General features: G+C 72.5%; 56 protein-coding genes and 1 pseudogene (2 of these 57 cut by a window edge). 26 read left to right on the top strand and 31 right to left on the bottom strand.

The features are described 5' to 3' along the window. A protein-coding gene (locus C6376_RS25410) for a VOC family protein (RefSeq protein ID WP_107445560.1) crosses the window boundary here: on the bottom strand, nt 1-54 show its beginning. It extends 339 nt beyond the left edge of the window; 54 of the gene's 393 nt are visible here — the first part of the coding sequence; the start codon lies at nt 52-54; the stop codon falls past the left edge of the window. A 166-nt stretch (nt 55-220) separates the two neighbouring features. On the opposite strand from C6376_RS25410, the gene C6376_RS25405 reads away from it, so the two are divergent. Together C6376_RS25405 and C6376_RS25400 are read left to right on the top strand one after the other, a co-directional pair. Then, a complete protein-coding gene (locus tag C6376_RS25405; protein WP_107445559.1) occupies nt 221-583 on the top strand; it encodes a DUF1304 domain-containing protein in 363 nt (120 codons plus the stop codon). Further along, nucleotides 580-1,143 (top strand): TetR/AcrR family transcriptional regulator, encoded by a 564-nt coding sequence (locus C6376_RS25400; protein WP_107445558.1) that lies wholly within the window; start codon nt 580-582, stop codon nt 1,141-1,143. The genes C6376_RS25405 and C6376_RS25400 overlap by 4 nt, the downstream gene beginning before the upstream one ends. Before the next feature lie 48 nt (nt 1,144-1,191). Here the strand turns inward: C6376_RS25400 and C6376_RS25395 are convergent. The 3 genes and pseudogenes from C6376_RS25395 to C6376_RS25385 all read right to left on the bottom strand — a co-directional run. After that, nucleotides 1,192-1,399 (bottom strand): annotated as a pseudogene (locus C6376_RS25395) (helix-turn-helix domain-containing protein); the annotation flags it as partial. A gap of 58 nt (nt 1,400-1,457) precedes the next feature. Next, nucleotides 1,458-2,564: an NAD(P)-dependent alcohol dehydrogenase gene (locus tag C6376_RS25390; RefSeq protein WP_107445557.1), complete on the bottom strand. Its 1,107-nt coding sequence runs from the start codon at nt 2,562-2,564 to the stop codon at nt 1,458-1,460. Between the two features lie 30 nt (nt 2,565-2,594). Then, nucleotides 2,595-4,049 carry an aldehyde dehydrogenase gene (locus C6376_RS25385; protein ID WP_107445556.1) on the bottom strand — a complete coding sequence of 485 codons (1,455 nt, stop codon included), beginning with the start codon at nt 4,047-4,049 and terminating at the stop codon, nt 2,595-2,597. 176 nt (nt 4,050-4,225) lie between these two features. Here C6376_RS25385 and C6376_RS25380 point away from each other — a divergent pair, with 176 nt between their 5' ends. Beyond that, nucleotides 4,226-4,618, top strand: a complete 393-nt coding sequence (locus tag C6376_RS25380; RefSeq protein WP_173985912.1) for a MarR family winged helix-turn-helix transcriptional regulator — start codon at nt 4,226-4,228, stop codon at nt 4,616-4,618. A gap of 226 nt (nt 4,619-4,844) precedes the next feature. After that, complete coding sequence (locus C6376_RS25375; protein ID WP_254076038.1) at nt 4,845-5,225, top strand: anti-sigma factor antagonist; 381 nt, start codon at nt 4,845-4,847, stop codon at nt 5,223-5,225. On the opposite strand, the gene C6376_RS25370 is transcribed toward C6376_RS25375, so the two are convergent. After that, the gene (locus tag C6376_RS25370; protein WP_107449169.1) at nt 5,220-6,227 is read right to left on the bottom strand and encodes a ribose-phosphate pyrophosphokinase; all 1,008 of its coding nucleotides are present in this window, start codon (nt 6,225-6,227) and stop codon (nt 5,220-5,222) included. The genes C6376_RS25375 and C6376_RS25370 overlap by 6 nt on opposite strands. A gap of 542 nt (nt 6,228-6,769) precedes the next feature. Between C6376_RS25370 and C6376_RS25360 the strand changes: the two genes are divergently transcribed. After that, nucleotides 6,770-7,468 (top strand): DUF4230 domain-containing protein, encoded by a 699-nt coding sequence (locus C6376_RS25360; RefSeq protein ID WP_107445552.1) that lies wholly within the window; start codon nt 6,770-6,772, stop codon nt 7,466-7,468. A gap of 115 nt (nt 7,469-7,583) precedes the next feature. Beyond that, nucleotides 7,584-8,210: a VanZ family protein gene (locus C6376_RS25355; protein ID WP_254076037.1), complete on the top strand. Its 627-nt coding sequence runs from the start codon at nt 7,584-7,586 to the stop codon at nt 8,208-8,210. A gap of 31 nt (nt 8,211-8,241) precedes the next feature. On the opposite strand, the gene C6376_RS25350 is transcribed toward C6376_RS25355, so the two are convergent. Beyond that, on the bottom strand, nt 8,242-8,478 hold the full coding sequence (locus tag C6376_RS25350; RefSeq protein WP_107445551.1) for a hypothetical protein: 237 nt from the start codon (nt 8,476-8,478) through the stop codon (nt 8,242-8,244). Between the two features lie 129 nt (nt 8,479-8,607). Between C6376_RS25350 and C6376_RS25345 the strand changes: the two genes are divergently transcribed. Then, nucleotides 8,608-9,648 carry a PHP domain-containing protein gene (locus tag C6376_RS25345; RefSeq protein WP_107445550.1) on the top strand — a complete coding sequence of 347 codons (1,041 nt, stop codon included), beginning with the start codon at nt 8,608-8,610 and terminating at the stop codon, nt 9,646-9,648. Nucleotides 9,649-9,687: 39 nt separating this feature from the next. Continuing rightward, complete coding sequence (locus C6376_RS25340; protein ID WP_107445549.1) at nt 9,688-10,356, top strand: HAD family hydrolase; 669 nt, start codon at nt 9,688-9,690, stop codon at nt 10,354-10,356. A gap of 315 nt (nt 10,357-10,671) precedes the next feature. On the opposite strand, the gene C6376_RS25335 is transcribed toward C6376_RS25340, so the two are convergent. Together C6376_RS25335 and C6376_RS25330 are read right to left on the bottom strand one after the other, a co-directional pair. After that, entirely contained in the window at nt 10,672-10,929 is a 258-nt protein-coding gene (locus C6376_RS25335) for a hypothetical protein (protein ID WP_107445548.1), read from the bottom strand. A 145-nt stretch (nt 10,930-11,074) separates the two neighbouring features. Then, entirely contained in the window at nt 11,075-12,385 is a 1,311-nt protein-coding gene (locus C6376_RS25330; RefSeq protein ID WP_107445547.1) for an ROK family transcriptional regulator, read from the bottom strand. A 494-nt stretch (nt 12,386-12,879) separates the two neighbouring features. Here C6376_RS25330 and C6376_RS25325 point away from each other — a divergent pair, with 494 nt between their 5' ends. Continuing rightward, nucleotides 12,880-13,479, top strand: a complete 600-nt coding sequence (locus C6376_RS25325) for an HD domain-containing protein (RefSeq protein ID WP_107445546.1) — start codon at nt 12,880-12,882, stop codon at nt 13,477-13,479. A gap of 120 nt (nt 13,480-13,599) precedes the next feature. Here C6376_RS25325 and C6376_RS25320 read toward each other — a convergent pair whose 3' ends face one another. Continuing rightward, the gene (locus C6376_RS25320) at nt 13,600-14,202 is read right to left on the bottom strand and encodes a TIGR03086 family metal-binding protein (protein WP_107445545.1); all 603 of its coding nucleotides are present in this window, start codon (nt 14,200-14,202) and stop codon (nt 13,600-13,602) included. A 214-nt stretch (nt 14,203-14,416) separates the two neighbouring features. Between C6376_RS25320 and C6376_RS25315 the strand changes: the two genes are divergently transcribed. From C6376_RS25315 to C6376_RS25305, 3 genes are all read left to right on the top strand, one after another. Further along, nucleotides 14,417-15,670, top strand: a complete 1,254-nt coding sequence (locus C6376_RS25315) for an aromatic acid exporter family protein (protein WP_107445544.1) — start codon at nt 14,417-14,419, stop codon at nt 15,668-15,670. A gap of 28 nt (nt 15,671-15,698) precedes the next feature. Beyond that, nucleotides 15,699-16,742, top strand: a complete 1,044-nt coding sequence (locus C6376_RS25310; RefSeq protein ID WP_107445543.1) for a hypothetical protein — start codon at nt 15,699-15,701, stop codon at nt 16,740-16,742. Nucleotides 16,743-16,852: 110 nt separating this feature from the next. Next, nucleotides 16,853-18,139 (top strand): lactonase family protein, encoded by a 1,287-nt coding sequence (locus C6376_RS25305; RefSeq protein WP_107445542.1) that lies wholly within the window; start codon nt 16,853-16,855, stop codon nt 18,137-18,139. Here C6376_RS25305 and C6376_RS25300 read toward each other — a convergent pair. Together C6376_RS25300 and C6376_RS25295 are read right to left on the bottom strand one after the other, a co-directional pair. Beyond that, complete coding sequence (locus tag C6376_RS25300; RefSeq protein ID WP_107445541.1) at nt 18,107-18,835, bottom strand: DUF2470 domain-containing protein; 729 nt, start codon at nt 18,833-18,835, stop codon at nt 18,107-18,109. The two genes, C6376_RS25305 and C6376_RS25300, sit on opposite strands and share 33 nt — an antisense overlap. Before the next feature lie 94 nt (nt 18,836-18,929). Continuing rightward, nucleotides 18,930-19,544, bottom strand: coding sequence for a TetR/AcrR family transcriptional regulator (locus tag C6376_RS25295; RefSeq protein ID WP_107445540.1), 615 nt, complete (start codon nt 19,542-19,544; stop codon nt 18,930-18,932). Nucleotides 19,545-19,651: 107 nt separating this feature from the next. Here C6376_RS25295 and C6376_RS25290 point away from each other — a divergent pair, with 107 nt between their 5' ends. Continuing rightward, entirely contained in the window at nt 19,652-21,289 is a 1,638-nt protein-coding gene (locus C6376_RS25290; RefSeq protein ID WP_107445539.1) for a cytochrome P450, read from the top strand. On the opposite strand, the gene C6376_RS25285 is transcribed toward C6376_RS25290, so the two are convergent. The 10 genes from C6376_RS25285 to C6376_RS25240 all read right to left on the bottom strand — a co-directional run bounded on the left by C6376_RS25285 (nt 21,251) and on the right by C6376_RS25240 (nt 32,233). Continuing rightward, complete coding sequence (locus C6376_RS25285; protein ID WP_107445538.1) at nt 21,251-22,081, bottom strand: pentapeptide repeat-containing protein; 831 nt, start codon at nt 22,079-22,081, stop codon at nt 21,251-21,253. The genes C6376_RS25290 and C6376_RS25285 overlap by 39 nt on opposite strands. Before the next feature lie 184 nt (nt 22,082-22,265). Beyond that, nucleotides 22,266-23,009, bottom strand: a complete 744-nt coding sequence (locus C6376_RS25280; protein WP_107445537.1) for a PIG-L deacetylase family protein — start codon at nt 23,007-23,009, stop codon at nt 22,266-22,268. A gap of 28 nt (nt 23,010-23,037) precedes the next feature. Further along, nucleotides 23,038-24,339, bottom strand: a complete 1,302-nt coding sequence (locus C6376_RS25275; RefSeq protein WP_107445536.1) for an alpha/beta fold hydrolase — start codon at nt 24,337-24,339, stop codon at nt 23,038-23,040. A gap of 235 nt (nt 24,340-24,574) precedes the next feature. After that, nucleotides 24,575-25,606 (bottom strand): LacI family DNA-binding transcriptional regulator, encoded by a 1,032-nt coding sequence (locus tag C6376_RS25270; protein ID WP_107445535.1) that lies wholly within the window; start codon nt 25,604-25,606, stop codon nt 24,575-24,577. A 91-nt stretch (nt 25,607-25,697) separates the two neighbouring features. Then, nucleotides 25,698-27,122 carry a BNR repeat-containing protein gene (locus C6376_RS25265; RefSeq protein ID WP_107445534.1) on the bottom strand — a complete coding sequence of 475 codons (1,425 nt, stop codon included), beginning with the start codon at nt 27,120-27,122 and terminating at the stop codon, nt 25,698-25,700. A gap of 81 nt (nt 27,123-27,203) precedes the next feature. Then, the gene (locus C6376_RS25260; RefSeq protein WP_107445533.1) at nt 27,204-27,524 is read right to left on the bottom strand and encodes an L-rhamnose mutarotase; all 321 of its coding nucleotides are present in this window, start codon (nt 27,522-27,524) and stop codon (nt 27,204-27,206) included. Between the two features lie 17 nt (nt 27,525-27,541). Continuing rightward, a complete protein-coding gene (rhaS, locus tag C6376_RS25255) occupies nt 27,542-28,627 on the bottom strand; it encodes a rhamnose ABC transporter substrate-binding protein (protein ID WP_107445532.1) in 1,086 nt (361 codons plus the stop codon). 39 nt (nt 28,628-28,666) lie between these two features. Continuing rightward, the gene (locus C6376_RS25250) at nt 28,667-29,659 is read right to left on the bottom strand and encodes an ABC transporter permease (RefSeq protein ID WP_107445531.1); all 993 of its coding nucleotides are present in this window, start codon (nt 29,657-29,659) and stop codon (nt 28,667-28,669) included. Then, nucleotides 29,652-30,719 (bottom strand): ABC transporter permease, encoded by a 1,068-nt coding sequence (locus tag C6376_RS25245; RefSeq protein ID WP_107445530.1) that lies wholly within the window; start codon nt 30,717-30,719, stop codon nt 29,652-29,654. The genes C6376_RS25250 and C6376_RS25245 overlap by 8 nt, the downstream gene beginning before the upstream one ends. Next, the gene (locus tag C6376_RS25240) at nt 30,716-32,233 is read right to left on the bottom strand and encodes a sugar ABC transporter ATP-binding protein (RefSeq protein ID WP_107445529.1); all 1,518 of its coding nucleotides are present in this window, start codon (nt 32,231-32,233) and stop codon (nt 30,716-30,718) included. The genes C6376_RS25245 and C6376_RS25240 overlap by 4 nt, the downstream gene beginning before the upstream one ends. 274 nt (nt 32,234-32,507) lie before the next feature. Here C6376_RS25240 and rhaI point away from each other — a divergent pair, with 274 nt between their 5' ends. The 6 genes from rhaI to C6376_RS25210 all read left to right on the top strand — a co-directional run bounded on the left by rhaI (nt 32,508) and on the right by C6376_RS25210 (nt 40,299). Beyond that, nucleotides 32,508-33,668 carry an L-rhamnose isomerase gene (gene rhaI, locus C6376_RS25235; RefSeq protein WP_107445528.1) on the top strand — a complete coding sequence of 387 codons (1,161 nt, stop codon included), beginning with the start codon at nt 32,508-32,510 and terminating at the stop codon, nt 33,666-33,668. A 137-nt stretch (nt 33,669-33,805) separates the two neighbouring features. Next, nucleotides 33,806-35,845, top strand: coding sequence for a bifunctional aldolase/short-chain dehydrogenase (locus tag C6376_RS25230; RefSeq protein WP_107445527.1), 2,040 nt, complete (start codon nt 33,806-33,808; stop codon nt 35,843-35,845). Nucleotides 35,846-35,898: 53 nt separating this feature from the next. Then, on the top strand, nt 35,899-37,287 hold the full coding sequence (locus tag C6376_RS25225) for a rhamnulokinase family protein (protein WP_173985911.1): 1,389 nt from the start codon (nt 35,899-35,901) through the stop codon (nt 37,285-37,287). Between the two features lie 74 nt (nt 37,288-37,361). After that, on the top strand, nt 37,362-38,117 hold the full coding sequence (locus tag C6376_RS25220) for a (Fe-S)-binding protein (RefSeq protein ID WP_107445526.1): 756 nt from the start codon (nt 37,362-37,364) through the stop codon (nt 38,115-38,117). Continuing rightward, on the top strand, nt 38,114-39,601 hold the full coding sequence (locus tag C6376_RS25215; protein WP_107445525.1) for a LutB/LldF family L-lactate oxidation iron-sulfur protein: 1,488 nt from the start codon (nt 38,114-38,116) through the stop codon (nt 39,599-39,601). Before C6376_RS25220 ends, C6376_RS25215 begins: the two co-directional genes overlap by 4 nt. After that, entirely contained in the window at nt 39,598-40,299 is a 702-nt protein-coding gene (locus C6376_RS25210) for a lactate utilization protein C (protein WP_107445524.1), read from the top strand. The genes C6376_RS25215 and C6376_RS25210 overlap by 4 nt, the downstream gene beginning before the upstream one ends. A 33-nt stretch (nt 40,300-40,332) precedes the next feature. Here C6376_RS25210 and C6376_RS25205 read toward each other — a convergent pair whose 3' ends face one another. After that, nucleotides 40,333-41,886, bottom strand: a complete 1,554-nt coding sequence (locus C6376_RS25205; protein WP_107445523.1) for an FAD-dependent oxidoreductase — start codon at nt 41,884-41,886, stop codon at nt 40,333-40,335. 109 nt (nt 41,887-41,995) lie between these two features. Further along, entirely contained in the window at nt 41,996-42,574 is a 579-nt protein-coding gene (locus C6376_RS25200) for a hypothetical protein (RefSeq protein ID WP_107445522.1), read from the bottom strand. 210 nt (nt 42,575-42,784) lie between these two features. Here C6376_RS25200 and C6376_RS25195 point away from each other — a divergent pair, with 210 nt between their 5' ends. Together C6376_RS25195 and C6376_RS25190 are read left to right on the top strand one after the other, a co-directional pair. Then, complete coding sequence (locus C6376_RS25195; protein WP_107445521.1) at nt 42,785-43,642, top strand: MoxR family ATPase; 858 nt, start codon at nt 42,785-42,787, stop codon at nt 43,640-43,642. After that, a complete protein-coding gene (locus tag C6376_RS25190; RefSeq protein ID WP_107445520.1) occupies nt 43,639-44,991 on the top strand; it encodes a VWA domain-containing protein in 1,353 nt (450 codons plus the stop codon). The genes C6376_RS25195 and C6376_RS25190 overlap by 4 nt, the downstream gene beginning before the upstream one ends. A 36-nt stretch (nt 44,992-45,027) precedes the next feature. Here C6376_RS25190 and C6376_RS25185 read toward each other — a convergent pair whose 3' ends face one another. The 3 genes from C6376_RS25185 to C6376_RS25175 form a co-directional block, all read right to left on the bottom strand. After that, a complete protein-coding gene (locus C6376_RS25185; RefSeq protein WP_107445519.1) occupies nt 45,028-45,393 on the bottom strand; it encodes a cupin domain-containing protein in 366 nt (121 codons plus the stop codon). A gap of 140 nt (nt 45,394-45,533) precedes the next feature. After that, on the bottom strand, nt 45,534-46,517 hold the full coding sequence (locus tag C6376_RS25180; RefSeq protein WP_107445518.1) for a threo-3-hydroxy-L-aspartate ammonia-lyase: 984 nt from the start codon (nt 46,515-46,517) through the stop codon (nt 45,534-45,536). After that, nucleotides 46,514-47,245 (bottom strand): transcriptional regulator, encoded by a 732-nt coding sequence (locus C6376_RS25175; protein ID WP_107445517.1) that lies wholly within the window; start codon nt 47,243-47,245, stop codon nt 46,514-46,516. The genes C6376_RS25180 and C6376_RS25175 overlap by 4 nt, the downstream gene beginning before the upstream one ends. A 184-nt stretch (nt 47,246-47,429) precedes the next feature. On the opposite strand from C6376_RS25175, the gene C6376_RS25170 reads away from it, so the two are divergent. Continuing rightward, complete coding sequence (locus C6376_RS25170) at nt 47,430-48,248, top strand: SAM-dependent methyltransferase (protein ID WP_107445516.1); 819 nt, start codon at nt 47,430-47,432, stop codon at nt 48,246-48,248. Nucleotides 48,249-48,289: 41 nt separating this feature from the next. Here C6376_RS25170 and C6376_RS25165 read toward each other — a convergent pair whose 3' ends face one another. Together C6376_RS25165 and C6376_RS25160 are read right to left on the bottom strand one after the other, a co-directional pair. Next, entirely contained in the window at nt 48,290-49,204 is a 915-nt protein-coding gene (locus C6376_RS25165) for a helix-turn-helix transcriptional regulator (RefSeq protein ID WP_107445515.1), read from the bottom strand. A gap of 206 nt (nt 49,205-49,410) precedes the next feature. Beyond that, nucleotides 49,411-49,641 carry a DUF397 domain-containing protein gene (locus C6376_RS25160; RefSeq protein WP_107445514.1) on the bottom strand — a complete coding sequence of 77 codons (231 nt, stop codon included), beginning with the start codon at nt 49,639-49,641 and terminating at the stop codon, nt 49,411-49,413. Between the two features lie 129 nt (nt 49,642-49,770). Between C6376_RS25160 and C6376_RS25155 the strand changes: the two genes are divergently transcribed. From C6376_RS25155 to C6376_RS25145, 3 genes are all read left to right on the top strand, one after another. Next, nucleotides 49,771-50,232 carry an ATP-binding protein gene (locus tag C6376_RS25155; protein WP_107445513.1) on the top strand — a complete coding sequence of 154 codons (462 nt, stop codon included), beginning with the start codon at nt 49,771-49,773 and terminating at the stop codon, nt 50,230-50,232. 29 nt (nt 50,233-50,261) lie between these two features. After that, nucleotides 50,262-50,756 (top strand): hypothetical protein, encoded by a 495-nt coding sequence (locus C6376_RS25150; protein ID WP_254076036.1) that lies wholly within the window; start codon nt 50,262-50,264, stop codon nt 50,754-50,756. A gap of 85 nt (nt 50,757-50,841) precedes the next feature. Next, entirely contained in the window at nt 50,842-51,807 is a 966-nt protein-coding gene (locus C6376_RS25145) for a pirin family protein (RefSeq protein ID WP_107445511.1), read from the top strand. Between the two features lie 123 nt (nt 51,808-51,930). Here the strand turns inward: C6376_RS25145 and C6376_RS25140 are convergent, their stop codons facing one another. The 3 genes from C6376_RS25140 to C6376_RS25130 form a co-directional block, all read right to left on the bottom strand. Continuing rightward, nucleotides 51,931-52,149, bottom strand: a complete 219-nt coding sequence (locus tag C6376_RS25140) for a hypothetical protein (protein WP_107445510.1) — start codon at nt 52,147-52,149, stop codon at nt 51,931-51,933. Between the two features lie 123 nt (nt 52,150-52,272). Beyond that, nucleotides 52,273-53,439, bottom strand: coding sequence for an acyl-CoA dehydrogenase family protein (locus C6376_RS25135; protein WP_107445509.1), 1,167 nt, complete (start codon nt 53,437-53,439; stop codon nt 52,273-52,275). 39 nt (nt 53,440-53,478) lie between these two features. Beyond that, a complete protein-coding gene (locus C6376_RS25130) occupies nt 53,479-54,678 on the bottom strand; it encodes a CaiB/BaiF CoA-transferase family protein (protein WP_107445508.1) in 1,200 nt (399 codons plus the stop codon). A gap of 174 nt (nt 54,679-54,852) precedes the next feature. On the opposite strand from C6376_RS25130, the gene C6376_RS25125 reads away from it, so the two are divergent. Next, on the top strand, nt 54,853-55,220 hold the 5' end (the start) of the coding sequence (locus C6376_RS25125; protein ID WP_107445507.1) for a LysR family transcriptional regulator. It continues 580 nt past the right edge of the window; the window shows 368 of its 948 coding nt (coding positions 1-368); the start codon lies at nt 54,853-54,855; its stop codon lies off the right edge, out of view.

The raw sequence follows: 55,220 nt of genomic DNA, 5'->3' as shown, positions 1-55,220 counted from the left end.
TTTCTCGGGCTCGGCACAGTCGAGCACCACGACGCCCGCTTTCACCAGTGCCATGTCGTCGTCTCCTCCACGAGATCCGGGCCGGAGCGGAGCGCCCCGCCTCCGAACCCTGCGGATACCCCCGTTTCGACCGCCCACCGGAGCCGGGCGACCACCCCTGGACTTCTTGGACAGCTGTCCCGCTATAGTGGACACCTGTCCAAGAAGTGAGGGAGAGACCATGGAAATCCTGGCGAGCGTTCTGGTCGCGCTGGTGGCCGCGCTGCATCTCTACATCCTGGTGATGGAGATGTTCCTGTGGCAGAAGAAGCCCGGGCTGTCGTTCCACGGCTTCGATCCGGAGATGGCGAAGAAGACCGCCGCGATGGCCGCCAACCAGGGGCTCTACAACGGTTTCCTCGCGGCGGGCCTGGTGTGGGGGCTGATCGCCGCCGACCCCACCGGCTTCCGCGCCCAGGTGTTCTTCCTGTCCTGCGTGATCGTCGCGGGCGTGTACGGCGCGCTCACCGCGAACCGCCGGATCCTGTTCGCGCAGGCCCTGCCCGGCGCCCTCGCCCTGGTCGCCGTCCTCGTCGCACAGTGACCCGCAGGGACCCCGAGGACCCGCGGGCGGCCCGCACCCGCGCGCGGCTGCGCTCGGCTCTCCTCGAGGAGTGCGCCGAGCGGCCGCTGGAGGAGGTGGGCGTGGCCGCTCTGGTGCGGCGGGCGGGCGTGGGCCGGGCCACTTTCTATGTGCACTATCCCGACCTGGAGGCCCTCGCCGTCGACGCCTGCGCCGACGTGGTGCGGGAGGCCGTGGAGGCGTTGCACGCCTGGCGGGGCCGCCCCGACCCGGTGCAGGCCCCGGCCGCGCTTGCGGAGTTCTTCGCGTCGCTGAGCCCGCACAACGCGCTCTACCGCACGCTGCTGGCGCCGGGCGGCGGCGGGCCGCTCGGCCGGGTGCTCCACCGCGACCTGCGCGCCTACAGCCTGCGGGAGCGCCGGCGGGCGGGCGCGGCGGACGCGCCCCTGGTCGCCTCGGCCGTCGCCGCGACGTTCGCCGGCGTCCTGGCGGACTGGCTGCACGGCGACCTGGACGGCTCGCCCGCCGAGATCGCCGACCAGGTGTGGCAGTTGCTGGTCGCACTGCACGCCAGCCGCTGAGCGGCCCCGGTCACGCGCCTCCCGCCGAGCGGCGAGCGGCGAGCGGCGGGACGCCGCCCGGAACGTCCTGCGGTAGACGTGCGGGGAGGACCCCGACGGCCGCGTGCAGATACCGACGCGGCGAGGCGCCCGCGGCGAAGCCGACGCGGCCGGCGATCCGGCCCACCGAGAGGTCGACGCCCTCCAGCAGGTGCCGGGCGTGCGCGACGCGCCGCCGGATCAGCCGGCGGCCGGGACCGAGTCCCGTCTCGTCGTGCAAGCACGGCCCCCTGCGGGAACTCGGCGCCGACGGGACGATCGACGACCGGGAGACGTCAGAACGTCAGGACCGGCTTGATGGTCTTGCCCGAGGTCATGTCCTGGACCGCCCGGTCGATGTCCGTGAACGCGTAGGTGCCGATCAGACGGTCCAGCGGCAGCCGCCCCGCCTTGACCAGCTCGACCAGGGCGGGGATGAAGCTCTGGGTCTCGCTGTCGCCGAGGGTGAGGCCCACGACCCGCTTACCGCCGAGCAACCCGTTCACGTCCAGGGCGACTTCGCTGCCGAAGGGCGGTGCACCGACCACCACCAGGGTGCCGCGGGCTGCGAGCGCGTCGACGCCCTGGCGCAACACGGCCGTGCTGCCCGTGGTCTCCACGATGCCGTCCGCGCCCTGCCCGCCGGTGATCTCCGCGAGGGCGTCACCGAGGGCGTGCCGGCCGGCGTCGACGGTGTGCGTGGCACCCAACTCCTCTGCCAGTGCGAGGCGTTCGGCGACCCGGTCAACGGCCACGATCGTGGTGGCCGGGGTGAGGGCGGCCGCCATGACCGCCGACAGTCCGACGGCTCCGGCCCCGAGGACGACGACGGTGCTGCCCGTCGTGGGCCGGAGCACGTGCCACACCGCGCCCACGCCCGTCTGCACGCCGCAGCCCAGAGGGGCGATCGACGCCAGCGGCACGTCGGGGTCGACCTTGACGAGGCTGCGCTCGTCGACCAGGGCCCGGTCGGCGAACGAGGACTGGCCGAAGAAGTGGCCGCCGAGCGGCTCACCGTCCCGGCTGAGCGTGCTGGTGCCGTCCGCGCGGCGGCCACCGAGAAGGTTCAGCGGCAGCCACGAGGCACAGTAGGCGGGGTGTCCGCCGTGGCAGTTGCGGCAGTCCCCGCAGGAGGTGAAGGACAGCACCACGTGGTCGCCGGGGGCCACTCCCGTGACGGCCGCGCCGACCGCCTCGACGACCCCCGCGCCCTCGTGGCCGAGGACCCCGGGCAGCGGGAAGGGCAGTCCGCCGCTCGCCACGCCGAGGTCGGTGTGGCACAGCCCCGCCGCCACCAGCCGGACGACCGCCTCGTGCGGCGCGGGGTCGTCGAGGACGACCTCGGAGAGGGTGAAGGGGGCTCCGGCGGACTCGACGACGGCGGCGCGTGTGGTGATGGTCATGGGTACGACTCCCTTGCTTTCGCGGCACGTTCAGTCGAGCGAGACGACGACGGACTTGACCTTGGTGTACGACTGGAGCGCCTCGGGGCCGTACTCGCGGCCGAAACCCGAGTCCTTGACGCCGCCGAAGGGGACGGCCGGGTCGAGCATCGCCCAGTCGTTGACCCAGACGATGCCGGCCTGGAGGCGGTCGGCGACGCGGTGGGCGCGGGCCAGATTGCCGGTCTGGACTCCCGAAGCCAGGCCGTACGGGGTGGAGTTGGCGAGCGCGACGGCCTCGTCCTCGTCGTCGAAGGGCTGGACGGTGAGGACCGGGCCGAAGATCTCCTCCTGCACGACGCGGGAGTCGTTGGCGAGGTCGGCGATGACGGTGGGCCGGTAGTAGTAGCCGCCGTCGAGGTCGAGGCGTTCACCGCCGCAGACGATGCGGGCGCCCTCCTTGCGGGCGAGGTCGACGTACTCCTCGACCTTGCGCAGGTGCTTCTCCCCCGCCATCGGACCGACGACGGTCTCCGGCCGCCGGGGGTCGCCGACGGGCACGCCCGGCACGGCCTCGGCGAGGATGTTCAGCATCGTGCTGTAGACCGGACGGGCCACCAGCAGCCGCGGGCCGCCCATGCAGAACTGGCCGGTGTTGAACACGAAGCCCTTGATGACGGCCCCGACGGCCTTCTCCAGGTCGGCGTCCTCGAAGACGAGGTGCGCGGCATTGCCGCCGAGTTCCATGGTCACCGGCTTGAGGTTCTCGCCGGCGATGCTCGCGGCGTGCCGGCCGACGGCGGTGGAGCCGGTGAAGGCGATCTTGTCGACGCCGGGGTGGCGCAGCAGTGCCTCGCCGGCCACCGGGCCGCTGCCGGTGACGACGTTGACGACGCCGTCGGGCACGCCCGCCCGCTGGAACAGGTCCGCCATGTACAGGGCGCTGAGCGGGGTCTCGTCGGCGGGCTTGTGGACGACCGTGTTTCCGGCGGCGAGGGCGGGGGCGATCTTCGAACCGGCCAGGATGAGCGGGAAGTTGAAGGGGGTGATCGCGGCCACGACGCCGAGCGGGCCACGCCGGGTGTAGGCGAGGGCGTTCATGGGGGTGTCGCGGTTCGCGCCGTCCAGGGCGAAGGCGAGGGAGGCGAAGTACTCGTAGTCGTTGGCCGCGTTGGTGACGTCGACGGCGTGCGCCAGGGTGATCGGCTTGCCGACGTCGAGGCTCTCCAGCCGGGCGATCGCGTCGGCCTCGGCGCGGATCAGTTCCGCCACCCGGAGCAGGACGCGGCCGCGCTCCCTGCCGCTGAGACCGGACCACTGCCCCGCGTCGAAGGCCTCCCGTGCGGCCCGTACGGCGGCGTCCACGTCGGCGGCGCCCGCCTCCGCGACGGTGGTGACGACCTCACCCCGGGAGGGGTCGACCACCTCGGTCCGGGCTCCGTCCGCCGCCTCGCGCCACTGTCCCCCGATGAACAGTCGACCGGGGCCGGTCTCGAAGGTGGTCATCGCCACTCCTCAGCATCGTCGCCAAGATTTCAACAAACAGGATTCCTGTTGGTTCGCAGTCTCTTTACAGACAGGTTTCCTGTCAATGCTCTACGCTCGGAGTCATGGCCGGCACCCAGACGAGCACGACTTCGTCCGCACCCTCACCCGACCGGACACCTCCGTCCCTTCTCTACATGGTGAAGCAGGTCGAGCTGGTCGTACGTTCCCACCTGGACGAGCTGGTCAAGCCGTCCGGGATCACGGCCCTGCAGTACACGGCGCTCACCGTGCTGCAGCGGCACGACGGGCTGTCGGCGGCGCAGCTGGCCCGGACCTCCTTCGTCACCGCCCAGTCCATCGCGGACCTGGTGCGGTCCCTGGAGGGGCGCGGACTGATCCGCCGCGAGCGCAATCCGCGCAATCGGCGCGAGCTGCTGATCCTGCTCACCGACGACGGGCGCGAGCTCCTCGACCGGCACGCCGGCCCGGTACGGGAACTGGAGGAGCACATGGTGCGAGAGCTCACGGCACCTCAGACGGAACAGTTCCGCGCGGCCCTGTCGACGGCCTGGCACGCCCTTTCGTAACGCTCCCACCACCCCTCCCACAGCCCCTCGGACCGCCCCTCGCGCCCCCCTTCGCTCACGGCGCGAAAAAACTCGGCCAGAGTCCGTTGCATTTCGAAGACATATGTCAATCGAACATGCTGGAATTCACTCCATCGGGGGTAGCTTGCTGGAGCGGGGAACTGCTGTGTGCTCCCCACCCGTTGGAGGCTCCCGACCGGTGGAGCGGGTTGGAGGCGATGTCGTCGTGCAGCACGAACCCACGGCGGGCACCCCGCATCTACGCGTCCGCCAGGACCGGGGGTACACGGTGCTGGAGTTCCACGGAGAGATCGACATCGTCGCGGCGTCCGAGATCGGCCCGCACCTCGACGAGGCGACCGCGGGCGCCGCGCCGCGCGTCGTGATCGACCTGACCCCGGTCGAGTTCTTCGACTGCTCCGGACTGCGCCTGCTGTACCGGGCCCGCGGCCGGGTCCTCGACCAGGGCGGCCGTCTGCACCTGGTCTGCCCCCACCCGCTGACCCTGCGGATCCTGCGGGCCACCGGGCTGTCCCGGCTGCTGCCGCCCGCCGCGACCCTGGAGGCCGCCCTGGAGCGTCCCGGGGCCGCCTCCGGCACGTTATGACGGCGCAGGGAAGCGCTGCTCGACCCTTTCGGACCGGCCGGCACTGCGCTGTTCGCCGCGCTCCGCGTCGAACAGGGCGCTGACGGACTCGCCGTTGTGGATACGGCGAACGGCCTCCGCGAGGGCGGGGGCGATGGACAGGATCCGCAGCTTGTCGGTGTGCTGCTCGACGGGCACCGGCACCGTGTTGGTGCACACGATCTCCAGGACGTCGGGCTGCTCGCTGAGCCGTTTCAGCGCAGCGGCCGCGAACAGGCCGTGCGTGCACGCCACCCGTATCGATCGCGGCCGCGACTCCCTCAAACGGTCGAGCAGTTCCAGGACGGTGCTGCCCTTGGCGATCTCGTCGTCGAGGACGATCACGTCCCGCCCCGCCACCTCGCCGATCACGGCGCTGATGCTGACCCGGTCGTCGGCGAACCGCTGCTTGGCCCCCGCCGCCACCTGGGCGCCGATCATCCGGGCGAAGGCCGCCGCCTCCTTGGCGTTGCCGAGGTCGGGTGAGACGACGGTGGTGCGGGTGAGGTCGTAGCGGCGGAAGTGGGCGGCCAGCTCCCGGTGGGCGTGCAGATGGTCCACGGGCATCGAGAAGAAGCCGTGCACCTGGGGCGAGTGGAGCGTCATGGCGAGCACCCGGTGGACGCCGGCCGCCGCCATCAGGTCGGCGACCAGCCGGCCGCCGAGCGAGATCCGGGGCGCGTCCTTCTTGTCGGAGCGGGCGTAGGAGTAGTGCGGCATGACGACCGTGATCCGGCCCGCCGACGCCCCCCGCGCCGCGTCGCACATCAGCAGCAGTTCGACGAGGTGCTCCTGTACGGGCCGGACCAGGGGCTGGACGAGGAAGACGTCCCGTTCCCGGCAGTTGGCCTGGAGCTGGACCTCCAGGCAGTCGTTGGCGAACCTGCTGAGGCGGGTGGGACTCAGGGGCACGCCGAGGTGGGCACAGACCTCGGCTGCCAGCTCGGGATGGGCACTGCCGCTGAACACGGAGATGTCTCGCACGATCGGCTCCTCGCTGATCATGTCCGGCTGGGGCGGGAGCTCCCATGCTACGGACCGCGTCCGTTTCGCCCACCCCCACCAGCACGCCGCGCTCCGTCGGCCCCCTCCCCCACACCTCCCCTCCCCCACACCTCCCGGCCCCCGGGAGGTCCGGTCTCGGCCGGTCGGCGGACCCGTCGCTCCGGCGGGCGGGACGCACCGGGCGGATCGGCCGCCCGGGTGACGTGGCCGGACGCGGCCGGACCCGGTGGCCGTCGCGGCCTGACCCGGTGGCCGTCGCGGTCGCGGCGGTCGCCATGGTGGTCGCGCCCGTCGCCGTCGTGCGCGTGACGTGCTCGGGCGGTCCGGGCCGCCGGAGCGGGAGGCCTCCCGGGCACCCGAAAAAGGCCGTCCCGCCGACGGCCGGCCGTCCCGGCACCGGCGAGGACGCCGTGCCGACCCGCGTACCCGGTGCGGTGGACCGTACGTCACAGGTTGCCAACAAAGCGGTCTGACAACGCAATTGGCGGGAATCCGTGTCCTCAGGAAGGAGGGCCGTCCGCATGACGACTTCCATCGAGCCCACCGGGCCCACCAAGGCCGACAAGCCCCCCAGGCGCCTCCCCGGCCGCATGCCCGGCTGGGCCAAGGCACTCACCGCCGTCGTGGTCGTGCTCGTCGTGATGTTCGCCGGGATCCGGCTGAGCCTGCTGCCCGGACTGCGCGACCTCTTCGGCACCGAGACCCACGACCGCACGGGCCCCGCCCTGCTGCGGTCCATCCAGGACATGAGCCGTTACGACGCCGCCTCCGGCAACTTCCAGGTCGTCGTGGACCTGGAGAAGGACGCCAAGTACCTCCCCGACGCGATCCGCGGCACGCGCACCCTGTACGTCGGGGCGGGCACCGTGGACGCCTACGTCGACCTCGGCAAGGTCGGCGACGACGACGTGACGGTCGACGAGGACCGCACCAGCGCCACGCTCCGGCTGCCGCACGCGCGGCTCGGCACCCCGGCGCTCGACCCCGACCGCTCCTACGCGGTCTCCAAGCAGCGCGGTCTCCTGGACCGCCTCGGCGATCTCTTCTCGGACAACCCCGGCGGCGAACAGGCCGTGCAGAAGCTCGCGGTCCGCCACATCGGTGACGCGGCGAAGGAGAGCGAGCTGACCGCGCGGGCCGAGAACAACACCACCGACATGCTGGAGGGGCTGCTGCACTCCCTCGGCTTCAAGGCGGTGAAGGTGGTCTACGGCTCCTGACCTTCCTCTCGGCGCCGGGCCCTCTGTCCGGCGCCGGACGGGGAAGGTGGGCATCCTCGGGGATTCCGCGGGTAATCGCCCTGTCACTCAGGGAAGTTGACTACTGGAGGACCGCATGGCCCGTGCAGCGCTACGTCCGCTCACCGCGTTCCGCCCGCGCGGCGCCAAGGAGCCCGGGAAACCCGGAAAGCCCTGGAGGCCCTGGAACAGGACCGGGACGCCTCCGCAGACCGGCGAGAAGCCGGACGGGAAGGCCGGAACGAGGACCGGCGCGAAGACCGGTCGGCCGCTGCCGTTCCCGCTGCGGCTGCTGGCCATGCTGTGCGCCTTCGCGTTCATGGTCGCGTTCGCCGTCGTGCTCGCCCGCATCACCCTGGAGCCGTCACCCGCCTCGGCGGCCCTGGTGCACTCCAACCTGCGGCCGGGCGACTCGCTGCGGGCCTATCTGGACCAGCCGGAACTGCGCGACGCCGCGAAGCAGATCGGCGGCAACCTGCTGCTGGGCGTGCCCTTCGGCGTGCTGGTGCCGGTCGTCGCCCCCCGGGCCCGCGGGCTGCTGCGCGTGCTGCTGCTGACGGCGGCCGTCATGCTGCTGGTGGAGTTCGCCCAGGGCGCGCTGGTGAACGGACGCGCCTTCGACATCGACGACGTCATCCTCAACACGACGGGTGCGCTGATCGGTTACCTGATCCTGGGGCGCAGGTTCGGCCGGGCGGTGCACGCCCGCAGGCCGCGCGCGTGAGAGCGGGGCGGGGGCGGGGACCGGACCGGCGTCAGTGCGGATTCCAGGTGTACCTGTCCCCGCCCACCCAGCGCACCACGTCCGGGTCGTCGAGGTCATGGACGGTGATGCCGTACGCGGCGGCGATCTCGAGGACGTCGGTCACGTCCCTGGCCTCCCCGACCACCTCGGCGTCGATTTCCACGATGCGGAACGGAACGGCGGCGGGCTGCACCCCGAGCACCATGATCCGTGGTCGGGAGATACGGAGGCTCGCGATTTCGGTCATGACATAGAGGGTAGAGCGGAACCGGTCGCCACGAATCATTCGATCGCAGACAAAAGGGCAGCACGGGGAATCGTCTCCCCGACGTGCGGCCCGCGCGCGGGCGGTGAACTCTGGAGCCAGGAGGTGGCGATGGACCCCCTCGAGGCCCTGGACCGGATCGCCTTCCTGCTGGAGCGGTCGCTGGCCCCGACCTACCGGGTGCGCGCGTTCCGCACGGCGGGCCGCGTGCTGGGACGGCTGCCCGCGACGGAGGTCGAGCAGCGATCGGCGGCCGGGACGCTGGAGTCGCTGAAGGGCGTGGGGCCCAGGACCGCCCAGGTGGTGCGCGAGGCGCTGGCCGGACGACAGCCGGCGTACCTGACGACGCTGGAGGACGAAGCCGGCCGGCCGCTCACGGACGGCGCGGGGACCGGGCTGCGGGCGTTGCTGCGCGGCGACTGCCACGTCCACTCCGACTGGTCGGACGGCGGCAGCCCGATCGAGGAGATGGGACGGACGGCGGCGGCGCTCGGCCACGAATGGGCCGCGCTCACCGACCACTCGCCGCGGCTGACGGTGGCCCGCGGGCTGTCCCCCGAGCGGCTGCGCCGGCAGCTGGACGTGGTCGAGGAGCTCAACGCGACCTGGGCCCCCTTCCGGCTGCTGACCGGCATCGAGTGCGACATCCTCGACGACGGGTCCCTGGACCAGGAGCCGGAGCTGCTGGAGCGGCTCGACGTGGTCGTGGTCTCCGTGCACTCCAAGCTGCGCATGGAACCCCGGGCGATGACGCGCCGCATGGTCAGGGCCGTGCGCGATCCGCACGCCGACGTCCTCGGCCACTGCACCGGACGGCTGGTGAGCGGGCGCGGGCGACCGGAGTCGCAGTTCGACGCGGACGAGGTGTTCGCGGCGTGCGCCGAGTCCGGCACGGCCGTGGAGATCAACAGCCGGCCCGAGCGGCTCGACCCGCCGCGCCGGCTGCTGCGCCGTGCGGTGGCGGCGGGCACGCTGTTCTCCGTCGACACCGACGCGCACGCGCCGGGTCAGCTGGACTGGCAGATCCTCGGCTGTGCGCGGGCCGAGGAGTGCGAGGTGCCCGTGGAGCGGGTCGTCACCGCGTGGCCGCTCGGGGATCTGCTGGCCTGGACGCACGAGGGCCGCACGCCGGCGGGAGTGGCGGGCCGCTGAGGTGGTACCCGGCGGGTGGTTCGAGAGAGAGGATCCGAAATGACACGCGCCGCCGTCTTCGACGTCGACGGCACCCTCGTCGACACCAACCACCTGCATGTCGTCACCTGGTGGGAGGCCTTCCGGCAGGCGGGCCACCGGGTGCCGATGCACGCCGTGCACCGGGCGGTGGGCCTCGGTTCCGACGACCTGATCGCCCACCTGCTCGGGGAGGACCGGGACACGGACCGGGACGCGGAGCTCAGCGCCGCCCACAAGGCGCTGTACGGCCAGTACTTCGACCGGCTGCCGCCGCTGCGGGACGCCGGGCGGTTGCTGCGCCGGCTGCGCGACGACGGCTGGACCGTGGTGCTCGCCACCTCGGCGAGCGGGTCCGAGCTGTCCGCCCTGCGCGGCGCCATCGACGCCGACGACGCCATCGCCGCGACCGCGAGCGCGGACGACGTGCAGGCGGGCAAGCCCTCTCCCGAGCCGGTGGCCCACGCCCTGGAGCAGGTCGGGGCGTCCGCCGAGGGGGCCGTGTTCGTCGGCGACACCGTGTGGGACATGCGGGCCGGCCGCCGGGCCGGGGTGCGCTGCGTGGGCGTCCTGTGCGGCGGCGTCCCGCGCGCCGACCTGGTGGCGGCGGGCGCGGAGAGTGTGTACGACGACCCGGCCGACCTGCTGGCGTCCCTCTCGGCGAGCCCGCTGGGGCGGGAACCGGGGTGACACACGTCACCGCGCCCCGCCGCGGACCGGGGAACACCCAGGAGTGGTCACCCGTTGAACAGATCGTGGGCGCGGACGGGACAGTGTCCCCGGGCCTCACCTTCCGCCCACAGGGACGATCGTCCGGCTGAAGCCCTGTGGAGCGTCTCGCCGAGAGGCGACCGCCGTGCGTACCCACACCAGACCGCCCCGACCGTGATTCCCCCGTCCGGTCGGGGCTCTCCTGTGCCCGGCTCCCGGGACTCGGCGAGCGCGGCGGTGAGGGATCCGGTCGGCCGCGCCCTTCCCACGCGGGCTCCCCAGGCGGGCGAGTCTTCAGTCGGACGGCTCTTCGGGCACGGGCTCGTCGGACTGGTCGATGTCGGTGTGCGACACGCCGGTGGACGCGCCCCTCCGGCCGGTGCCCGACTCGTCGGTGTCGGGGACGTTCTCGGCCTCGGCGGGCTTCTCCGGCCGATCCGGGCCGGCGATGTCCCAGGGGTCCTCCGCGCCCGCGTCGGCCTGCTGGTCCGGCGGGTCGCGCGGGACGGGTCCGCCGGTCTCGCCCGGGCCTTCGAGGCGGTGTGCGGCCACGACGGCCTCCCTTCACGCTGGTGCCTGCCCGGACGCCGTCCGTCCGGCGCCACGCGAGTACCTCCCGGGCGGGACGCGAAACGTGACACGGGTCGGCACGGCGACGTCAGCACCGGGACGGGGCCCTCGGTGCGGCGCGGGCGCCTCAGCGTGGGGCGCGCTCCTCCAGCACCGTGCGCCAGGCGGGCGCCGGGCCGGTGGGGGCGGGGTCGGGGCGACGGCCGCCGCGGGCGAAGAAGTCGGCGAGCGGGAGGATCGCCGCGCCGACGGTGACGGCGTCGGGACCGAGCCGTCCGAGCTCGATACCGACCTTCTGCGCCGGGTGGCGCAGCGCGTACGCGGTGGCATGACGGCGCACGGCCGGCAGGAACCGCGCCCCGAGTTGCAGGCCGGCCCAGCCGCCGATGAGGATGCGCTCGGGCTGGAACAGGTTGATCAGGTCGGAGAGGCCCGCGCCCAGGTACTCCGCCGTCTCCTCCAGCACCGCGAGTGCCACCGGGTCGGCGGTCCGCCCTCCGCCGTCGGGGGTGTCGCCGCCCGGCGGGTAGGCGGCGGCGAGCATCGCCGTCAGCGCCGTCTCCTCGTCCACGCCCTCCGGCGGCCGGCCGCCGGCCTCGCGCCAGCGCTCCAGCAGGGCTTCGGCACCGGCGTACGCCTCCAGACAGCCGAGGGCCCCGCACCTGCAGCGGCGGCCGCGCACCCGTACGGTGAGGTGCCCCCACTCGACCGCCCGGCCGTGCTCGACCTCGGAGGTGACGAGGCAGGCGCCGACACCCGAGCCGAAGAGGACGACGACCGCGTTGTGCGCGCCGCGTCCGCCGCCGAACCACATCTCGGCCTGGCCGAGGGTCTTCGCGCCGTTGTCGATGAAGTACGGGACCGACTCGGGGAGAAGAGAGCCCTCACGCAGCAGCTCCTCCAGCGGGACGGCGTCCCAGCCGATGGTCTGACCGTGCACGACCGCGCCGCGCCCGGGGGTGTGCTCGACGATGCCGGGGACGCCGATGCCGACGCCGAGAAGCTGTTCGGGGGCGACGGAGGCCGCCGCCAGCACCTCGGCCACGCCGTCGCGGACGTGGCCGACGATGCCGTCGACCTCGTACCGCCGCGGTTCCAACGGCTTTTCCACGCGCGCGAGTTCGGTCAGCGTCAGGTCGAACAGCTCGATCCGCACCCGGGTCTCGCCGACGTCCACGCCGATCATGTGGCCGCTGCCGGGGGCCACCCGCAACAGGATGCGGGGGCGGCCTCCGTCGGAGTCGACGCTGCCGGCCTCCTCCACCAGTCCGTCCGCGATCAGTTCGGCGACGACGTTGCTGATCGAGCCCGAGCTCAGACCGGTGGCCGGGCCGAGCTCGAAACGGCTCAGCGGGCCGTCGAAGTAGAGCCGCTGCAGCACCGCCGTGCGGTTGGCCCGCCTCAGGTCACGTACCGTGCGCCCGTTCCGCCCCGTCATGTCGCTCCCTCCGAGCCCTGCCCGACCTGCAACATACCTCCGTCGACAGGCACGACGCGATATTCGTCCAACCCTTAGTTCACGATGTGAGCTAAGAGACGTCCGTCTCGGCGATCCCCTGCAGCGCGGCGACGGCTCCGGGGCGACGGCCTCCTGCGTCCGACGGTCGCGGTCCGCGCCGACCGCCCGGGGAACGGTCTCGACGAACATGATCAGGCAGAGGCAGGCGCGGTGGAGTGCGAGCCGCAGCCGGGCGGACCCGTCGACACGGCCCGGCCTTCGGCCTCCCGGGGAGCCGCCCGGAACGCCTCGTCCTTTTGGATGTCGCCGAGATCCGGTCGCCGGCCCCGCGCCGCGGCCAGGTCCCGCGTACGCAACGCGTCCCGGATGCGCCGCCGTACGCCCGGCACGAGCCCTTTTCCGGGCGGCAGTTGGGGTGCGGACGGCGAGTGCGGACGCCTTCCGGCCGCCGTGGTCGTCGTTAGGCTGGCACGATGACCACCGTCTGGACCGTCCGGTCCATCGCCTCGGACGACACCTCGGACCCCGTGCTGCGCCCGATGCCGTCGGAAGCGGCGCGGCTGCTGGACGTGACCGGCGCACCGCCCCGGTTGGTGGCGCACCTCAGAGCGGTCCACGACGTCGCCGCCCGGCTCGTCGACCGGGTCGCCCGGCACTGCCCGCGACTGCCCGTGGACCGGGAGGCGGTGCTGTTCGGCGCGGCCACGCACGACATCGGCAAGACGCTGCACCCCGAGGAGCTGTCCGGACCGGGCACGCGGCACGAGGAGGCGGGGCGTGCGCTGCTGCTGGCCCACGGGGTGCCCGCCGAGCGGGCGCGGTTCGCCGCGACCCACGCCTCCTGGGCGGCCCCGGGCGTGGCGGTGGAAGACCTGCTGGTGAGCCTGGCCGACAAGGTGTGGAAGAACAAGCGGGTCGCGGATCTGGAGGATCGGGTCGTGGCGGAGCTGGCGCGGGCGGGCGGCCGTCCGGTGTGGCGGGAGTTCCTCGATCTGGACGAGTTCCTCACGGCCGTCGGGGAGGGCGCGGATCTGCGGCTGGCCTGGCAGGCGGCGCATCCGGTCCACGGGTGAGCCGGGCCGAACCGTTCCGGCCGCGCAGGGCACGGCGGAAGGAGCGGCTCGGGCGCGGCTCCCGTCCGGCCGTTCGCGGGGACCTGGCGGCGGGCCGTACGGGAGCGGGCGGGCGCCGCTTCAGCGCGCGGCGGCGGTCCAGTGCGGGTCGCGGCCGAGGAAGGCCAGCAGCGCCTGCGCGGGGTCGTGGTCCGGCGCGGGCTCTCCGGCCGGGGCGAAGACCTGGTAGGCGTCGCGCAGGTGGTTCACGAGCCGGTCGGCCGCCGGCCTGATGCCCTCGGCCGTTTCCACCGGCAGCGGGCGGTCCTGACCGGTGGCGACGGCGATGTCCCAGGCGTGCACGGCGGCATCCATGGCGGCGGCTCCGAGGGCGATCCGCAGGGGCAGCGGGCCGAGCGGCGTCGGCGCCTCCTTCGTGTCCGCGGGCAGCGCCGCGTAGGCCTCGGCCACCATGTCGAGTACCTTGTCCAGTTCGGCCGCCGGGTCGCCGTCGAGGGCGTCGGCCGGGTGGAACGGATCGCTGTCGGGCCGGCCGCCGCTGAGCGCCAGACCGTAGCCCTGCTGGTCGATGCGGGCGTGGTTGAGCACCTGCCGTGCCGTCCATCCGGCGCACGGTGTCGGTCTGCCCCACTGTCCGTCCCCGACGCCCGCGACGACCTCGCGCAGGTAGGCGTGCGCCTGGGTGAGGACCTCGACCCCGACCGGGCCGGCCTTGTCCGTCATGCGTCTCCCCCTCGTCTCCCGCGGCCGGCGTTCTTCCGGCCGCCGAGAACAATCTAGGCACACTTGCGGACAGCCATCGTCCTGAATGGACATTGATCGATCAGACTGTCCGCGGCCGGGGAATCCGGTCGCCGAAGCGGCCGTTTCCGCGGCGCGACGCGCGCGGCGCCGCGGAAACGTTCGAGGCGGCGGGGAAGGGGAACGGGACTTGAGGATGCGAGAAGTACGTGAGCGAGCGGCGCCGCTGGTGCGGCTGGTACAGCGCCACCGGGACCCCGTCGTCGTCCAGGCGCTGCGGTCGGCCGCCGCGGCCACCCTCGCCTATGTCCTCGCGCTGCGCCTGAGCCCCGAGGCGCTGCCGCTGACCGCGCCGCTGACCGCGCTGCTGGTCGTGCAGGTCACCCTGTACGCGACGCTGACCAACGGCATCCGCCGGGTGAACGCGGTGGTGGCCGGCGTCCTCGTGGCCATCGCCTTCAGTCTTCTGGTGGGTCTGACCTGGTGGAGCCTCGGGCTGCTGATCGTGGCCTCGCTGGCGGTGGGGCATCTGGTGCGGGTCGACGAGTACGTGCCCGAGGTGGCGATCAGCGCCATGCTGGTGCTCGGCGTGACCACCGTCGGGGACACGGCGTGGTCGCGGGTGGTGGAGACCCTGATCGGCGCGTTCGTGGGACTCGGCTGCAACCTGCTGCTGCCGCCTCCGGTGTGGGTGGAGGAGGCGGGCGAGTCGATCGAGGGGCTGGCCCGCCGGCTGCGGCAGCTGATGCTGCGCATCGGCGACGAGGCCGCCGGCCGCACCCCGTACGAACGGGCGGCCGAACGGCTGCACGAGGCACGCCGGCTGGACCACGACATCGTCGAGGTGGACGCGGCGCTGCGGCAGGCAGAGGACAGCCTGCGGCTCAACCCCCGCGTCCGGGAGGGGCTGCTGCACCGGGTGGTGCTGCGCACCGGCCTGGACACGCTGGAGATCTGCACGGTCGTGCTCCGGGTGCTCGCCCGTACCTTCACCGACCTGGCCAAGCAGCGGGAGCCGGAGCCGCTGTTCCCCGCCGGGACGGGGGAGGTGGTCGAACGGCTGCTGTCGGAGATGGCCGACGCGGTGGTCAGCTTCGCGGTGCTGGTGACCACGCAGGTCAGCCAGAACGCGGACGCCGCCGAGTCCCGGCTCACCGCCGAGCTGCGGCAGGCCGCGGCGACCCGGGACAAGCTCGCCCAGCTCCTGCTCGAACAGCTCCAGCACGACGCCCGCCAGTGGCAGCTGCACGGCGCGATGCTCACCGAGGTCGACCGCATCATCGACGAGCTCGACACCGAGCACCGCACCCGGCGCCTGCTGGAGGAGCTGGACCGCAACAGCCGGGAACAGCGTGAGCGCCGTCCGTGGCTGCACCGGCTGAGGCAGCGGCTGCGCGGCCGGTTCCGGCCGTGGCGGAACCGGAGCACCACCGCACGTCGTTCCCAGTGACGTACACCACGACGAGGGGAGCACACGCATGACCGACACCACCGTGCGGATCGACGGGGACATGCTGCGGCTGCCGGGCGGGGTGGCGGTGCGGTTCATGCGGACCCTGCGACTGCCGGAGAAGGGCACCCACGACCTGCCGCCCGGCCTCGGTGCGTTCCCGGTGCGGCGGGTCCGCGACCACGCCGACTCCGTGCCCGCCGAGTGGCTGGCGCGCGGGGGCGTGATGCTGCCGATGTACCTGCGCGAGGCGATGTGGCTGAGCTTCGCGTCGTCCTCGGAACCGGCCGCGCTGCAGGTCGGGGCGGGCAAGGTGTGCGCGGTCTCCGGCAGGCCGTGGAGCGACCGGCTCTCCCGGGACCCGCAGAACTACGTGGCGCTCCCCCGCCAGCCCTGGCTGGACGGCATCAACTCCGGCAGCGGCACGGTGCGCCAGTTCGTCGCGGTGCCGCTGGGCCTGGGCGCGACCGTCGAGGGCCAGGTCACCGGCGAGGAGGTGTGGGGCGGGGTGCAGCTGCAGTCGTTCCCGCTGGAGGAGCATCGGCGCGCCGAGTGGCGGGAGACCGAGCGCAGCCGCCGCATCCCACTGACACAGGACCTGATCGGCGGGGTGTTCGGCAGCCTGCCGCCCGCGGCCCCGACGGCGAGCGCGGCACCTCGTCCGGGCGGGGCGCCGCGGGCCCGGGCGGCCGCCGCGATGGGCCTCGGGGTGGGCGGTTCGATGCGCCAGGAGGTCTACCGGGACGAGCGTCCGCTCGCGCACTACGCGACAAAACCCGCCGCCCGGGTCTTCGTGCATCTGGTGACGCCGCCGGAGTGGCGCCGGATCACCGGCGAGGAGCCACCGCCTTCGCCGGTCGACCGCGCCGCGTACACCAGGGCGGGACTGCCGTGGTTCGACTACTACGACGACGACGCGCAGGACGTCGCCCCGAGCGACACCCTGGGCGCGGTGCGGCCGGTCGGCGAATGGATCGGCGACGACCTGGACCCGTGGGAACCGCCCGCCCCCGGCCAGGTGCAGCACCTGAAGGACACGCCGGGCAGCCCGGTGCAGGACGGAGACTGGTAGCCCCGTTCCCCCGCCGTCGGCCCCGGCCGCACCGTGCTTTTGCGTTCGGCGGCGGTCCGGGTCAAGGTGGCTGTCACGACGCGGGCGGACGACGACGGCAGGTGCGAGGCATGGGCAGCGGTACGGGCACGGCGCGCGGGGGGTCTCCCCGCTCCGGCGGAGCCGACGGCGGCCGGGGCTGGAGCCGGCGCCGCTTCGTCTCCGCGCTCGGCGGCGCTGCGGCGGCGTCGGCCCTGGCCGGCTGCGCGGGCGACGGGGACGGCGGCGGCGCCCCGGCGTCCGCGCGGGAGGCCCCGCAGGCCGCACCGCCCGCGCGGCCGTCGCCGTCGGCCGCCCCCGCGACCACACCGGGGTCCACGCCGGGCGCCTCCGGTCCCCGCCCGCTGTACCTGGGCACGTACACCTCCGCCGAGGGTGGCGGGAAGGGCATCGGCGTCGCCTCGTACGACCCCGCTTCCGGGCGGATCACCGGGGGCGGCACGATCACCGGCGTCACGGACCCGTCGTACCTCGCGGTGCATCCGGACGGCGGCACGCTGTACGCGGTCGACGAACGCGAGCGGGGCGCGGTGACCGCCGTACGGCTCGCCGACCGGACGGTGCTGGGCAGCAGGGCCACCGGCGGGGCGCACACCTGCCATGTGTCGGTCCATCCGAGTGGCCGGTGGCTGCTGAGCGCCGACTACGGCTCGGGGAGCGTGACCGTGCACCCGATCACCGCCTCGGGGGCGCCCGGCGAACGCACGGATCACGTCACGCACCGGCGTCCGGCGCCCCGTCGCGGTCAACAGGGCCCGCATGCGCACCAGTTCATCACCGCCCCGGACGGCGGCCATGTGATCGCCGTCGACTTCGGCACGGACACGGTGTACAGCTACCGGCTGGACGAGGAGGCGGGCACGCTCACCGAGGTCGCGCAGGCGCACACCCGGGCGGGCGCCGGTCCGCGCCATCTCGTGTTCCACCCGGGAGGCCGCTACGCGTACCTGGCGAACGAGGCCGACGACACCCTCGCGGTCTGCGCCTACGACGCGTCGAGCGGCCGGCTGACGATCGGCCGGCCGCAGTCCACGGGCGCGAGGGCGGACGTCAACTACCCGGCCCAGCCCGCCCTGACACCGGACGGCCGGTTCGCCTTCCTCGCCAACCGAGGCGACAACAGCCTCGCGCGCTACGCCGTGGAGCAGGACGGGGCCCGGCTGCGCCTGCTCGGCACGGTGCCGGTGGAAGGGGACTTCCCGCGCCAGATCGCCCTCTCGCCGGACGGCGGCCTGCTGTTCGCCGCCAACCAGCGGTCCGGCACGGTCAGCGTCTTCCGGGTGGACGCGAAAGGTGAACTGCGGCTCGCCGGCGAGCCGTTCGCGTCAGCCGTCGCCGTCTGCGCGCTGCCGCTGTAGGGCGGCGCGGGGGCAGGACGCGGCGGCCGCCCGGGTGAGCAGCACGTGCATGCGCTCGGTGAGCTGGGAGACGTCGTCGGCCGGCGCGTGGAAGGGCAGGCGTACGTCGCCGTGGGCGCGGGCGCGTTCGATGCGCAGCGTCAGTCCGTGCCGGTCGACGGCGAGCGGCCGGACCCGGACGGCGCCGTGCAGGCTGTCGGACCGGACGAGCCGGGTCAGCCGCTCCACGGCGTCGGGATGGGCGTCGGCGAGATGGGTGAGCAGGTGCGCCTCGGCGGTGGCGAGCGGATCGGGCGTGGCGGCGGCGAACTCGGCGAGGTCGACGACCACCGCGTCGGTGCCCTCCTTCAGCACGACGCGCGTGGCGTGGAAGGCGAGGCCGCTCTCCTCGGGGGCGAACCAGCCGGCCAGCCAGAGCCGGGCACGGATTCGGCCGCGCACCGGGACGGGTGCGACGTCGGCGAACTCCAGCACCGCGGCCGGCTCGCCGCGGGGCGCGCAGATCGCGGCCGTGCGCAGGGCGCCGTCCTCGGGCACCCGCAGGGTCACCCGGCCGCCGTCGTCGACGGTGTGCGCGCCGACGAACTCCTCGCGCCCGCCGTCCGCGGTCACCACGCAGGACCACGAGGCCGCGAGCACCGAGCGGGCGCGCTCGGCGGCGGCAGGCACGGCCGCCCAACTCTGGTCGTCACCCATACTGGAACCTCCTAAGGTAAGGCTTGCCTAACCTAGCGGAGATCCGCTCGTGCGCCAACCGCCGCGGCCGCGCCCTTCGCCGTCAGGGGGCAGATCACGCCGCAGGTGCGATGACCCCCAGCAGCGCCCGTGCGCACAGATCCCTGACCTGCTCCCGCGACAGGTCCGCGCCGCGCAGCCACTCCAGGCACACCGCCGTGGTGAACGCCAGCCAGCCGCGCACCGCCAGCCGAACCTCGGGGCGTTGCTCGAACACCGGGCCGAACTCGGGGTCGACGCCGAGGGCGGCCAGGATCTGGCGCTCCTGCGCCGCCAGCGCCCGCCGGTAGACCGTGCGCACGCCTCGGTCACCTGCGGCGTCCGCACGATGGAAGGCGCGGTAGCCGTGCGCGTGGGTCTCCACGTACTCCAGGTAGGCGTCGAGCCCGGTGGCCAGTTGCTCGCGGACCGGGACGCCGGGGACGGCCGCCGTCATGCGCAGCATCCGCTCGCTCTCGCGCTCGACGACCGCCGCGAAGAAGTCCCGCTTGGTGGGGAAGTAGTGGTACAGCAGCCCGCGGGAGACACCCGCGATCTCGGCCACCTGCTCGATCCACACCTCGTCGTAGGGGCTCTCCGAGAACAGCCGCGCGCCCACCGACAGCAGTTGTTCCCTGCGCTCCCCGGTGCTGAGTCGGCGCCGGGTGCGCTCGCCCTGGTTCGCGGCCATCCTCGCACCTTACTTGACGCCCGCTCGACGGCGGGACCAGACTGGGCGTGCTATTGAACCCACGTACAACATGCTCAACCTGCCGGTGCATCAAGGGAGATCGCGTCATGGCGGAGACGGGGACGACGGGGAAGACGGCCGCGAGGGGAACGGGGACGGCCGCGCCCGACGCGCTGCCGAAAGGGTTCCGCGGCGCGGAGCTCGGGTGGCCCGAACTGCACCGCATTCCGCACCCGGCGCACCGGCTCCCCCTACTGGGCGACGTCCTGGGCGCGAGCCGGCGCACTCCCATGCAGGACTCCCTGCGCTACGCCGGTCAGCTCGGGCCGATCTTCCGGCGCAAGGCGTTCAACCGGGAGTTCGTGTTCGTGTGGGGCGCCGGCCTGGCCGCCGACATGTCCGACGAGCAGCGCTTCGCCAAGCACGTGGGGCTGGGCATCGCCAACCTGCGGCCCGTCGTCGGCGACGCCCTGTTCACGGCGTACAACCACGAGCCCAACTGGCAGCTGGCGCACGACGTCCTCGCCCCGGGGTTCAGCCGGGAGGCCATGGCGGCCTACCACCCGATGATGCTGGACGTGGCCGAACGGCTCACCGCTCACTGGGACCGGGAGCTGGCCGCTGGCCGGGCGGTGGACGTGCCCGGTGACATGACCAAGCTGACCCTGGAGACGATCGCGCGCACCGGGTTCGGCCACGACTTCGGTTCCTTCGAGCGCGACCGGCCGCACCCGTTCGTCACCGCGATGGTCGGCACCCTCAGTTACGCGCAGCGCCTCAACACCGCGCCGTCCCCCGCGCTGCTGTGGCGGGCCGCACGCCGCAACCGGGCCGACATCGCCTACCTCGACCGCACCGTCGACGCCCTGGTGCGGGACCGCCGCGCGCAGGGCGGCAAGGACGGCGACCTGCTCGACCGGATGCTCGACACCACCCACCCCGACACGGGCGAGCGTCTGTCGGACGAGAACGTCCGGCGGCAGGTCATCACCTTCCTGGTCGCCGGACACGAGACGACCTCGGGCGCGCTCTCCTTCGCCCTGCACTACCTCTCCCGCGATCCCCGCGTCGCGGCCCGCGCCCGCGCCGAGGTGGACCGGGTGTGGGGCGACACGGCCGTGCCCGCGTACGAGCAGGTGGCGAAGTTGCGCTATGTCCGCCGGGTCCTCGACGAGGCGCTGCGGCTGTGGCCGACGGCGCCCGCGTTCGCGCGCGAGGCACGGGAGGACACCGTGCTGGGCGGGGAGCATCCGGTGCGGCGGGGCGGCTGGGCGCTGGTGCTGACGGGAATGCTGCACCGGGATCCCTCGGTGTGGGGTCCCCACGCCGAACGGTTCGACCCGGACCGCTTCGACGCCCGGGCCGTCCGCGCTCGCGCCCCGCACACCTTCAAGCCGTTCGGGACGGGCACACGGGCCTGCATCGGCCGCCAGTTCGCGCTGCACGAGGCCACGCTGGTGCTCGGGCTGCTGCTGCGTCGCTACGAGCTGCGGCCGGACCCGGCGTACCGACTGCGGGTCGCGGAACGGCTGACACTGATGCCGGAGGGGCTGCGGCTGCATCTGGAGCGGCGTGCGCCGACGCCGTCCGGGGGGCCGGACGCCCCGCCGGACGGGTGGGTGGACGAGGGGCGCGAAGCCGACGGGCAGACCGGGCGCGGCGGGCCGGGCGAGGGGGGCGGCTCCGGTCGCGGTCGTGAGTCCTCGTCAGAGGGGCGTTGTCCAGTGCACCGGACGGGCGAGTGACGTCGGCACCCGGGTGCCCGCGCTCCCCCTGGCCGCGTTCAGCTGCGGCTGGGTGAGGAAGAACGCGCCGGTGAGGTCGGCGTCCGTCAGATCGGCGTCGCGCAGGTCGGCGCCGATCATGTCCGCCCGGCGCAGGTCGGCGCCGGCGAGGTCGGCCGCGATGAGGCAGGCGCCGCGCAGGTTCGCACCGTGCAGGTCGGCACCCCTGAGGCGGGCGCCCATCAGGTCGGCGCCCCGGCGCTCCTTGCGCCGTCCGCCGACGCCGGCCCGGACCAGCTCGCTGGTCCTCAGCAGCAGCACGTTGACGTCCTGCCGGTGCGCCGGGACGTCGAGCGCGACCAGCTCTCCCGGGGGCAGCAGGGTCAGTTCCTCGGTTTTCGCCAGCGCCCGGCGCAGGTCCGCGTGGACCGGGCGGGCCGCGGGCAGGCGGAGCGACTCGGCGAGGTACCACAGGAGTTCGTGGAGCTGCCGCACGACCGGGAACACCTCGCTCATCCGGCGGGCCTCGGCCGGCGGAGCGGCATTGCGGTCCCGGCCGCCGAAGGTGACCTGCGAGACCTTCTGCCCGGCGCCGAAGCAGTCGTAGACCGTGCAGCCGGTGAAGCCCGTCCGGCGCAGCCGCGCGTGGATGCCGCAGCGGTGGTCCTCGCCCAGGTTCGGGCAGGGTGTGCCGGCCGGCTTGTCGATCGCGAAGTCGGCGGAGCGGGCGAAGGGCAGGACCACACAGCACAGGCCGAAGCAGTTCGCGCAGTCGCCGCGCAGCGCCGCCGGGTCCACAGTCTCATCGTGCATCCGTCCACCCTACTGACAGTGAGGATGTGACTGGTGGTTCTGCTGATGAGCCTGACTCGCCTACTGACTGACGTCATCGACTTGACAGCCATAGGAGCATCCTGCGGCCATGCTCCGTGCACCCGTTGTTCCGGCCCACCGGGCCACCGGGCCACCGACCGGCACGGCCGAAGGACACGTCCCGCTACCGGCCGAACAGTTCGAACGCCACGGCCGGCCTGCCGCCGAACCGCTCCCCCACCGAGTTCGCCACCCCGGTCAGAAACCCCCGGGCGTACCTCTCGGGCTCCTCGTCGGTCAACGCCTCGATGTAGGCACGGTGCTCGAGCAGCGAGCCGACGGCGCGCTCCAGCCCCGCCGAGGCGTCGACCGCGTGGGTGGGCGTCGCGGAACCCGCCACGGCGACCCAGCGCACTCCGTTCCAGGGCTGGAGGCCCCGCTCGACGAGTTCCGGGAAGATCCAGCGGTTGCCGGCGTCCCCGGCCGCGTCGAGGGTGGCGCGGCCGACGGCGACGTGGTCGGGGGTGTTCCAGGCGACGCCGCCCCAGGTGTCCCGGTGGTTGAGGGTGATCACGAGCTCCGGGCGGTGCCGGCGGATCGCGGCGGCGATGTCCCGGCGCAGGGCGGGCCCGTACTCGACGACGCCGTCCCGGTGGTCGAGGAACTCGACCGTCGAGACGCCCACCACGGCCGCGCTCGCCCGCTGCTCCCGCTCGCGCAGCGGGCCGCACTCGGCGGGCGCGAGGGTGTCGATGCCGGCCTCGCCGCGGGTCGCCAGCACATAGGCGACCTCACGGCCGGCGTCGGTCCAGGCGGCGATCGCCGCCGAGCACCCGTACTCGAGGTCGTCCGGATGGGCCACCACGGCCAGGGCGCGCCGCCAGTCCTCGGGCATGGGCTGGAGCTGAGGGATCGCCGGCTCGGTCATGTCCGCAGACTAGTGCGTGACACCGACATCACGCTTCGTCACGGACCAGGGCGAGCAGCCGGTCCAGGACGCGCGGGCCGCCGGCCCGGACGCCGTCGTGCTCGAACTCGTCGGTGACCCAGGTGCGCAGCCCCCGGATCGCCCGCGCGGTGCGCAGGGAGTGGGCGGTGTCGACGTACAGGTCGTCGTGGTAGATCGCGGCCGCGACCGGAACCTCGTTGGCGGCCAGGCGGGCCGGGTCGTACAGGGGCGTCCAGTCGGTGCGGGCGGCCAGGAGTTCGGCGGTCTCGCGCAGCGGGCGCAGCGCGGGGTCGGCGTCGAACATCCAGGGGTGGATCGTCTCGCCGGTGAACAGCAGCGGGCCGTCGCCGGTGAGCGTCCTGGCGGCGTCGAACTGCGGGAACTCGGCGCGCACCCGCTCGGCGGACCATGCGGTGGGACGGGCGTCCTGTCCGTAGATCGCCTCGTGCAGGAGGGCGTAGAGCGGGTGCCCGGCGAAGGAGAGCCGGACCTGCGTCTCCTCCTGGAAGGCGTCGGAGAGCGCGGGGCCCTGCGGGGTGGGCACGAAGGCCTCCTCGAGGAGGTGGTGCAGACGGTGACTGCCCTCGCCGCCGCCGAGGAGGATGCCGACGGTCTGGAAGGCCTCGGCGGTGAGGCGGTAGCCGCTCGGGAGGGTCACCTCGTGGTGCAGGAGGTGGTCGGCGACGCGGCGCGCCCGTTCGGCGTCCTGCGGGTATCGGGCGTAGTGCGCCGCGGCCTTGCGCTCCATGCGCGGGTACGCGGCGCGGTAGACGTCGTCGGCGTGACCGTCCAGGGCGGGCAGACCGCCGGTGATCAGGGCGGCGGCCAGGCCCTCCGGTGCGGTGGAGAGGTAGGTGACCGTGCAGAAGCCTCCGAAGCTCTGGCCGAGCACGGTCCACGGGGCGCCGCCGGTGACCTCGCGGCGGATCAGCTCGCAGTCCCGGACGATGGAGTCGGCGCGGAAGCGCGCGAGGTAGTCGGCCTGTTCGGCCGGTCCGCCGCGCAGCGGGAGCGTCTGGCGGTTGGCCGGGGTGGAGTGGCCGGTCCCGCGCTGGTCGAGGAGGAGGACGCGGTAGTCCTCCAGCGCACGGCCGAGCCAGGCCGGCCGGCCGACGAAGCGGTGGGCGCCGAATCCGGGTCCGCCCTGGAGGTAGAGGAGCCATGGCAGGTCCTGGCCGGCCTTGTCGCTCGCGACGACCTCGCGGGCGTACAGCGAGATCGTCTCCCCGGCCGGGTCTGCGTGGTCGAGGGGCACGGTGAAGCGGCGGTCGGTGAGTACGACGCCGGGCTGGCGGTAGCTGAGGGACAACAGGGGTCTCCCGGGACGCTCGATGTACGGGCCGCGTCCCAGTTCAGCACATCTGCGGTCGGCGACCGGGGTCCGGTGATCACCCTCCGGCTCCTGAACGGCGCCGCTCGGCAAGGACACCGACACCGGAGCCCGCCCGACGGTCACGGCGCAGCCGGGCACACGGAGGGCGGGGCCCGGAGGGTCGCTGCGCCGGGGAGGGCGTCACCGTCGGCCGCGGCGGTCGGACGGACGCTCAGCGCGCCGACAGGCTCGACCGGCGGACCACCAGTTCCGGCTGGAGCACCACGCGACGGTGTTCGTGTGCCCGCGTCCCGTTCTCGTGCTCCTCCTCCGTCTCCTCCAGCAGCATCTCGGCGGCCAGGGCGCCCATGGTGACGGCGGGCTGCCGGACGGAGGTGAGGGGGACCGCCGCCGCGGCCGCGAACTCGATGTCGTCGTAGCCGACGATGGCGAGGTCGTCGGGGACGCCCACGCCGGCCGCGTACATGGCCTGCAGCACGCCGAGCGCGAGCAGGTCGTTGGCACAGAACACGGCGGTCGGGCGGTCGGCGAGGCCCAGCAGACGGGCGCCCGCGTCCCGGCCGGCGGCGACGTCGAGCCGCTCGGTGGGCAGTTCGCGCAGCCGCTCGGGGCCGAGGCCCGCCTCGGCGAGCGCGGCCAGCGCACCGGTACGGCGGTCGCGGACCTGGGTGAAGCCGGGCGGGCCGCTGACGTAGGCGATGGAGCGGTGACCCGCGTCGATCAGGTGCCGCACGGCCAGCGCCCCGCCCGCCACGTCGTCCACCGACACCGAGCACTCGGCGGTGCCTTCGGAGACCCGGTCGACGAGGACGAAGGGGATGCCGTGCCGGCGGAAGGACTCGATGTTGCGGCCGGTCGCGTCCGCCGGGGTGAGCAGCACGCCGCGCACCCGCTGCTCGGCGAAGAGCGACAGGTACTCGGCCTCCTCGCCCGCGCTCTCGGCGCTGTTGCAGACCATGACGCCGAGCCCGGCGTCCCGGGCGGCGCGCTCGGCGCCCCGGGCGACGTCCACGAAGAACGGGTTGCCCATGTCGAGGACGAGCAGCCCCATGATCCGGCTGCGTCCGGCGCGCAGCTGGCGGGCCGACTCGCTGCGGACGTATCCGAGACGGTCTATCGCCGAGAGCACCCGGGCCCGGGTCTCCGTGGCGACGGTGTCCGGGCGGTTGATGACGTTGGACACCGTACCGACGGAGACTCCGGCGGCACGGGCGACGTCCTTGATACCCACCGACTGGGCCATCAGGCGTGAACCTCCAGGTGAACGGGGCACGGCGGGACGGCCTTCACATTACCGTCATGCCGCCATGCTTCCGGCCGAGCCGGTGCGCCGGTCATGCGGGCAGCGCGAAGTCGATGACGCGGAGCGCCGACGGGGTCGTCCCGCTCGACTTCTCCTGGTACATGAACGACAGCGTGTTGTCCGCCTTGACCCGCATCTCGTCGATGACGACCTCACCGAAGGCGTTGAGGCCGCTGCCGTCGAAGAGGATCTTCCAGTCGGTGTGGCCGGAGGCCTTCGAGGCGCCGGCGATCCTGCCGAACGGGAAGATCGCGTACGCGTTGTCGTACTTGTCCAGGACGAGCTTGGTGCGCTGGCTGGAGCCGAGGACGACCGGGATCTCCGTCTTCTGCCAGCCGCCGGCGCTGTTCTTGCGCAGGTGGAAGGCGCGGCCGTTGGCGGTGCGGTCGCGGACGTAGTCGGTGGTGCACTGGCCGAAGCGGCCGGGGACGTAGCTGATGATCGCGTGCGGCCGGCCCGCGGAGTCGGTGGCCTGGCTCTCCTGGTTCATCAGCGAGTGGTCGGGGTTGAGCGGGTCCACGACGAGTCCGCCGTCGGTCACCGCCACCTTGTCGGAGCCGCCGGTGACGCCGACGACCGCGCCCGCGTTGTTGCGCCAGGTCCGGCCGCGGTCGTCGGAGTAGACGTAGCCGGTGTCGTGGTTGGTGATGCCGCCGCCGGAGCACATCACGGCGCCGTTCTGCTCGCGCCAGGTGAAGAAGGAGTGCAGCCGGCCGTTGACGTCGTAGTCGATGCCGTGCAGGTACATGTTGCGGGCCGTGCTGGAGCCGTGCTCGCTGGTGTAGGTGCCGGTGGAGCTGGACCACTCGCCGAGGTTCTGCCACCTCGAACCGTCGTACTCGGCGAGGGCGTTGCGGCCGTTGCCGGATATGGCGACCCGGTAGCTGAGCTGGAGTCTGCCCTCGGGGGTGGAGACGAACTGCGGGTAGGTGAACTGGGAGGTGAGCGCGAGTCCGTCGAGGGTGGTCTGGACGGCGCCGAACACGGATGACGTCCAGGACGTGGTCGCCGGGTTGTCGAGGAGTCCGGCGACCGACTTGACGTAGAAGAAGCCGTCGCTGTGGGAGTCCATGTTGAGGTGGAGCCGGCCGTCGGCCTTCGAGACGCCCATGGAGATGACGTTGTGCGAGTCGCTGGACTTGAGCTGGTGCGCCAGCGTCACCGTGGACCAGGCGGTTCCCCCCAGGACCCGGCGGGCGACGACCGCGTTCCGGGTGGAGGTGTACCAGGTGGCGTACTGGTAGCCCTTGTAGGTCAGCAGGCCGTTCTTCTGGAACGAGTTGTTGTTGACCAGGCCGTCGTAGGACACGAAGAACACGGCCTGGGCGTCGAGGAGCGTGGTCGTCCTCCTCGTGACCGAGGGGCCGGGGTCGGCGGCGCGTGCGGTGCCGGCGGCCAGCACCGGGGAGGCTGCGGCACTGAGGAGGGTGGCGGCCAGCAGGGTGCGTCGTCTCATCTCGGGACTCCGTTGTCGTGCGAGAGCAGGGGAAGAGGGCGGCGGTCGGGTGTGGGGGGTGTCGGCAGTTCGGGGCGGGTCTCAGGCGAGGTGGAAGACCTCGGTGAGGGGTTTCATGGCCTCGTCGGGCCGGGCGCCGTCCAGGGACTCGAAGAACGGGGCCATCTCCGCCTGCCAGCGGGCGTTGACGTCGGCGGCCTCCATGCCGGCCAGGGCGGCGGCGAAGTCCTCGGTCTCCAGGTAGCCGACGAGCAGGCCGTCGTCTCTCAGGAAGAGCGAGTAGTTGTGCCAGCCGGTGGCCGAGAGAGCTTCGAGCATCTCCGGCCACACGGCCGCGTGGCGTTCGCGGTACTCGGCGAGGCGGTCCTGTCGGACCTTGAGCAGGAAACAGACGCGCTGCATGAAGTACCGCTCCAGACCTAGAAGTTGAACTGGTCGATGTTCTTGGCGTTGAACACGGTCGGCTTGCCGAGGTTGATCACGCCGTTCTTGCCGATGGTGTACTGCGCGCCGCCGGCCTTGAAGGTCTCACCCTCGGCGCCGGTGATCTGGCCCGAGACCAGCGCCACCGCGGTCTGGGCGGCCAGTGCGCCGAGCTTCGAGGGGTCCCACAGCTCGAAGGCGTCGACGGTGCCGTTCTTGACGTAGGTGCGCATGTCGTTCGGGGTGCCCAGGCCGGTCAGCTTGACCTTGCCCTTATACTTGGAGCCCGACAGGTACTGTGCGGCCGCCTTGATGCCGACGGTGGTCGGGGAGATGATCCCCTTCAGGTTCGGGTACTGCTGCAGCAGGCCCTGGGTCTGCTGGAAGGACTGCTGGGCGTCGTCGTTGCCGTACGCCACCTTGACGAGCTTGATGTCCTTGTACTTGGGGTCCTTCAGCTCGTCCTTCATGAAGTCGATCCAGGTGTTCTGGTTCGTCGCGGTCTGCGCGGCCGACAGAATCGCGATCTCGCCCTTGTAGCCGATCTGCTCGGCGAGCAGCTGCACCTCGGTGCGGCCGAGGTCCTCGGCGGACGCCTGCGAGACGAAGGCGTTGCGGCACTCGGGGTTGGTGTCGGAGTCGTAGGTGACGACCTTGATCTTGTTGCTCATGGCCTGCTTGAGCGCGGTGCACAGGGCGCCCGGGTCCTGCGCGGACACGGCCATCGCGTCGACCTGCTGCTGGGTCAGGGTGTTGACGTAGGAGACCTGGCTGGAGGTGTCGGTCGCGCTGGAGGGGCCGACCTCCTTGTAGTTGGAGCCCAGCTCCTTCAGGGCCGCCTCGCCGCCCTTGTCGGAGGAGGTGAAGTAGGGGTTGTTGACCTGCTTGGGCAGGAAGCCGACGGTCAGGCCCTTCTTGGTGGCCGCGTTCGGGTCGGCCTTGCCGGTGGCGGCGGCAGCCGCGCCGGTGCTCTCCTTCTTCACGTCCTCCTTGGTGGTGCCGCCGCAGGCGGTGGCGGCGAGGGCGAGGGAGGAGACTGCGGCGAGGGCCGCACAGGCACGGCGGAGGGATGACTTGCGCATGGTGGTGTGAGTCCTTAGTGAGGAGGGCGGGGGTGATTCTCAGGCCGTCGGGGTCGAGGCAGCGGCTCTACGGCCCGCCCTCGCGACGGAGATCTGGCGTGCGACCCGGGGGCCCAGCACGGAGACGACGAGCAGGACGCCCGTGACGACGATCTGCGACTGGGCGGAGACGTTGAGGAGGCTCATCACGTTCTGCAGTGCGCCGAGGAGGAACACTCCCGCGATCGCACCGCCCAACGTGCCCTTGCCACCGTCGAAGTCGATGCCGCCGAGCAGCACCGCGGCGACGACGGAGAGTTCGAGACCGGTCGCGTTGTCGTAGCGGGCGCTGGCGTAGTGCAGGGCCCAGAAGATCCCGGTGAGGGAGGCCATCAGGCCGGTCACCGTGAACAGGACGAGCTTCTGGCGCTTGACGCGGATGCCGGCGAACCGGGCGGCCTCCTCGCTGGCGCCGGTCGCGAAGAGCGAGCGCCCGAACGGGGTGGCGTGCAGGACGACCACCGCGATCGCGAGCAGCACCACGAAGGGCAGGAAGGCCTGTGGGAGGAAACTGTCCCCGAACCTTCCGGCCGCGAAGTCCAGGTACTGGGTGGGGAAGTCGGTCACCGCGTCGGAGCCGAGCACGATCTGTGCGATGCCCCGGTAGGCGGCGAGGGTGCCGATGGTGACGGCGAGGGAGGGCAGGCCCAGCCGCGTCACGAGCAGACCGTTGATCAGTCCGCACACCACGCCCAGCAGCAGGCAGATCGGGATGATCGCCTCGATGGTCAGACCCTGGTTCCACAGGGCGCCCATGACCGCGCCGGACAGGCCGGCCGTGGAGGCGACCGAGAGGTCGATCTCGCCGGAGACCACCAGCAGGGTCATCGGCAGGGCGATGAGGGCGATCGGCAGGGTGTTGCCGATCAGGAAGGACAGGTTCAGCGCGTTGCCGAAGCCGTCGACGAAGGAGAAGGAGAACAGCAGCAGGACGATCAGGAGGGCGCCCACGACGGTGTCCCAGCGGATCGCGCGGGCCAGGGACTCAGGCACGGGCCTCTCCCTTCTCTACGGCCGGCACGGAGGCCGACTTCTTCTTCAGGGCGGACGCCACCCGCAGCGCCACGATCCGGTCGACGGCGATGGCCAGCAGGAGCAGCACGCCGTTGATGGCGAGCACCCAGACCGAGCTGACGCCGAGGGCGGGCAGGACGCTGTTGATGGAGGTGAGGAGCAGGGCGCCGAGGGCGGCGCCGTAGACGCTGCCGGAGCCGCCGGTGAAGGCGATGCCGCCGACCACGACCGCGCTGACGACGGTGAGTTCGTAGCCGGTGCCGGTCCCCGAGTCGACGTTGCCGAACCGGGCCAGGTACATGGCGCCGGCGAGACCGGCGAGACCGCCGCAGAACGTGTAGGCGGCGAGGATCCGCTTGCGCACCGGGATGCCGGCGAGCCGGGCGGCTTCGGGGTTGGAACCGAGCGCGTACAGCTCGCGTCCGCTGCCGAACTGCTTGAGGTAGTAGGCGGTCGCGATCAGGACGGCGACCGCGATGAGTGCCAGCCACGGCACCGCCGAGAGGCCGCCGGAGCCGAAGTCGACGAAGGAGTCCGGCAGGTCGGCCGCGGTGATCTGGCGGGAGCCGACCCAGATGGAGTCGATGCCGCGGATGATGTAGAGCGTGCCGAGGGTGACGACCAGGGCGGGCACCTGGCCCAGGCTGACCAGCAGGCCGTTGAGCAGCCCGAAGCCGACGCCCAGCAGCATCGCCAGGACGATCGCGACCACCGGGTTGCCGCCGCCCTGCAGATAGGTGCCGGCGGCGAAGGCGCTGATGCCGAGGGTGGAGCCGACCGAGAGGTCGACGTTGCGGGTGATGACGACCAGGGACTGGCCGGTGGCGACCAGCACCAGGATGGTCGCGTTCAGCAGCAGGTCCTTGATGCCCTGCTCGGAGAGGAACTCGCTGTTGCCGGCCTGGGTGACGGCGATCATCACCAGGAAGACGGCCAGGATGGCGAGTTCGCGCATCTTGAAGACGCGGTCGACGAGCCGGGTGCCGCTGGATTTCGGCGTCCCGGCGACGGGGGCCTCGTGGGATGTGGTCACCGTCATGCGGCGGCCCTCCCGGTGGCTGCGGCCATCACGGTTTCCTCGGTGGCGTCGGTGCGGGCGATCTCGGCGGTGAGCCGGCCCTCGTGCATCACCAGCACGCGGTCGGCCATGCCGAGGATCTCGGGCAGGTCGGAGGAGATCATCAGAACGGCGACCCCGTCGGCGGCCAGCTCGCTCAGCAGCCGGTGGACCTCGGCCTTGGTGCCGACGTCGATGCCACGCGTCGGCTCGTCGACGATCAGCACCTTGGGGCCGGTGGCCAGCCACTTGGCGAGCACGACCTTCTGCTGGTTGCCGCCGGAGAGGGTGTTGACGCTGTCGGCGATCCGGGCGTACTTCACCTGGAGCTTGACCGCCCAGTCGAGGGAGCGGCTGCGTTCGGCGCCGCGGTCCATCAGTCCGGCCTTCACGGTGGCGCGCAGCCCGGTGAGACCGATGTTGCGCTCGATGGACATGTCCATCACCAGGCCTTGGGCGCGCCGGTCCTCGGGGACCAGGGCGAGGCCCGCGGACATCGCGGTGGAGGGGGCTCCGTTGGTGAGGGGGCGACCGTCCACCGAGACCTCGCCGGCGTCCCATCGGTCGATGCCGAAGACGGCTCGGGCGACCTCGGTGCGGCCGGCCCCGACCAGTCCGGCGAGGCCGACGATCTCGCCGCGGCGGACCTCGAAGGACACGTCGGTGAAGACGCCCTCGCGGGTCAGCCGGCGGACGCTGAGAGCGACCTCGCCCGGTGTGACGTCCTGCTTGGGGTAGAGCTCGGCGAGATCGCGGCCGACCATCCGGCGGACCAGGTCGTCCTCGGCCATGCCCTCGATCGGCTCGCTGGCGACCCACGCCCCGTCGCGCAGGGTGGTCACCCGCTGGCAGATCTCGAAGATCTCCTCGAGCCGGTGCGAGATGAACAGCACGGCGGCGCCCTGTTCGCGCAGGGTGCGCACCACGCCGAAGAGACGGGCGACCTCGCTGCCGGTGAGGGCGGCGGTGGGCTCGTCCATGATCAGGACGCGGGCGTCGAAGGAGAGCGCCTTGGCGATCTCGACGATCTGCTGGTCGGCGATGGACAGTCCGCGCGCCGGGCGCTCGGGGTCGAGGTCGACGCCGAGGCGCTGCATCAGGGCGGCGGTGGCGGCATGGGTGGCCTTGTGGTCGATGCGGCCGAGGGCCCGCCGGGGCTGGCGGCCCATGAAGATGTTCTCGGCGATCGACAGGTCGGGGAAGAGCGTGGGCTCCTGGTAGATCACCGCGATTCCGGCGTCGCGGGCGTCGCCGGGACCGTGGAAGACGACGGACTCGCCGTCGAGCAGCACCCGACCGGCGTCCGGTCGGTGCACCCCCGCAAGGGTCTTGATCAAGGTCGACTTGCCCGCGCCGTTCTCGCCGGCGAGGGCGTGTACCTCGCCGGGGAACAGCTCCAGGGAGACGCCCCGCAGGGCGCGTACGGCGCCGAAGGACTTGGTGACGTCCCTCAGTGCCAGTACCGGGGGCGGTCCCGTGTCGGACGGGTGGGTCATGGGTGGCTCCTCGACGACGGCCGCGGGCCGGGCCACTGGGGGCCGCCACGGCGTCGTGAAAGGTTTCAACTGGATGGCCGGGACGTTAGGCATCCCGGGCATGTCACGTCAATGGGTACGTGTCGAAAAGTTTTCGATACACGAAGGTCACGCATGGGTCACGGTGAACACGCCAGGCCCGGGGGGTTGACACCCGTTCGGCGGGCTCATAGCTTCCCGTACTGAATCGTTTCATCCGAGAGTCGATCTCGGACTGATGTCACAGGAGCCCGAAGTGACCGACCTCGTCGCCGTGAAGGCCGCGCTGAAGACCCAGGCCGTCGAGACGCCGTCATGGGCGTACGGGAACTCGGGGACCCGTTTCAAGGTGTTCGCCCAGCAGGGGGTTCCGCGCACCCCGCAGGAGAAGCTGGACGACGCGGCACAGGTGCACGCGGTCACCGGGGCGGCCCCGACCGTGGCGCTGCACATCCCGTGGGACAAGGTGGAGGACTACTCCGCGCTCGCCAAGCACGCCGAGGACCGGGGCGTGCGGCTGGGGGCGATCAACTCCAACACCTTCCAGGACGACGCCTACAAGCTCGGCAGCATCTGCCACCCGGAGGCGGCGGTGCGCCGCAAGGCGGTCGACCACCTGCTCGAGTGCGTCGACATCATGGACGCGACGGGCTCCACCGATCTGAAGCTCTGGTTCGCGGACGGGACGAACTATCCCGGCCAGGACGACCTCCGCGCGCGCCAGGACCGGCTCGCGGAGGGCCTCGCCGAGGTGTACGAGCGGCTGGGCGAGGGGCAGCGGATGCTGCTGGAGTACAAGTTCTTCGAGCCGGCGTTCTACGCGACGGACGTCCCGGACTGGGGCACGGCGTACGCGCACTGCCTGAAGCTCGGCCCCAGGGCGCAGGTCGTGGTCGACACCGGGCACCACGCGCCCGGCACCAACATCGAGTTCATCGTCGCCACACTGCTGCGCGAGGGGAAGCTCGGCGGGTTCGACTTCAACTCCCGCTTCTACGCCGACGACGACCTGATGGTGGGCGCGGCTGACCCCTTCCAGCTGTTCCGGATCATGTACGAGGTGGTGCGCGGGGGCGGGTTCACCTCCGACGTGGCGTTCATGCTCGACCAGTGCCACAACATCGAGGCGAAGATCCCGGCGATCATCCGCTCCGTGATGAACGTCCAGGAGGCGACGGCCAAGGCGCTGCTCGTCGACGCCTCGGCCCTGGCCGCCGCCCAGGCCTGCGGCGACGTGCTGGAGGCCAACGCGGTGCTGATGGACGCGTACAACACGGACGTGCGACCGCTGCTGGCCGAGGTGCGCGAGGAGATGGGGCTGAACCCGGACCCCGTCGCCGCCTACCGGGCGTCCGGGTGGGCGCAGAAGATCGTCGCAGAGCGGGTCGGAGGCGAGCAGGCCGGTTGGGGCGCGTGAGCCTGCGCCGTCACCTGTTCACCGCGGACCGCGGGCCCTCGTGGCCGGTCGCGTCCGCGCGGCGGAGCCGCACGCCGATACCACCCCGCGCCCCTCGGGGCACTTCGTCACCCGCGTTCGAGAAGTAAGGAATCCGCATGACCACCCACCCCGAAGCCGCCGCTCTCCTCGCCCGGTCGAACCGGCTCGGCGCCGATCCCCGCAACACCAACTACGCCGGCGGCAACACGTCGGCCAAGGGCTCCGACACCGACCCCGTCACCGGCGGGGACGTCGAGCTGATGTGGGTGAAGGGGTCGGGCGGCGACCTCGGCACGCTCACCGGGGCCGGACTGGCCGTGCTGCGGCTGGACCGGCTGCGGGCGCTGCGGGACGTCTATCCGGGGGTCGAGCGCGAGGACGAGATGGTCGCGGCGTTCGACTACTGCCTGCACGGCAAGGGTGGGGCGGCTCCGTCCATCGACACCGCGATGCACGGGCTCGTCGACGCCCCGCACGTCGATCACCTGCACCCGGACTCCGGCATCGCGCTCGCCTGCGCCGCCGACGGGGAGAAGCTGACCGCCGAGTGCTTCGGCGACGCGGTCGCCTGGGTGCCGTGGCGGCGGCCCGGGTTCCAGCTCGGCCTGGACATCGCCGCGATCAAGGCGGCCAACCCGCAGGCGATCGGCGTGATCCTCGGCGGTCACGGCATCACCGCCTGGGGCGACAGCGCCGAGGAGTGCGAGCGCAACTCGCTGCACATCATCCGCACCGCCGAGGCTTTCCTCGCGGACAGGGGGAAGGCCGAGCCCTTCGGTCCCGTCCTCGAGGGCTACGGCCCGCTGCCCGAGGACGAGCGCCGCGGGCGGGCGGCCGCGCTCGCCCCGTACGTGCGGGCGATCGCCTCCCAGGACCGGCCGCAGGTCGGGCACTTCGACGACTCGGACGTCGTCCTCGACTTCGCCGCGCGGGCCGAGCACCCGCGGCTCGCCGCGCTCGGCACCTCCTGCCCCGACCACTTCCTGCGCACCAAGGTGCGGCCGCTGGTCCTGGACCTGCCGCCCGGCGCTCCCCTGGAGGAGGCCGTGGCCCGGCTCGGGGAACTGCACACCGCCTACCGCGAGGAGTACGCCGCCTACTACGAGCGGCACGCCGAGCCCGGCTCCCCCGCGATGCGCGGCGCCGACCCGGCGATCGTGCTGGTGCCGGGCGTGGGCATGTTCTCCTTCGGCAAGGACAAGCAGACCGCCCGGGTGGCCGGCGAGTTCTACGTCAACGCGATCAACGTGATGCGGGGCGCCGAGGCGGTGTCCTCGTACGCGCCGATCGAGGAGTCGGAGAAGTTCCGCATCGAGTACTGGGCGCTCGAGGAGGCCAAGCTCCAGCGGATGCCTGAGCCCAAGCCGCTCGCCACCCGGGTCGCCCTGGTGACGGGGGGCGGCAGCGGGATCGGCAAGGCGATCGCGCACCGGCTGGCCGGCGAGGGCGCCTGCGTGGTCGTGGCCGACCTGAACGGCGAGAACGCCGCCGCCGTGGCCGAGGAGCTCGGCGGTCCCGACAGGGCCGTCGCGGTCACCGTCGACGTGACGTCCGAGGAGCAGATCGCCGCCGCCTTCGAGGCGGCCGCGCTCGCCTTCGGCGGGGTCGATCTGGTCGTCAACAACGCCGGCATCTCGATCTCCAAGCCGCTGCTGGAGACATCGGCGAAGGACTGGGACCTCCAGCACGACATCATGGCCCGCGGGTCCTTCCTCGTCTCTCGCGAGGCGGCCCGGGTGATGATCGCGCAGCGCCTCGGCGGCGACATCGTCTACATCGCCTCGAAGAACGCCGTCTTCGCCGGGCCCAACAACATCGCCTACTCCGCCACCAAGGCCGACCAGGCCCACCAGGTGCGGCTGCTCGCGGCCGAACTGGGTGAGCACGGCATCCGCGTCAACGGGGTCAACCCCGACGGCGTGGTGCGCGGCTCGGGCATCTTCGCCGGCGGCTGGGGCGCCCAGCGGGCCGCCACCTACGGCATCGAGGAGGAGAAGCTGGGCGAGTTCTACGCGCAGCGGACCATCCTCAAGCGCGAGGTGCTGCCCGAGCACGTGGCGAACGCCGTGTTCGCGCTGACCGGCGGCGAGCTCACCCACACCACCGGACTCCACGTCCCCGTCGACGCGGGTGTGGCGGCCGCGTTCCTCCGGTGACGGCCGTGAAGTCGTACGCCGCCGTCGACCTCGGCGCGTCCAGCGGGCGCGTCATGGTCGGCCGCGTCGGCCCCGACACGCTGGAGCTGACCGAGGCGCACCGCTTCGCCAACCGCCCGGTCCGCCTCCCCGAGGGGCTGCGCTGGGACGTGCTGTCCCTGTACGCGGGAGTACTGGACGGGCTCCGCGCGGCGGGCGGGGTCGACTCCGTCGGCATCGACAGCTGGGCCGTGGACTACGGCCTGCTGGACGCCGACGGAACCCTGCTCGGCAACCCGGTGCACTATCGGGACGCACGCACCGAGGGCGTCGCCGAGAAGGTGTGGGCGAGCGTGCCGGCGGCCGAGCTGTACGCGGCGACCGGTCTGCAGTACGCGCCGTTCAACACCCTCTACCAACTGACGGCCGCCGCCTCCACGGCCCAGCTGGCGCAGGCGCGGCGGCTGCTGCTCATCCCCGACCTGCTGACGTACTGGCTGACAGGCGAGCAGGGCACGGAGCTGACGAACGCCTCGACGACGCAGCTGATCGACCCCCGCACCGGTGACTGGTCGTACGAAGTCGCCGCACGCCTGGGCATCGACCTGGAGCTTTTCCCGCCACTGCGGCGGCCCGGCGACCCGGCCGGGCTGCTGCGGCCGCAGGTGCTGCAGGAGACGGGCCTGACCGGCCCGGTCCCGGTGACCACCGTCGGCTCGCACGACACCGCCTCCGCCGTGGCGGCCGTCCCCGCGACGGGCGAGCGGTTCGCCTACATCTGCACCGGCACCTGGTCGCTGGCCGGCCTGGAGCTGACGGCGCCCGTACTCACCGAGGAGAGCCGCGCCGCCAACTTCACCAACGAGCTGGGGCTGGACGGCACGGTCCGCTATCTCCGCAACATCATGGGACTGTGGCTGCTCCAGGAGTGCATGCGCGCCTGGGACCAGCCCGACCTGGCGGACCTGCTGCGGGACGCGGCGGCCGCGCCCGCGCTGCGCTCGGTCGTGGACGCGGGGGACGCCGTCTTCCTGGCGCCCGGGCAGATGCCCGAGCGGATCGCCGAGGCCTGCCGCGCCTCCGGACAGCCGGTCCCTGGAACGCCCGGCGAGATCACCCGCTGCATCCTCGACTCCCTGGCGCTGGCGCACCGAAGGGCGGTGGAGGACGCCCAGCGGCTGGCCGGCCATGCCGTCGACGTCGTCCACATCGTCGGCGGCGGCACCCGCAACACGCTGCTGTGCCAGCTCACCGCCGACGCCTGCGGACTGCCCGTGGTGGTCGGCCCGACGGAGGCTGCCGCGCTCGGCAACGTGCTCGTCCAGGCCCGGGCGCACGGGCTGGTCGGCGACCGCGCCGAGATGCGCCGGCTGCTCGCCCGGACCCAGCCGCTGACGCGCTACGAGCCGCGCGGCGACACCGGTTCGTGGCGGGAGGCGCAGGCCCGTCTCACCACACGGTGAGACGGGGTCTCCCCTCGGAGCTCCGTGGCGGGCTACTCTTCATTCATCCGATGACCGATCCCCGAGGAGCCGCGATGCGCGTCGCCCTGTTCCTGACCTGTGTCAACGACACGCTCTATCCGGACACCGGCCGCGCCGTGGTGAAACTGCTGACCAGGTTGGGCGTCGAGGTCGATTTCCCGATGACTCAGACCTGCTGCGGCCAGGCCCACTACAACACCGGCTACCGCCATGAGGCCGAGCCGCTCGCCCGGCATTTCTCCGATGTCTTCGGCGAGTACGAGGCGATCGTGACGCCGTCGGGATCGTGCGGGGCGATGGTGCGGGAGCTGTATCCGCGGATGGGCGAGCGGGCCCGGGCGGAGGGGCGCGGGGACACGCTCGCCGCGACCCTCGCCCCGGTGGTCCCGAAGACGTACGAGCTCACCGAGTTCCTGGTGGACGCGCTCGGTGTGACGGACGTCGGCGCGTACTACCCGCACACGGTGACCTATCACCCGACCTGTCATGGTTTGCGCGGGCTGGGGCTCGGGGACCGGCCCCGGCAGCTGCTCCGGGCGGTCAAGGGGCTGGAGCTCGTGGAACTGCCGGGCGCCGACGAGTGCTGCGGCTTCGGCGGCACGTTCGCGCTGAAGAACTCCGACGTCTCGGCGGCGATGGGCGCCGACAAGGTGCGCAACGCCGAGTCGACGGGCGCGGAGGTGCTGTGCGCGGCCGACAACTCCTGTCTGATGCACATCGGCGGAACCATGACCCGGCTGCGGACCGGGATGCGACCGGTGCACATCGCGGAGATCCTGGCGAGCACGGAAACGGAGCCGGCGCTGTGAGCGGGACGTTCGTCGGGATGCCGGCGTTTCCGAAGGCCGCCCGGGAGGCGGTCGGCGACACGACCCTGCGCGCCAATCTGCGGCACGCCACGCACACCATCCGCGCCAAGCGCGCGACGGCGGTCGCCGAGGTGTCCGACTGGGCCGCGCTGCGCGAGGCCGGCAAGCAGATCAAGGACCACACGCTGCGGCATCTCGACCGCTATCTGGTGCAGTTGGAGGAGTCGGTCACCGCGGCCGGCGGCACGGTCCACTGGGCGGCCGACGCCGACGAGGCCAACCGGATCGTCACCCGGCTGGTCAAGGAGACCGGCGAGTCGGAGGTCGTCAAGGTCAAGTCCATGGCGACGCAGGAGATCGGGCTCAACGAGGCGCTGGAGGCCGAGGGCATCCGGGCCTACGAGACCGATCTGGCCGAACTGATCGTGCAGTTGGGCAACGACCGCCCCTCGCACATCCTGGTCCCGGCCATCCACCGCAACCGGGGCGAGATCCGGGACATCTTCGCCGCCCGGATGAGCGAGTGGGGGCGCCCCGCCCCGAAGGGCCTCACCGACACACCCGCCGAGCTGGCCGAGGCGGCCCGGCTGCATCTGCGGGAGAAGTTCCTGCGTGCCCGGGTCGGCGTCTCCGGCGCGAACTTCATGGTCGCCGAGACCGGCACCCTGGTGGTCGTGGAGTCGGAGGGCAACGGCCGGATGTGCCTCACCCTCCCCGAGACGCTGATCTCCGTCGTCGGCATCGAGAAGATCGTGCCGACCTGGCGTGACCTGGAGGTCTTCCTCCAGACGCTGCCCCGCTCCTCGACGGCCGAGCGCATGAACCCGTACACCTCGACGTGGACGGGCACCACGGACGGCGACGGTCCACGGACCTTCCATCTGGTGCTGCTGGACAACGGCCGCACCGACACCCTCGCCGACGAGGTGGGCCGGCAGGCCCTGCGCTGCATCCGCTGCTCGGCCTGTCTGAACGTGTGCCCGGTGTACGAGCGGGCCGGCGGCCACGCCTACGGCTCGGTCTACCCGGGTCCGATCGGCGCGATCCTCAGCCCGCAACTGCGGGGCACGGGCAGCGAGATCGACGCCTCACTGCCGTACGCCTCCTCGCTGTGCGGGGCCTGCTACGAGGTCTGCCCGGTCGCCATCGACATCCCGGAGGTGCTCGTGCACCTGCGCGAACGGGTCGTGCAGGGCGGGCCGGTGACCCTGGAGGGCAACCGGACGGTGCTCAAGCCGGCCAAGGGCCATGCCGCCGAGCGCGCGGCGATGCGGGCGGCCCGCTGGGCGTTCGCCCGCCCCGGCGCACTGCGTGCCGGTCAGCGACTGGCGTCGCGCACGCGTCGGCTGCACCCGCGCACCCTCCCCGGTCCGGGCCGGGCGTGGAGCGGCAGCCGGGATCTTCCGCCCGTGCCCGCGGAACCGTTCCGCGACTGGTGGCAGCGGACCAACGGCGGCGACGCCGGCGAGGGGAGGGCGAAGTGAGCAGCAGGGACCAGATCCTGGGCCGGGTCCGGCGCGCGCTGGCCGACGTGCCGCGCGACGAATCTCCGGACGGGCCGAATGGATCGAAGAGGCCGGAGGAGTCCTCCGGGCCCGGGCAGGTCGCCGGGTACGGGGAGGCCGTCGCCCGGGAGTACCTGCGCGAGCACGGCGAGCGCAGCGCCGCACAGACGGCGGAGCTGCTGGCGGAGAACCTGGCCGACTACCGGGCACTCGTGCACCGCTGCACGGAGGACGAACTCCCTTCCCTGATCGGCCGGTTGCTCGCCGGCCACGGGACGCGGTCGGTCCTCGCCCCGGCGGGCCTGGACCCCGCCTGGCTGTCCGCCACGGACGCCGAGCGGGTCGAGGACCGGGCCGGGAGCACCGCGCACGAACTGGACGGCGTGGACAGCGTGGTCACAGCGTGCGCGGTGGCGATCGCGGAGACCGGGACGATCGTTCTGGACGGCGGGCCCGATCAGGGCCGACGCCGCATCACCCTGGTCCCCGACCACCATGTGTGCGTGGTCCGGGTGGCCGGGCAGGTCGTGTCCTCCGTGCCGCAGGCCCTCGAACGGCTCGACCCGGCCCGCCCGTTGACATGGATCTCCGGTCCGTCGGCGACCAGTGACATCGAGCTGGACCGGGTGGAGGGGGTGCACGGCCCGCGCACGCTGGAGGTCGTCCTGGTCGGCTGAGGCGGGCCGGGCAGGCGGGCGGGCCGGCGTCGTTCAGAGGTCGCGGGGCTCCAGCGGGTCGACCGCGGGGCCCTGCACGACCGCGCCCCGAACGTCGAACCGCGAGCCGTGGCAGGGGCACTCCCAGGCCCCTTCGGCGCGGTTGAAGGCCACGAGGCAGCCCAGATGGGTGCAGCGCGCGGACAGGGCGTGGAGCTGTCCGTCCTCGTCCCGGTGGACGGCGCAGCGCTCGCCGCCGACGCGGACCACCGCGCCGTCGCCCGGCGCGAGGGTCTCGACCGACGGCCCGGCGAGCGAGGGCAGCCGGTCGCCGACGAAGTGCCGGGCCACGTCGGCCTGCTGTCTGAGGAAGGTGGCGCCCTCGCGGACCACGGAGGCGAGGCGGCGGGGGTCGTACAGGTCGTCCCAGGGGCTCGTCCCGCCGGTGATCTGCTCGGCCAGCAGCCGTCCGGCCATGACGCCGCCGCTCATCCCCCAGCCGCCGAAGCCGGTCGCCACGTAGGCGTGGCGGCTGCCGGGGTGCAGTGGTCCGACCAGCGGGACCGAGTCGGTGGAGTCGTTGTCCTGGGTGGCCCAGCGGTGGGTGAAGGTGAGGTCGCCGAAGCGGTCCGCCGCCCAGGCGCACAGGCGGGCGAAGCGTTCTTCGACGTCGCCGCCGGAGCCGGGGGTGAAGTGCTCGCCCGTCACGATGAGCAGCCGTCTGCCGTCGTCCATCGGCGCCGTGCGCACCGAGCGGGTGTTCTGCTCCTGGGTGATGTACATGCCGAGCGGGGCGCCGATGGCGTCGAGCGGCGCGGCCACCACCAGTTCGCGGCGCGGGGAGAGCCGGCTGAAGAGCAGCGCCCGGTCGAAGACCGGGTAGTGGGTGGCGACGACGACGGACCGGGCGCCCACCTCGGTCCCGGACGCCGGCGACCGGGTGGTGAGCGTGCAGGGGTCGCCCTCGGTGAGGCCGGTGACCCGGGTCTGCTCGTGGATCGCGCCGCCGAGCCGCCGGATGTCGTCGGCGAGGGCGAGGAGGTACTTGCGGGGGTGGAACTGCGCCTGCCCGGTGACCCGGACCGCGCCGGCGACGGGGAACGGCAGGTCCGTGTCGGTCACGTACGAGGCGGGGAGGCCGGCCTCCCGCGCGGCCTCCGCCTCCGCCTTCAGCGCGTCGGTGCGGGAGGCGTCCTCGGCGTAGGTGTAGGCCGCGGTCTCCTCCCAGTCGCAGTCGACGCCGAGCGCGTCCGCGGTCTCGGCGACGTGCCGGACTGCCTCCGCCTGCGAGCGGGCGTACAGGGCGGCCGCCTCCGGGCCCCGGGTGCGGCGCAGCCGGTCGTAGACGAGGGTGTGCAGGGCGCTGACCTTGGCCGTCGTGTGCCCGGTGACCCCGGCCGCGATCCGGTCGGCCTCCAGCACGGCGACGGAGCGTCCCCGACGGGCCAGCTCCCAGGCGGTGCTCAGTCCGGCGATGCCCGCGCCGATGACCGCGACGTCCACGGTGAGCGGCCCTTCGGGCGGGGGCAGCGGGTCACCGGGGGGCGCGGTGTCCAGCCAGTACGACCCCTGGAGGTGCGCATGGTCGAGGTGCGCATGATCGTCCATGTCGGCCGGGTTCCCAGGACCGGGCGGATCACACGGGCTCCGGCGCCTCGTGACGAGCGCGGCGCGGTCCTGCGTCGTGCGCGCCGCCCGGTACGCCCACGGCCGTGGGTCAGGACCAGGTCATCGGGCAGCCGTGCCGCAGGGCGTACCGGGCGGCGCGCAGGTACAATGCCACGTAGAACGCCGCCTCCGGGTCGTCGGCCCACGGACCCGGCCGCGCCGCGGCTGCCGCACTCGCCTCGCCCTCGAGGAACCAGTGCGTCATCTCCAGATTGCCGCCGGTCTCCGGTATCGCGTCCAGGGGCAGGCCGAGAGGCTGGGCCAGCCGCTCGGCGAGGGCGAGGACCTGCGGCGCTCCGGCGACGAGTGTCTCGTCGACGTAGGCGCTGCCGATCGGCAGCTCCACGGCCCGGTCGAGGGAGACCGGCACCAGGACGGTCCAGCCGAGGAGCGTCTCCTGCTCGGCCGGGGTGAGGTGCGCCCGGCACAGCGCGGCGAACCCGGCCATGGACGGGCTCGCCTTCTCCTCGAACCAGTGCCGCGCCCGCGTGGCGGATTCCGCCGGCAGGTACGGCGGCAGTCCGCGCCGCCGCAACTCCTCGTTCAGCGCCGAGGCCGTTTCGCCGTGGCCGCCCTCCTCCTGCCCGAACCAGTCCCGCGCGTCCACACTCACCAGGTACACACCCATGCCCCGCAACGTACCGCCCGCCACCGACAACGCCCTCGGCGGCGAGGTGGGCCGCGCCCCTGCCGCAAGGGCGAGGGTGGAGGGGCGCTGCGGGAGGGCGAGAGGGCGAGAGGGGAGGGCGGCCGAAGGCTGATGACAAAATGGGTGAACAAGCGCTTAGATAGTTGGCGGATCTCGCTCCCAGTCCACGCCGACCGCCGGAGGCCCCCGTTGTTCACGTCCGTCGACGATGTCCGCGCCCGGCTCGCCGAGAGCGGTTACCTGGCCTCCCCCGCCGTCGCCACGACCGTCTTCCTCGCCGACCGGCTCGGCAAGCCACTGCTGGTGGAGGGGCCGGCCGGGGTCGGCAAGACCGAACTGGCCAAGGCCGTGGCACAGGTGGCGGGCGCCCGGCTGGTACGGCTGCAGTGCTACGAGGGCGTCGACGAGTCCCGCGCGCTGTACGAGTGGAACCACGCCAAGCAGCTGCTGCGCATCACCGCCGGGCGGGACGAGACCTGGGACGAGGCCCGCACCGACATCTTCAGCGAGGAGTTCCTGCTCCCCCGCCCGCTGCTGACCGCCATCCGCGGCGACGAGCCGACCGTCCTGCTGATCGACGAGACCGACAAGGCCGACGTCGAGGTGGAGGGACTGCTTCTCGAGGTGCTCAGCGACTTCCAGGTCACCGTTCCCGAACTGGGCACGATCACCGCGACCCGCCGCCCCTTCGTGGTCCTCACCTCCAACGCCAGCCGCGAGCTGTCGGAGGCGCTGCGCCGCCGGTGCCTCTTCCTGCACATCGGGTTCCCGGAGGAGGAGCTGGAGCGGCGGATCGTCCGGCTGAAGGTGCCCGGCATCGACGCGGCGCTGGCCGAGTCCGTGGTCCGGGTGGTGGGCGCGCTGCGCGCGATGGACCTGCGCAAGGCGCCGTCCGTGGCGGAGACGATCGACTGGGCGCGCACCCTCCTCGCGCTCGGCGCCGACACCCTGGACGAGAACGTCGTCCGGGACAGTCTGGGCGTGATCCTCAAGCACCAGGACGATCTCCTCAAGGCCGGTGCGAAGCTCGACCTGGACGCCGTGTGAGCGCCCCGGTCGCCGACCGGCTGGCCGGCTTCGTCGCCGCGCTGCGCGCCCACGGCGTCCGCGTCGGCACGGGCGAGACCGTGGACGCCGCCGAGGCCGCCACGGCGCTCGGATTCGCCGACCGGGCGCTGCTGCGCGAAGGGCTGGCCGCGACACTGCTGCACTCGGCGGACCAGCGCCGGGTGTTCGACACGGTCTTCGACCTGTACTTCCCGCGCGGTGTGGGCGCGCCCGGGGGTGAGCCGGGCGACCGGGACGACCTGCGCGAGCGGCTGGCCGCCGCACTCGCCGAGGGCGACGAAGCGATGCTGGGCCGGCTGGCGATCGAGGCGGTCGACGGGCTGGGCGGGTACGGCAGTTCGCCGGGTGCGGACGGCTGGTCGTCGCACCAGACGCTCGAACGGCTGCGCCCGCAGACGCTGCTGGCACGGGTGCGGGACGACATGCGTGCGCGGGACGGCGGTTCCGGCTTCGCCGACCGGCTGCTGGAGGACGAGATCCGGCGGCGCATCGAGGCGTTCCGCGCTCTGGTGGCCGGGGAGGCGCGCCGCCGGGTGGCGGAGCGGCGCGGGCGGGACGAGATCGCCCGCCGGGCGGTGGCCCCGACCGCCGACCGGGTCGACTTCCTGTACGCGGGCCAGGACCGGCTGGCCGAACTACGGCGCACGGTACAGCCGTTGGCGCGCAAGCTGGCCACCCGGATGGCGGCGCGCCGCCGCCGGGCCGCCCGGGGTTCCATCGATCTGCGGCGCACGCTGCGCGCCTCGCTCTCCACGGGCGGCGTGCCGTTGCGGCCCGTGCTGCGCCGCAGGCGTCCGGTCCGCCCCGAACTGGTGCTGCTGTGCGACGTGTCGGGCTCGGTGTCCGGGTTCTCCGACTTCACGATGCTGCTGGTGCAGGCGCTGCACGACCAGTTCGGCAGGGTGCGGGTGTTCGCCTTCGTCAACCGGATCGACGAGGTGACCGGTCTGCTCGAACACGGCGCGGCCGATCCCGGAGGCCTCGGCGCCCGCATCCGGGACGAGGCGCGGCTGACGGGCTATCACGGCAGCAGCGACTACGGCATGGCCCTGGGCGAGTTCGCGGAGCGGTACGGCGCCGCGGTCGGTCCCCGTTCCACGGTCTTCGTGCTCGGCGACGCCCGGACGAACATGGCCGATCCGAACCTGGCCGCGCTGGGCCGGATCGCCGGGCAGGCCCGCCGTCTGTACTGGCTGAACCCGGAGCCCCGGTCCCTGTGGGGCACGGGCGACTCGGCCGCACCCGAGTACGCCGAGGTGGTCGCGATGCACGAATGCCGCAACGCCCTCCAACTCGGCGCGCTCATCGGCCGGCTGCTTCCCGTCTAGACCGGGCGGGGTGGACCGGGTCGGACCGGGCGGCGCTCAGGCCTCCTTGGCCTTCGCGTAATCCGTCGCCATCGCTCCGGCGAAGTCGTACACGACGCACTGTTCGTCGCCCACGACCCAGGCGTCGTGGCCGGGCGGGACCACGAACACGTCGCCGGGGCCGAGTTCGCTCTCGCCGCCCTCGTCCATGGCGATGTGCATGCGCCCGGAGACCACATAGCCGTTGTGGTGGATCATGCAGGTGTCCGTGCCCACGACCCCCGCCAGCGACTCGGTCCAGCGCCAGCCCGGTTCGAAGGTCGCCTTGGCGAAGTCGAGCCCGGTCATGTGGACGGCCTCGATGTGGCCGCGGGGGAAATCGCGACGCTCGTCCGGCTTGTCGAGCGTCTTCACTTCCATCATGACGCTCCTCCCTTCCGGCCGCGCTTGAGCACGGCCTGGAGCGGTCTCCCCGGCGGAACTGGACGCCACCGGTGGGAGCCGCGCCCCTACAACTCCATGGTCCGCCTGTCCACAGGGGGCCGCCATACGGGACGGCCGCCTCAGACGCAGGCCGCTTCGCCGAAGAGCTCGGCGAAGCGGCCGGCGTCGACGTTGCCGCCGGAGACGATCACGCCGACGCGCCGGGGGAGGTCGCCGAGCCGTCCGGCGAGGAGCGCGGCGATCGGTGTGGCGCCGCTGGGCTCCACGACGATCTTCAGGCGTTCGAAGGCGAACCGCATGGCGGCACGGATCTCGTCGTCCGTGACCAGCGCGATCGAGTCGACGAGCCGCCGGTTCACCGAGAAGGTCAGCTCCCCCGGCGTGTGCACGGCCTGCCCGTCGGCGATGGTGCGCGGCACCGGGATCTCGACCCGGCGGCCCGCCTCGAGGGACTGCTTGGTGTCGTCGCCGGCCTCGGGCTCGACGCCGACCACTCGGATGCCGGGCCGCAGCCCCTTGACCGCGGTCGCGCTGCCTGCGATCAGCCCGCCGCCCCCGACCGGCACCAGCAGGGCGTCCAACTCACCTGCCTCCTCCAGGAGTTCGAGGGCGGCGGTACCCTGGCCCGCCATCACGTGCGGGTGCTCGTAGGGCGGGATCAACGCCAGGCCCCGGTCGGCGGCCAGCGCCTCGGCGATCGCGACGCGGTCGCCGGTGTAACGGTCGTAGGTGACGATCTCGGCCCCGTAGCCCTCTGCCGCCGCCCGCTTGGAGCGCGGCGCGTCCTCCGGCATGACGATCACCGCGGTCGTGCCCAGTTCCCGGGCGGCCAGGGCGACGGCCTGGGCGTGGTTGCCGGAGGAGTACGCGACGATGCCCCGGGCGAGCTGTTCGGGGGTGAGCCGGGAGGCCGCGTTGTAGGCGCCGCGGAACTTGAAGGCGCCGACGCGCTGGAAGTTCTCGCACTTCAGCAGGACCTCGGCGCCCACGATCCGGTCGAGGGTCCGGGAGCGCAGCACGGGGGTGCGGTGCGCGACGCCCTTGAGCCGGGCGGCCGCGTCGCGGACGTCGTCGAGGGTGATCGGCAGGGGCGTGGTCGTCACGAACGTGCTCCTTCAGAGGTGTCGTCGGCGTCGTCCGCCCCGGTCGCCGGGGTGGCTCTGGCCTGCGAGAGGTAGGTGTAGGCGGAGGCGCGCGAGATGCCGAGGCGGGCGGCGGTCTGTTCGATCGCGCGACGCACGGCGAACACACCGCGCTCGTCCAGGCTGCGGAAGAGGGCCAGCCGCCGCGGCCGGTCGAGGCCGGCCCAGGTCTGGTCCTGACGCAGCAGATGGGCGTCGAGGAGGGCGTCCACGACGGAGTCGATGTCGTCGCCGAACGTGGTCGCCGGCGGGTCGGACGGCCCGGTCGCCGTCCCCGCGAGAGCGGCCAGCACCGTGCGCGCCCGGTCCACCTCGGTGACGTCCACGTTGACGCAGAGGGCTCCGAAGACCGCGTCCGTGGAGTCGCGCAGCACCATCGTGGACGACTTCACCAGCTTTCCGGCGCCGGTGCGGGTGACGTAGTTCAGCTCGTCGTCGGCGGCGTCCCCGCGGGCGAGGACCCGCATGCCGATCTCGCTCATCGCGCCGCCGACCGTCCGTCCGGTCACCGCTCCGGCGACGGCGACGACGGACCTCTCCGGCCGCCGGTAGTCGTGCAGCACCACCTCGCACACCGGGCCGAAGGTGGCCGCGATGCCGTCGACGACGGGGACGAGGGCGCGCAGGATCACGTCCCGCTCCCGTTCCTGCTCCTGTGCCCGCTGCGTCTGCGGGCCCTGAGGTTCCATGTCTCGATTAGACCACGAGTCCAGACCTTGGACCATAAGTCCAGGACAGCTGAACCCGTCGAGAGCGGACGGCCCCCTTCAGGACAACCGTTCATCAAGGGGGTGGTGCCGCCAACCGGCTTCTCCCTAGGATGTGTTGCCCGCCGCGTCAGGCCGTGGCACAGCGGGGATCCCGGGGGAAGAGATGCAGCCAGGCAGGCAGTTGTCCACGAAGATCGACGAGACGATCCCGACTGCCGCACGCATGTACGACCACTACCTGGGCGGCAAGGACAACTACGCGGCCGACCGCGCCGCCTGCGAGGAACTCGACAAGGTCGTCCCGAGCACGCGCGTCCTCGCGCTGAACAACCGGCGTTTCCTGCAGCGCGTCGTGCGGACCCTGGCGCAGGAGCACGGGATCCGGCAGTTCCTCGACCACGGCTCCGGCCTGCCCACGCAGGACAACGTGCACCAGGTAGCCCAGCGCGTCGACCCGCGTACGCATGTCGTCTACGTCGACAACGACCCCATGGTCCTCGTGCACGGGCGGGCCCTGCTGGAGCAGGACGAGCGGACCACCGTCATCCACGCCGACCTGCGCGACACGCAGGCCGTCCTCGACCACGAGGACACCCGGCGGCTGATCGACTTCTCACAGCCGGTCGCCGTGCTGTACAACTCGGTCTTCCACTGCATCCCCGACAGCGAGAGCGACGGGCCGCAGGCGGTGGTGCGCGGGGTCCGCGAACGCCTCGCGCCCGGCAGCTGCCTGGTGATGTGCCAGCTGGTCAGCGAGGACGCCGAGGTAAGGGCCTTCGTCACCGACTTCATGGACAAGGCCACCCAGGGCCACTGGGGCCGGGTGCGCCAGGAGAAGGACGTGGCCGCACTGTTCGAAGGCATGGAGATCCTCCACCCCGGACTGGTCGAGGTCTCGGCCTGGCGACCGGACACCGACGTGGCGCCCCGCCAGCTCACCCAGGAGTGGATCGAGTTCGGCGGAGTCGGCCGACTGGGCTGACACGCCGGGGACGCGACGGCCGCCGGGCGGACCGCCGCGGGTCAGGGGTAGCGCTCCCGTGCGGTCGCCTCCAGCAGTGCGACGGAGTCACGCGGGTTCAGCGCCTCGTCGGCCAGCCGGTCCAGGGCGACCCGGTACTCCTCCGTCTCGTCCCGGTCCTCGAGGAAGGTGGCGCTCCTGATCTGCTCCAGATAGACGACATCGGGCAGATCGACGCCGGCGAAGCGCAGATAGGTGACGGGTATGGCGGGCGCCGAGGCGTGGGTGACGTCGAGCGGCACCACCTGGACGGTGACATGGGGCAGAGCGGCCAGCTCCACCAGGTGGGCGAGCTGCTCCCGCATCACCTCGCGGCTGCCCAGCACCCGCAGCAGCACCGACTCGTCGAGGATCGCCCACACCTGCGGGGCGTCCGGCCGCCGCAGCAGTTCGGTGCGGCGGGTCCGCAGCTCGACCCGGCGTTCCACCTCCCGGGACGTCGCCGACGGCAGCCCCCGCTCCACGACGGCGCGTGCGTAGGCGGGCGTCTGGAACAGACCCGGCACGTACTGGATCTCGAAGGTGCGGATCGCCGTGGCGGCCTCCTGCAGCCCCACCAACCGGTCGAACCACTCGGGCATCAACCGCTTGTCGTAGCGCTGCCACCACCCCGGCTCCCCCGCCTGCCGCAGCAGCCTCAACAGCATGGAGGCCTCGTGGTCGTCGGCCTCGTACAACGACAGTAGTGCGCGGACGTCCGTCTCGGCGGGCGGCCTGCGCCCCTTGCCGGCCTCGATGCGCGACAGCTTCGCCGGGCTGAACCCGAGGGAGCGGGCGGCCTGTTCCTGGGAGAGGCCGGCGTCCTCCCGGATGCCCGACAGCTGTACACCGACCAGCATTTTCAGCAAGGTCGGGGCGGGTTCGGCCCGGTTCAGATACGGTTCGAGGCGTGAGACGCGAGGCGACTCGGCAGACATCCTGACTCCCCGTGGACCGGCAGACGACAGACCGAAAGTATCGCATCCGAAGCCCTTTGGCCGCACGCTGCAGGGGAATTGGGCCGCTTCGGCGTTCCTCGGACACCCCGGCCGACTCCGCACGCCCCGTCTGCGGCCGCCGCGTCCCGCCCGGATCCGCCCGGGCCCGTCACGCCCCGGCCCCGCGTCCGGCCTCCACGCGGCCCTCACGTCAGATGGTCGAACTCCCCGCCCTTGGCCCCGGCGACGAACGCGGCCACCTCCGCCGGCGTGTACACCAGCGCGGGCCCGTCGGGATCACGGGAGTTGCGCAGCGCGACTCCTCCCCCGTCGAGGGCCGCGACCTCGACACAGTTGCCCTCGGCGTTGCTGTGGCTGCTCTTGACCCAGCGCACGCCCAGCGAGCTCGCCCGCACTCCGTTCGGCACCGACGGCATCGCACTCTCCTCACTTGTGCGCGCAATTTCCCGTGAAATTGCACGAGGACATCGTCAGCGTGGATAATAGCCCTGTCGTCAACCGCTCTTCCGGCGCCCCGTTCTGACGTCACCTCAGGGAGATGCACCGTGTCATCACCTGCGCAGTCCCGAAGTCATGAGTCCGTCTCCGTCCGCGACTCGCCCAGAACCGCCGCCCTGCACCTCGCGGGCAGCGAGGAGGGATTCGCCCGGGCACGCGACTTCACCCACCGCACCCTGGACTGCTGGTCCCTCGGCCACTGCGGCGACGACGCGATCACCGTCGTCACCGAACTGGCCGCCAACGCGGTCCTGCACGCGCTCCCCCACAGCGGGACGGACCGGTTCCCCGTACTGCTCAGGCTCACCCTTCGGCGCTCGCACCTGGTGTGCGCCGTCACCGATCCGAGCGACCGCCCGCCCGTCTGCCCGCGGTTCACGGACGACCTCCTCGAACACGGACGCGGACTGCACATCGTCGAAGCCCTCTCGGAGCACTGGGGATGGACCCGCCGCTTCCCCCTGGGCAAGACCGTCTGGGCCATGCTGCCGACGCGCCCCTCTTCCTGATCCCCGACGCCCGACCCCTGACTTCTGACATGACTGCCACGAAGAGAACGACCCCGCTCGCAGGCCTGGGACACGTGCCGTGGCCCGACATCAAGGACTCCACCGGTTCCGCCGCGGCCATCCCCTCCCTGCTCACCACGATGGCCCGGGGCGACGCCGACAGCGCCGGCCCGGCACTCGGCCAACTGCGGCGACGCATCTGCCAGTTCGGATTCGTCGTCGACCAGGCGACGGCGGCCACGGTGCCCTTCCTCTGGGAACTCGTCCGACTCCCCCAGGTCACCTGCCGCGCGGAGATACTGCGCCTGCTCAAGAGCATCGCCGACGCCCACCAGTGGGAGACCACCGCCGCCGCGTATCCCAAGCTGCACCACCACCCCGACGACTACGTGGGGTGGGAACGCGAGGCCCGCCATGCCGTCCACGCCCAGCGCGACGTCCTGCGTCAACTGCTGCGGGAGCCGGCCCCCGACGCCGACATGGCGCGGGCCACCACCGAGCTCGCCGCCGTCCTCGGCGACTGAGCCGCCCACAGTCGCCAGGGCGCCGCGGCGGGCGGTCCCCTTTCCCCGCTGCGCGCCCGCGCACCCGACCGCTAGGTTGGGCCGCATGAGCAACCTTGACCGATCGCCCGTGCCGAGCGTGTGCGGCGGCCGCGGCTTCGTCGTCGCCGAGCCCGTCCGTGAGCTGCTGAGCCCCCGCCACGTGAAGCTCGGCGGATCGACGGAGGTACGACGGCTGCTGCCGAACCTGGGCCGGCGCATGATCGGCGCCTGGGCCTTCGTCGACCACTACGGCCCGGACGACATCGCCGACGAGCCCGGCATGCAGGTCCCGCCGCACCCGCACATGGGTCTGCAGACCGTCAGCTGGCTGCACGAGGGCGAGGTGCTGCACCGCGACTCCACCGGCAGCCTCCAGACGGTCCGGCCCCGCGAACTCGGACTGATGACCTCGGGGCGCGCCATCAGCCACTCCGAGGAGAGCCCGCGCTCACACGCCCGGTTTCTGCACGGCGCCCAGCTGTGGGTGGCGCTGCCCGACGCGCACCGGCACACCGACCCGCACTTCGAGCACCACCCCGACCTGCCCGTCGCCGCTGCCCCCGGCCTCCGCGCCACCGTGCTCCTCGGCGACCTGGACGGGGCCGTCTCGCCCGGCACGGCGTACACACCCATCGTGGGCGCCGACCTCACGCTGGCCCACGGCGCGGACGTGCGGCTGCCGCTCCAGCCCGACTTCGAGTACGGCGTGCTGTCGATGTCCGGCGAGGTCCACGTGGACGGCGTCCCGCTGCTCCCCGGTTCGCTGCTCTACCTCGGCTGCGGCCGCACCGAACTGCCGCTGCGCGCGGAGTCCGACGCCGGTCTGATGCTCCTCGGCGGCGAACCGTTCGAGGAGGAGCTGGTCATGTGGTGGAACTTCGTCGGCCGCAGCCACGCCGAGATCGAGCAGGCACGCGAGGACTGGATGAAGGGCACCCGTTTCGGTGAGGTGACGGGCTACGACGGCGCTCCGCTGCCCGCGCCGGAGCTGCCGCCCGGGCCGCTGAAACCACGTGGCAGGGTGCGCTGATCCGACCCGACGCCGGGTCTTGACGCACAAGACCCGGCCGCACCTCCGTCTTGCCGGCAGTCACGGCGATCGGCGGCGGGTACTCCCTCACGCGAACCCACTCATTGATCACCATCAACGCGCCTAGCCGTACGGATTGAGCGCCCAAAAGCGGACGGTGTCGCTGCGACGGTCAAACCACAGTTTGGTGGAGTAGCCGCTGCCGTCACGGTCGAGCTCGTGCGACCGGATCCACCGGGGGTTTTCCGGCCCCTCGCCCTCGATCGTCTCGAACCACGAGGAGGCCTGCACGCAGTAGGCCGGCGCGGGCGTGAACTCTCTGCTCGGCCCGGTGAGTTCCACGCATCCGATGAGGGGGATGAGTCGCGAGTGCGGTCTGGAGACGGGGCAGGTCCAGGGCATCGTGCCGCAACCAGTGATGGTCGCCAGCGGCGTCGGGCACGTACTTCACAGTGACAACGATCCTCAAGCGTCCAGACCTCCGCGCTTGACCAGCTGGCTTGCGATGACGTTGCGCTGGATCTCGTTGGTGCCCTCGCCGACGATCATCAGCGGGGCGTCCCGGAAGTAGCGCTCGACGTCGAACTCGGTGGAGTAGCCGTAACCGCCGTGGATGCGGACGGCGTTGAGCGCGATCTGCATGGCCGTCTCGGAGGCGAGGAGTTTGGCCATTCCGGCCTCCATGTCCACGCGGCGGCCCGCGTCTGCCTCGCGGGCGGCGTACAGGGTGAGCTGGCGGGCGGCGGTGAGTGACGTCGCCATGTCGGCGAGGTAGTTGCCGATGGCCTGGTGCTTCCAGATCGGCTTGCCGAACGACTCCCGCTCCTGCGCGTATGCGAGCGCGTCCTCGAAGGCCGCCCGGCCGACGCCGAGCGCGCGGGCGGCGACCTGGAGGCGGCCGGTCTCCAACCCCTTCATCATCTGCGCGAAGCCCTTGCCCTCCGCACCACCGAGGACTGCATTCGCGGGCGCTCGATAGTCCTCGAAGGCCAACTCGCAGCTCTCCACGCCCTTGTAGCCGAGCTTGGGCAGGTCACGGGAGACGGTCAGGCCCGGCCCGTGCTCGACGAGGAGGATCGAGATACCCTGGTGTGCGGGCGTGGCGTCGGGGTCGGTCTTGCACAGCAGGGCGATCAGGCCGGAGCGGCGGGAATTGGTGATCCACGTCTTCGCGCCGTTCACCAGATAGCCGTCGGCGTCCTTGCGGGCGACGGTGCGCATCGCCTGGAGGTCGGAGCCGCCGCCGGGCTCGGTGAGGGCCATGGTGGCGCGGATCCGGCCGGTGGCCATCCTCGGCAGGTAGTGGCGCTTCTGTTCCTCCGTGCCGAACCGCAGCAGCAGTTTGACGACGACCGTGTGGCCTCCCATCGCGCCGGCCAGGCTCATCCAGCCGCGGGCGAGTTCCTCGGTGATCAGGACGTAGCAAGGGGTGGAGACCGGGGTGCCGCCGTACTCCTCGGGGACTGCGAGGCCGAAGATGCCGAGCGTCTTCATCTGCTCGATCAGGGCTTCGGGGTAGGTGTTGGTGTGTTCCAGTTCCTGGACGACGGGCTTCACCTCCTTGTCGACGAAGTCGCGCACCGTGCGGACGATGAACTGCTCGTCCTCGGCGAGGATGTCGAGGGTGCTCATGCGGGAACTCCTTGTGTTCCGGATGTGTCCGGATGCGGTTCAGATGACGCTGTCGGCCCTGAGGCGGTCGATGTCGGTGCTGCCGTATCCCAGTTCGGCCAGGATGGTCCCGGTGTGCTCCCCGGCTGCGGGCACCGGCCCCATGCGCGGGGCGGTTCCCGCCAGGTCGACCGGCGGCAGCAGCGTGGGCACCACGGCTTCCCCGGGGATCCGTACGTCGCGCCATCGGCCTCGTTCGCTGAGCACCGGGTGGGCCAGGAACTCCTCGACGTCGTTCACGCCCGAGTTGGCGATGCCGGCCTCGTCCAGCAGTTTGGTCACGTCTTCGCTGTTCAGCTCGCCGAACCGCTCGGCCACGATCGCGTTCAGCTCCGTGCGGTGGCCGACGCGGGCCGAGCCGGTGGCGAACCGCGGGTCCGTGGCAAGCCCCGGCTGGCCCAGGAACCGCTCGCACAGGGCCGCCCATTCGCGCTCGTTCTGGATGGAGAACAGCACGTCCTTGCCGTCCGCGCAGGTGTAGGCACCGTAGGGGGCGATGGTGGCGTGCTGGGTGCCGACGCGCGGGGGCTGGGTGCCACCGAAGCGGGTGTAGTAGGCGGGCTGGCTCAGCCACTCGGCCAGGGCCTCGAACAGCGACACCTCCACGGCCCGTACGGCGCCCGTGGTCGCCCGGGTGAAAAGGGCGGTGAGGATGCCGGAGTAGGCGTACATGCCTGCGGCGATGTCTGCGATCGATATCCCGACGCGAGCCGCCCCGTGCTCGTTGCCGGTCAGCGAGACCAGGCCGGTCTGGCACTGGATCAGGAGGTCGTACGCCTTGCGGTCGGCCCAGGGGCCGCTGGTTCCGTAGCCGGAGACGGAGCAGGGGATCAGGGAGGGGAAGCGCTCGGCGAGGGCTTCGGCGCCCAGGCCCGTCCTCGCGGCCGCGCCCGGCGCCAGGTTCTGCACGAACACGTCGGCTCCGGCGAGCAGCTGGTCCAGGATCCTGCGGCCCGCGTCCGACTTCAGGTCGAGCGTGACGGATTCCTTCGACCGGTTGAGCCACACGAAGTAGCTGGACTCGCCGTGCACCGTGGTGTCGTACCGGCGGGCGAAGTCGCCCCCGCCGTGCCGCTCCACCTTGATGACCCGGGCGCCGAGATCGGCCAGCTGGCGGGTGGCGAAGGGAGCGGCCACCGCCTGCTCGATGCTGACGACGGTGATGCCGGCCAGCGGCGGTTTCTCGGGGTGCTCGGTCATGAGGCGGCCTCCAGAAGAGGGCGAGAAGGGTGCGGATCCCGGGTCCCCTCCGGGAGTACCATCATCAATGCTCATGACGCGGTAGAGGAAATAGCAAGATGTAATGCCCCCATGCGCGGCGCGAATGGCTCACGCGCCCTGGGAGGTGCGGTGCGTCCGCGGAAGGAAGGCCTCTTGGACATCAAGCAGCTCAAGGCGATCGTCACGGTCGCCGAGGTGGGCAGCGTCACGCGCGCCGCGGAGCTGCTGCACCTCGTGCAGCCCGCGGTCACCCGGCAGATCCGCACCCTTGAGCAGGAACTCGGCATCGACCTCTTCGAGCGGACCGGGCAGGGCATGCGGCCCACCGACGCCGGAGCGATCATGGTCGACCGCGCCCGGCGCGCCCTGAACGAACTGGAGCGGGCGCGCGCCGAGGTGCGGCCGAGCCCGGGTGCGGTGACGGGCATCGTCACCGTCGGGCTGCTGGAGAGCACGAGCGATCTGCTGGCCGAGCCGCTGGTGACCGCTGTCGCCCGCGACCACCCCGGCGTCGAGCTTCG

It is taken from the genome of Streptomyces sp. P3 (assembly GCF_003032475.1).
In the GTDB taxonomy this organism is placed as follows: Bacteria; Actinomycetota; Actinomycetes; order Streptomycetales; family Streptomycetaceae; genus Streptomyces.
Note: the sequence above shows the minus strand (reverse complement) of the source record. Positions and strands in the feature narration are given on the sequence as shown.

Excerpts from the sequence above, each read along its gene's own strand:
- C6376_RS25405 (WP_107445559.1), top strand. The coding sequence starts at position 221 with ATGGAAATCCTGGCGAGCGTTCTGGTCGCGCTGGTGGCCGCGCTGCAT.
- C6376_RS25390 (WP_107445557.1), bottom strand. The coding sequence starts at position 2,564 with ATGACCATCACCACACGCGCCGCCGTCGTCGAGTCCGCCGGAGCCCCC.
- C6376_RS25385 (WP_107445556.1), bottom strand. The coding sequence starts at position 4,049 with ATGACCACCTTCGAGACCGGCCCCGGTCGACTGTTCATCGGGGGACAG.
- C6376_RS25380 (WP_173985912.1), top strand. The coding sequence starts at position 4,226 with ATGGTGAAGCAGGTCGAGCTGGTCGTACGTTCCCACCTGGACGAGCTG.
- C6376_RS25360 (WP_107445552.1), top strand. The coding sequence starts at position 6,770 with ATGACGACTTCCATCGAGCCCACCGGGCCCACCAAGGCCGACAAGCCC.
- C6376_RS25355 (WP_254076037.1), top strand. The coding sequence starts at position 7,584 with ATGGCCCGTGCAGCGCTACGTCCGCTCACCGCGTTCCGCCCGCGCGGC.
- C6376_RS25350 (WP_107445551.1), bottom strand. The coding sequence starts at position 8,478 with ATGACCGAAATCGCGAGCCTCCGTATCTCCCGACCACGGATCATGGTG.
- C6376_RS25345 (WP_107445550.1), top strand. The coding sequence starts at position 8,608 with ATGGACCCCCTCGAGGCCCTGGACCGGATCGCCTTCCTGCTGGAGCGG.
- C6376_RS25340 (WP_107445549.1), top strand. The coding sequence starts at position 9,688 with ATGACACGCGCCGCCGTCTTCGACGTCGACGGCACCCTCGTCGACACC.
- C6376_RS25330 (WP_107445547.1), bottom strand. The coding sequence starts at position 12,385 with ATGACGGGGCGGAACGGGCGCACGGTACGTGACCTGAGGCGGGCCAAC.
- C6376_RS25325 (WP_107445546.1), top strand. The coding sequence starts at position 12,880 with ATGACCACCGTCTGGACCGTCCGGTCCATCGCCTCGGACGACACCTCG.
- C6376_RS25320 (WP_107445545.1), bottom strand. The coding sequence starts at position 14,202 with ATGACGGACAAGGCCGGCCCGGTCGGGGTCGAGGTCCTCACCCAGGCG.
- C6376_RS25315 (WP_107445544.1), top strand. The coding sequence starts at position 14,417 with ATGCGAGAAGTACGTGAGCGAGCGGCGCCGCTGGTGCGGCTGGTACAG.
- C6376_RS25310 (WP_107445543.1), top strand. The coding sequence starts at position 15,699 with ATGACCGACACCACCGTGCGGATCGACGGGGACATGCTGCGGCTGCCG.
- C6376_RS25305 (WP_107445542.1), top strand. The coding sequence starts at position 16,853 with ATGGGCAGCGGTACGGGCACGGCGCGCGGGGGGTCTCCCCGCTCCGGC.
- C6376_RS25300 (WP_107445541.1), bottom strand. The coding sequence starts at position 18,835 with ATGGGTGACGACCAGAGTTGGGCGGCCGTGCCTGCCGCCGCCGAGCGC.
- C6376_RS25295 (WP_107445540.1), bottom strand. The coding sequence starts at position 19,544 with ATGGCCGCGAACCAGGGCGAGCGCACCCGGCGCCGACTCAGCACCGGG.
- C6376_RS25290 (WP_107445539.1), top strand. The coding sequence starts at position 19,652 with ATGGCGGAGACGGGGACGACGGGGAAGACGGCCGCGAGGGGAACGGGG.
- C6376_RS25285 (WP_107445538.1), bottom strand. The coding sequence starts at position 22,081 with ATGCACGATGAGACTGTGGACCCGGCGGCGCTGCGCGGCGACTGCGCG.
- C6376_RS25280 (WP_107445537.1), bottom strand. The coding sequence starts at position 23,009 with ATGACCGAGCCGGCGATCCCTCAGCTCCAGCCCATGCCCGAGGACTGG.
- C6376_RS25270 (WP_107445535.1), bottom strand. The coding sequence starts at position 25,606 with ATGGCCCAGTCGGTGGGTATCAAGGACGTCGCCCGTGCCGCCGGAGTC.
- C6376_RS25265 (WP_107445534.1), bottom strand. The coding sequence starts at position 27,122 with ATGAGACGACGCACCCTGCTGGCCGCCACCCTCCTCAGTGCCGCAGCC.
- C6376_RS25260 (WP_107445533.1), bottom strand. The coding sequence starts at position 27,524 with ATGCAGCGCGTCTGTTTCCTGCTCAAGGTCCGACAGGACCGCCTCGCC.
- rhaS (WP_107445532.1), bottom strand. The coding sequence starts at position 28,627 with ATGCGCAAGTCATCCCTCCGCCGTGCCTGTGCGGCCCTCGCCGCAGTC.
- C6376_RS25245 (WP_107445530.1), bottom strand. The coding sequence starts at position 30,719 with ATGACGGTGACCACATCCCACGAGGCCCCCGTCGCCGGGACGCCGAAA.
- C6376_RS25240 (WP_107445529.1), bottom strand. The coding sequence starts at position 32,233 with ATGACCCACCCGTCCGACACGGGACCGCCCCCGGTACTGGCACTGAGG.
- C6376_RS25230 (WP_107445527.1), top strand. The coding sequence starts at position 33,806 with ATGACCACCCACCCCGAAGCCGCCGCTCTCCTCGCCCGGTCGAACCGG.
- C6376_RS25225 (WP_173985911.1), top strand. The coding sequence starts at position 35,899 with ATGGTCGGCCGCGTCGGCCCCGACACGCTGGAGCTGACCGAGGCGCAC.
- C6376_RS25220 (WP_107445526.1), top strand. The coding sequence starts at position 37,362 with ATGCGCGTCGCCCTGTTCCTGACCTGTGTCAACGACACGCTCTATCCG.
- C6376_RS25205 (WP_107445523.1), bottom strand. The coding sequence starts at position 41,886 with ATGGACGATCATGCGCACCTCGACCATGCGCACCTCCAGGGGTCGTAC.
- C6376_RS25200 (WP_107445522.1), bottom strand. The coding sequence starts at position 42,574 with ATGGGTGTGTACCTGGTGAGTGTGGACGCGCGGGACTGGTTCGGGCAG.
- C6376_RS25185 (WP_107445519.1), bottom strand. The coding sequence starts at position 45,393 with ATGATGGAAGTGAAGACGCTCGACAAGCCGGACGAGCGTCGCGATTTC.
- C6376_RS25175 (WP_107445517.1), bottom strand. The coding sequence starts at position 47,245 with ATGGAACCTCAGGGCCCGCAGACGCAGCGGGCACAGGAGCAGGAACGG.
- C6376_RS25170 (WP_107445516.1), top strand. The coding sequence starts at position 47,430 with ATGCAGCCAGGCAGGCAGTTGTCCACGAAGATCGACGAGACGATCCCG.
- C6376_RS25165 (WP_107445515.1), bottom strand. The coding sequence starts at position 49,204 with ATGTCTGCCGAGTCGCCTCGCGTCTCACGCCTCGAACCGTATCTGAAC.
- C6376_RS25160 (WP_107445514.1), bottom strand. The coding sequence starts at position 49,641 with ATGCCGTCGGTGCCGAACGGAGTGCGGGCGAGCTCGCTGGGCGTGCGC.
- C6376_RS25150 (WP_254076036.1), top strand. The coding sequence starts at position 50,262 with ATGACTGCCACGAAGAGAACGACCCCGCTCGCAGGCCTGGGACACGTG.
- C6376_RS25145 (WP_107445511.1), top strand. The coding sequence starts at position 50,842 with ATGAGCAACCTTGACCGATCGCCCGTGCCGAGCGTGTGCGGCGGCCGC.
- C6376_RS25135 (WP_107445509.1), bottom strand. The coding sequence starts at position 53,439 with ATGAGCACCCTCGACATCCTCGCCGAGGACGAGCAGTTCATCGTCCGC.
- C6376_RS25130 (WP_107445508.1), bottom strand. The coding sequence starts at position 54,678 with ATGACCGAGCACCCCGAGAAACCGCCGCTGGCCGGCATCACCGTCGTC.